The organism is Streptomyces sp. NPDC059248 (assembly GCF_042753905.1).
In the GTDB taxonomy this organism is placed as follows: domain Bacteria; phylum Actinomycetota; class Actinomycetes; order Streptomycetales; family Streptomycetaceae; genus Streptomyces.
The window spans coordinates 1-57382 of record NZ_JBHYZV010000028.1 but is presented as its reverse complement, the minus strand read 5'-3'; the positions used below and the strand labels follow the sequence as shown (position 1 = coordinate 57382).

Annotated in this window: 50 protein-coding genes (1 of these 50 cut by a window edge); 23 read left to right on the top strand and 27 right to left on the bottom strand. The window is 72.7% G+C overall.

The features are described 5' to 3' along the window. Positions 1–174 carry the 3' portion of a DUF5914 domain-containing protein gene (locus ACFXG1_RS14645; RefSeq protein ID WP_384742632.1) on the top strand. The gene continues 834 nt to the left of window position 1, outside the view, so only the last 174 of its 1008 coding nucleotides appear in the window; the start codon falls outside the window, past its left edge; it ends in the stop codon at positions 172–174. A gap of 13 nt (positions 175–187) precedes the next feature. On the opposite strand, the gene ACFXG1_RS14640 is transcribed toward ACFXG1_RS14645, so the two are convergent. From ACFXG1_RS14640 to ACFXG1_RS14625, 4 genes are all read right to left on the bottom strand, one after another. After that, positions 188–1741: an FAD-dependent oxidoreductase gene (locus tag ACFXG1_RS14640; RefSeq protein ID WP_384742629.1), complete on the bottom strand. Its 1554-nt coding sequence runs from the start codon at positions 1739–1741 to the stop codon at positions 188–190. Beyond that, positions 1738–2472, bottom strand: a complete 735-nt coding sequence (locus ACFXG1_RS14635; protein ID WP_384742626.1) for a methyltransferase domain-containing protein — start codon at positions 2470–2472, stop codon at positions 1738–1740. The genes ACFXG1_RS14640 and ACFXG1_RS14635 overlap by 4 nt, the downstream gene beginning before the upstream one ends. Continuing rightward, a complete protein-coding gene (locus tag ACFXG1_RS14630) occupies positions 2469–3692 on the bottom strand; it encodes a lycopene cyclase family protein (RefSeq protein ID WP_384742623.1) in 1224 nt (407 codons plus the stop codon). The genes ACFXG1_RS14635 and ACFXG1_RS14630 overlap by 4 nt, the downstream gene beginning before the upstream one ends. A gap of 362 nt (positions 3693–4054) precedes the next feature. Then, entirely contained in the window at positions 4055–5053 is a 999-nt protein-coding gene (locus ACFXG1_RS14625; RefSeq protein ID WP_384742620.1) for a MerR family transcriptional regulator, read from the bottom strand. 215 nt (positions 5054–5268) lie between these two features. Here ACFXG1_RS14625 and ACFXG1_RS14620 point away from each other — a divergent pair, with 215 nt between their 5' ends. The 3 genes from ACFXG1_RS14620 to ACFXG1_RS14610 all read left to right on the top strand — a co-directional run bounded on the left by ACFXG1_RS14620 (position 5269) and on the right by ACFXG1_RS14610 (position 6941). Next, a complete protein-coding gene (locus ACFXG1_RS14620) occupies positions 5269–5883 on the top strand; it encodes an RNA polymerase sigma factor (protein WP_384742617.1) in 615 nt (204 codons plus the stop codon). Positions 5884–6153: 270 nt separating this feature from the next. Continuing rightward, positions 6154–6705 (top strand): DUF2975 domain-containing protein, encoded by a 552-nt coding sequence (locus tag ACFXG1_RS14615; RefSeq protein WP_384716372.1) that lies wholly within the window; start codon positions 6154–6156, stop codon positions 6703–6705. Beyond that, positions 6705–6941 (top strand): helix-turn-helix domain-containing protein, encoded by a 237-nt coding sequence (locus ACFXG1_RS14610; RefSeq protein WP_384716369.1) that lies wholly within the window; start codon positions 6705–6707, stop codon positions 6939–6941. The genes ACFXG1_RS14615 and ACFXG1_RS14610 overlap by 1 nt, the downstream gene beginning before the upstream one ends. A gap of 6 nt (positions 6942–6947) precedes the next feature. Here ACFXG1_RS14610 and ACFXG1_RS14605 read toward each other — a convergent pair whose 3' ends face one another. Continuing rightward, positions 6948–8132, bottom strand: a complete 1185-nt coding sequence (locus ACFXG1_RS14605) for an acyl-CoA dehydrogenase family protein (protein WP_384716366.1) — start codon at positions 8130–8132, stop codon at positions 6948–6950. A gap of 142 nt (positions 8133–8274) precedes the next feature. Beyond that, positions 8275–12069 (bottom strand): helix-turn-helix domain-containing protein, encoded by a 3795-nt coding sequence (locus tag ACFXG1_RS14600; protein WP_384742612.1) that lies wholly within the window; start codon positions 12067–12069, stop codon positions 8275–8277. Positions 12070–12345: 276 nt separating this feature from the next. On the opposite strand from ACFXG1_RS14600, the gene ACFXG1_RS14595 reads away from it, so the two are divergent. Both ACFXG1_RS14595 and ACFXG1_RS14590 read left to right on the top strand, forming a co-directional pair. Next, complete coding sequence (locus tag ACFXG1_RS14595) at positions 12346–12966, top strand: hypothetical protein (RefSeq protein ID WP_384716360.1); 621 nt, start codon at positions 12346–12348, stop codon at positions 12964–12966. Positions 12967–13438: 472 nt separating this feature from the next. Continuing rightward, complete coding sequence (locus ACFXG1_RS14590) at positions 13439–13960, top strand: FBP domain-containing protein (RefSeq protein ID WP_384742609.1); 522 nt, start codon at positions 13439–13441, stop codon at positions 13958–13960. Between the two features lie 61 nt (positions 13961–14021). Here ACFXG1_RS14590 and ACFXG1_RS14585 read toward each other — a convergent pair whose 3' ends face one another. The 8 genes from ACFXG1_RS14585 to ACFXG1_RS14550 all read right to left on the bottom strand — a co-directional run bounded on the left by ACFXG1_RS14585 (position 14022) and on the right by ACFXG1_RS14550 (position 24991). Then, positions 14022–14225, bottom strand: coding sequence for a Trm112 family protein (locus tag ACFXG1_RS14585; protein ID WP_384722477.1), 204 nt, complete (start codon positions 14223–14225; stop codon positions 14022–14024). Next, the gene (locus ACFXG1_RS14580; RefSeq protein ID WP_384722474.1) at positions 14212–15144 is read right to left on the bottom strand and encodes a hypothetical protein; all 933 of its coding nucleotides are present in this window, start codon (positions 15142–15144) and stop codon (positions 14212–14214) included. The genes ACFXG1_RS14585 and ACFXG1_RS14580 overlap by 14 nt, the downstream gene beginning before the upstream one ends. Before the next feature lie 3 nt (positions 15145–15147). After that, entirely contained in the window at positions 15148–15927 is a 780-nt protein-coding gene (locus ACFXG1_RS14575; protein WP_384722471.1) for a methyltransferase domain-containing protein, read from the bottom strand. Continuing rightward, positions 15924–17255 (bottom strand): condensation protein, encoded by a 1332-nt coding sequence (locus ACFXG1_RS14570; RefSeq protein WP_384742604.1) that lies wholly within the window; start codon positions 17253–17255, stop codon positions 15924–15926. The genes ACFXG1_RS14575 and ACFXG1_RS14570 overlap by 4 nt, the downstream gene beginning before the upstream one ends. Continuing rightward, on the bottom strand, positions 17252–21565 hold the full coding sequence (locus ACFXG1_RS14565; protein WP_384712777.1) for an alpha-(1->3)-arabinofuranosyltransferase family protein: 4314 nt from the start codon (positions 21563–21565) through the stop codon (positions 17252–17254). Before ACFXG1_RS14565 ends, ACFXG1_RS14570 begins: the two co-directional genes overlap by 4 nt. Further along, positions 21562–22362 (bottom strand): class I SAM-dependent methyltransferase, encoded by an 801-nt coding sequence (locus tag ACFXG1_RS14560; RefSeq protein WP_384712780.1) that lies wholly within the window; start codon positions 22360–22362, stop codon positions 21562–21564. Before ACFXG1_RS14560 ends, ACFXG1_RS14565 begins: the two co-directional genes overlap by 4 nt. A gap of 6 nt (positions 22363–22368) precedes the next feature. Next, entirely contained in the window at positions 22369–23598 is a 1230-nt protein-coding gene (locus ACFXG1_RS14555; protein WP_384742600.1) for a glycosyltransferase family 4 protein, read from the bottom strand. A 397-nt stretch (positions 23599–23995) separates the two neighbouring features. Next, a complete protein-coding gene (locus tag ACFXG1_RS14550) occupies positions 23996–24991 on the bottom strand; it encodes a DUF3068 domain-containing protein (protein ID WP_384712786.1) in 996 nt (331 codons plus the stop codon). A 311-nt stretch (positions 24992–25302) separates the two neighbouring features. On the opposite strand from ACFXG1_RS14550, the gene ACFXG1_RS14545 reads away from it, so the two are divergent. Then, complete coding sequence (locus tag ACFXG1_RS14545; RefSeq protein ID WP_384712798.1) at positions 25303–25446, top strand: hypothetical protein; 144 nt, start codon at positions 25303–25305, stop codon at positions 25444–25446. Positions 25447–25524: 78 nt separating this feature from the next. Beyond that, positions 25525–26766, top strand: coding sequence for a PucR family transcriptional regulator (locus ACFXG1_RS14540; protein ID WP_384712789.1), 1242 nt, complete (start codon positions 25525–25527; stop codon positions 26764–26766). Here the strand turns inward: ACFXG1_RS14540 and ACFXG1_RS14535 are convergent. From ACFXG1_RS14535 to ACFXG1_RS14515, 5 genes are all read right to left on the bottom strand, one after another. Continuing rightward, positions 26756–26941, bottom strand: a complete 186-nt coding sequence (locus tag ACFXG1_RS14535) for a hypothetical protein (RefSeq protein WP_384712792.1) — start codon at positions 26939–26941, stop codon at positions 26756–26758. The genes ACFXG1_RS14540 and ACFXG1_RS14535 overlap by 11 nt on opposite strands. Further along, complete coding sequence (locus tag ACFXG1_RS14530; protein ID WP_384742595.1) at positions 26932–28341, bottom strand: aldehyde dehydrogenase family protein; 1410 nt, start codon at positions 28339–28341, stop codon at positions 26932–26934. Before ACFXG1_RS14530 ends, ACFXG1_RS14535 begins: the two co-directional genes overlap by 10 nt. 316 nt (positions 28342–28657) lie before the next feature. Continuing rightward, positions 28658–28873, bottom strand: a complete 216-nt coding sequence (locus ACFXG1_RS14525; RefSeq protein ID WP_384742593.1) for a hypothetical protein — start codon at positions 28871–28873, stop codon at positions 28658–28660. A 241-nt stretch (positions 28874–29114) separates the two neighbouring features. Then, positions 29115–29624 (bottom strand): flavin reductase family protein, encoded by a 510-nt coding sequence (locus ACFXG1_RS14520; RefSeq protein ID WP_384719873.1) that lies wholly within the window; start codon positions 29622–29624, stop codon positions 29115–29117. Between the two features lie 134 nt (positions 29625–29758). Beyond that, positions 29759–30169, bottom strand: coding sequence for a nuclear transport factor 2 family protein (locus ACFXG1_RS14515; RefSeq protein WP_384719871.1), 411 nt, complete (start codon positions 30167–30169; stop codon positions 29759–29761). A gap of 878 nt (positions 30170–31047) precedes the next feature. Between ACFXG1_RS14515 and ACFXG1_RS14510 the strand changes: the two genes are divergently transcribed. Together ACFXG1_RS14510 and ACFXG1_RS14505 are read left to right on the top strand one after the other, a co-directional pair. Then, positions 31048–33300, top strand: a complete 2253-nt coding sequence (locus ACFXG1_RS14510) for a BTAD domain-containing putative transcriptional regulator (RefSeq protein WP_384742589.1) — start codon at positions 31048–31050, stop codon at positions 33298–33300. 393 nt (positions 33301–33693) lie between these two features. Next, positions 33694–34596, top strand: coding sequence for a BTAD domain-containing putative transcriptional regulator (locus ACFXG1_RS14505; RefSeq protein ID WP_384742586.1), 903 nt, complete (start codon positions 33694–33696; stop codon positions 34594–34596). Between the two features lie 114 nt (positions 34597–34710). On the opposite strand, the gene ACFXG1_RS14500 is transcribed toward ACFXG1_RS14505, so the two are convergent. From ACFXG1_RS14500 to ACFXG1_RS14490, 3 genes are all read right to left on the bottom strand, one after another. Further along, the gene (locus ACFXG1_RS14500; protein WP_384713874.1) at positions 34711–35418 is read right to left on the bottom strand and encodes a TetR/AcrR family transcriptional regulator C-terminal ligand-binding domain-containing protein; all 708 of its coding nucleotides are present in this window, start codon (positions 35416–35418) and stop codon (positions 34711–34713) included. A gap of 141 nt (positions 35419–35559) precedes the next feature. Then, a complete protein-coding gene (locus ACFXG1_RS14495; RefSeq protein WP_384713871.1) occupies positions 35560–36420 on the bottom strand; it encodes an NAD(P)H-binding protein in 861 nt (286 codons plus the stop codon). A gap of 92 nt (positions 36421–36512) precedes the next feature. Next, the gene (locus tag ACFXG1_RS14490) at positions 36513–38138 is read right to left on the bottom strand and encodes an FAD-dependent monooxygenase (protein ID WP_384742582.1); all 1626 of its coding nucleotides are present in this window, start codon (positions 38136–38138) and stop codon (positions 36513–36515) included. 246 nt (positions 38139–38384) lie between these two features. On the opposite strand from ACFXG1_RS14490, the gene ACFXG1_RS14485 reads away from it, so the two are divergent. The 5 genes from ACFXG1_RS14485 (at position 38385) to ACFXG1_RS14465 (ending at position 41589) form a co-directional block, all read left to right on the top strand. Next, positions 38385–38681, top strand: a complete 297-nt coding sequence (locus ACFXG1_RS14485; RefSeq protein WP_384713866.1) for an antibiotic biosynthesis monooxygenase family protein — start codon at positions 38385–38387, stop codon at positions 38679–38681. Positions 38682–38684: 3 nt separating this feature from the next. Beyond that, positions 38685–39125: a nuclear transport factor 2 family protein gene (locus ACFXG1_RS14480; RefSeq protein WP_384742579.1), complete on the top strand. Its 441-nt coding sequence runs from the start codon at positions 38685–38687 to the stop codon at positions 39123–39125. A gap of 18 nt (positions 39126–39143) precedes the next feature. Next, entirely contained in the window at positions 39144–39605 is a 462-nt protein-coding gene (locus tag ACFXG1_RS14475; protein ID WP_384742575.1) for a nuclear transport factor 2 family protein, read from the top strand. A gap of 103 nt (positions 39606–39708) precedes the next feature. After that, complete coding sequence (locus tag ACFXG1_RS14470; protein WP_384713857.1) at positions 39709–40476, top strand: SDR family NAD(P)-dependent oxidoreductase; 768 nt, start codon at positions 39709–39711, stop codon at positions 40474–40476. A 39-nt stretch (positions 40477–40515) separates the two neighbouring features. Next, positions 40516–41589 carry an LLM class flavin-dependent oxidoreductase gene (locus ACFXG1_RS14465; RefSeq protein WP_384713854.1) on the top strand — a complete coding sequence of 358 codons (1074 nt, stop codon included), beginning with the start codon at positions 40516–40518 and terminating at the stop codon, positions 41587–41589. A gap of 92 nt (positions 41590–41681) precedes the next feature. Here ACFXG1_RS14465 and ACFXG1_RS14460 read toward each other — a convergent pair whose 3' ends face one another. Next, positions 41682–42077: a cupin domain-containing protein gene (locus ACFXG1_RS14460; RefSeq protein WP_384713851.1), complete on the bottom strand. Its 396-nt coding sequence runs from the start codon at positions 42075–42077 to the stop codon at positions 41682–41684. Positions 42078–42265: 188 nt separating this feature from the next. Here ACFXG1_RS14460 and ACFXG1_RS14455 point away from each other — a divergent pair, with 188 nt between their 5' ends. Then, positions 42266–43204, top strand: coding sequence for a GlxA family transcriptional regulator (locus ACFXG1_RS14455; protein ID WP_384742675.1), 939 nt, complete (start codon positions 42266–42268; stop codon positions 43202–43204). A 17-nt stretch (positions 43205–43221) separates the two neighbouring features. On the opposite strand, the gene ACFXG1_RS14450 is transcribed toward ACFXG1_RS14455, so the two are convergent. Then, on the bottom strand, positions 43222–45915 hold the full coding sequence (locus ACFXG1_RS14450; RefSeq protein ID WP_384742570.1) for a 3-oxoacyl-[acyl-carrier-protein] synthase III C-terminal domain-containing protein: 2694 nt from the start codon (positions 45913–45915) through the stop codon (positions 43222–43224). Positions 45916–46225: 310 nt separating this feature from the next. Between ACFXG1_RS14450 and ACFXG1_RS14445 the strand changes: the two genes are divergently transcribed. From ACFXG1_RS14445 to ACFXG1_RS14430, 4 genes are all read left to right on the top strand, one after another. Next, entirely contained in the window at positions 46226–47368 is a 1143-nt protein-coding gene (locus tag ACFXG1_RS14445) for an acyltransferase domain-containing protein (protein WP_384720193.1), read from the top strand. Positions 47369–47379: 11 nt separating this feature from the next. Beyond that, positions 47380–48657, top strand: a complete 1278-nt coding sequence (locus tag ACFXG1_RS14440; protein ID WP_384742567.1) for a beta-ketoacyl-[acyl-carrier-protein] synthase family protein — start codon at positions 47380–47382, stop codon at positions 48655–48657. Then, positions 48654–49934 carry a ketosynthase chain-length factor gene (locus ACFXG1_RS14435; protein WP_384742564.1) on the top strand — a complete coding sequence of 427 codons (1281 nt, stop codon included), beginning with the start codon at positions 48654–48656 and terminating at the stop codon, positions 49932–49934. Before ACFXG1_RS14440 ends, ACFXG1_RS14435 begins: the two co-directional genes overlap by 4 nt. 61 nt (positions 49935–49995) lie before the next feature. Beyond that, the gene (locus ACFXG1_RS14430; RefSeq protein ID WP_384723858.1) at positions 49996–50307 is read left to right on the top strand and encodes an acyl carrier protein; all 312 of its coding nucleotides are present in this window, start codon (positions 49996–49998) and stop codon (positions 50305–50307) included. A gap of 186 nt (positions 50308–50493) precedes the next feature. Here ACFXG1_RS14430 and ACFXG1_RS14425 read toward each other — a convergent pair whose 3' ends face one another. Next, entirely contained in the window at positions 50494–51621 is a 1128-nt protein-coding gene (locus ACFXG1_RS14425; protein ID WP_384742561.1) for a phosphotransferase family protein, read from the bottom strand. Positions 51622–51828: 207 nt separating this feature from the next. Here ACFXG1_RS14425 and ACFXG1_RS14420 point away from each other — a divergent pair, with 207 nt between their 5' ends. Beyond that, positions 51829–52557, top strand: coding sequence for an SDR family NAD(P)-dependent oxidoreductase (locus ACFXG1_RS14420; RefSeq protein WP_384742558.1), 729 nt, complete (start codon positions 51829–51831; stop codon positions 52555–52557). A 141-nt stretch (positions 52558–52698) separates the two neighbouring features. Then, positions 52699–53625, top strand: a complete 927-nt coding sequence (locus ACFXG1_RS14415) for a zinc-binding dehydrogenase (RefSeq protein ID WP_384742555.1) — start codon at positions 52699–52701, stop codon at positions 53623–53625. 172 nt (positions 53626–53797) lie between these two features. Here ACFXG1_RS14415 and ACFXG1_RS14410 read toward each other — a convergent pair whose 3' ends face one another. Together ACFXG1_RS14410 and ACFXG1_RS14405 are read right to left on the bottom strand one after the other, a co-directional pair. Beyond that, positions 53798–54463 (bottom strand): hemerythrin domain-containing protein, encoded by a 666-nt coding sequence (locus tag ACFXG1_RS14410; protein WP_384724486.1) that lies wholly within the window; start codon positions 54461–54463, stop codon positions 53798–53800. Between the two features lie 67 nt (positions 54464–54530). Beyond that, positions 54531–56102 carry an MFS transporter gene (locus tag ACFXG1_RS14405; protein ID WP_384742551.1) on the bottom strand — a complete coding sequence of 524 codons (1572 nt, stop codon included), beginning with the start codon at positions 56100–56102 and terminating at the stop codon, positions 54531–54533. A gap of 268 nt (positions 56103–56370) precedes the next feature. On the opposite strand from ACFXG1_RS14405, the gene ACFXG1_RS14400 reads away from it, so the two are divergent. Next, on the top strand, positions 56371–57294 hold the full coding sequence (locus tag ACFXG1_RS14400; protein WP_384742548.1) for an MBL fold metallo-hydrolase: 924 nt from the start codon (positions 56371–56373) through the stop codon (positions 57292–57294). Positions 57295–57382: the final 88 nt, after the last annotated feature.

Below are 57382 nucleotides of genomic sequence, written 5' to 3'. Positions count from 1 at the left end.
GTCGTCGAAGCGGTCGTCGCGGCGTCCGACCGGCGCGGGTTCGCCCTGGCCCGCGCCGTGGCGCCCGTACTGCGACCGTTGATGCGCCGGACCGCGGGCAGGCTGTGGCGCGACGACCTGGCCTACGCGGAGCGGCGCTGGGAACTGCGCAGCACGGGCCGGTTCCCGGGCTGACCCGGCCGGCCGTTCAGGGGGCTCCGGCTCCGGCCAGCGCCCGCAACGCGCGGGACCGGCCGGCCCGGGGCACCGTCCACAGCGGCTGTCCGCGTACGCCCCAGCCCGCGAGCAGGGCCCCGGCCGCCAGGAACCCGGTGGTGGCCGCCCGTTCCATCAGGGCGACGGGCAGGTCGCAGCGGATCGCGTCACCGGCCAGCGCGATCTCCGGGTGGGGGGTCACGACGGCGGGCCGCCGGAGGTAGGAGCCGGTGGGGAAGAAGGGGCAGTCCGCGTGCCATTCGTGCCGGGCGTCCACGATCCGCGCCTCGCGGGTCTCCGGATACACCCGGCGCAGACTTCCGACGAGACGGTCCTGTACGACTTCCCGCGGGGTGTCCGGGGCGACGGCGTACGCGTGGAGTTCGACGACGGAGCCGCCGCCGCGGGCTGCCCAGCGCGCGGCCTCCCCCTCGTAGCGGTCGAGGACGCTGATGTTGTCGAGGCCGTCGTAGCCGCTGGTGCCGAGGAATCCGGGCCGGTCGGCGCGGACCGGCCGGTCGAGCCAGAGCCGGGAGACGAGGAAGGGCGGGGCGGTCGCCAAGGAGGCGATGTCCTCGCGCCAGGCCGGGGTGCCGAGGCCGGGTGACGCGGCGACCAGGCCGCGCAGCGCTCCGGGGTCGAGGGCGAGCACGGCGGCGTCGTACCGGTCCACGGCCCCGTCGGTCCGCACCTCCACCCCCTCACGGCCGCGGGGGCGGACGCCGCGTACGGGTGTGCCGGTGCGGATATCGGCACCCAGGCTCTGGAGATAGCCGCCGAGCGGCTCCCACAGCGCCTGGGGGAAGGGCTCCGTCGGCACGTCGAAGAGCAGCCCCTCGGCGGAGCCGAGGAAGTAGATGTGGAACATCAGGAGCAGCTCCGCGGCGGACAGCTCCCGCGGGTCGGCGAAGAAGCTGCGGGAGAACACCTCGAAGGCCAGATGGTGCGCCGCCGCGGGGAAGCGGACCCGCTCCAGGAACGCCGTCGCGCTCATGCCGTCGAAGCGTTCGTAGACCTCGGGCACCCGGACGTCGAGGAGGGGCAGCGCGGCACGGGCGTCCATCGCGGCGAGGTCGCGCCAGCCGAACGTCGGGCTGAGGGCGACGAAGCCGAGGGCGCTGAACGGAGGGGTGCGCGGAACGCGGGCGAAACTGTCGGTCAGTCCGCCGCTGTGCCGCAGCGGATAGTCCGGCAGCGGGCGGAGGCGTTCGAGACCGGGATCGGTCCGCCGCAGCAGGCCGCGCAGATTGTAGTACTGGCGGAAGAAGGCGTGGAAGCCGCGGCTCATGGTCACCGGGGACCCGTCGGCGAGGCGGGTGCGCCGGCCCGCGAGCCGTCCGCCGAGAGACTCCCCCCGCTCGTAGAGGGTGACCCGGGCGCCTCGTTCGGCCAGCAGGGTGGCCGCGGCGAGACCGGCGATGCCCCCGCCGGCGACGGCGACGGCGGGTGCGTCGTACGGTGCCAGCCGCTCCCGGCCGCCCAGGGGGAACAGGATCTCGGCCTTGCGGTCACGCCCCCTGCGGGCCGTGTTCCCGCGGCCGTTCACCGGGCCTCCGCCGGGCGCGGCGCGGCGGCACCGTTACGGGCCACGAAGGTGTGCGCGATACCGGTCTGCCAGCCGGCGACGGGGGCCGTGCGCACACCGGTGTATCCCGCGTCCGCCAGCCGGGCGGTGAAGTCCCGCACGGTGTCGAAGTCGAGGACGCTGCGCCACAGATGCCGGTAGAGGGCGCGATCGCCGGTCAGCGTCCCCAGGGGAACGACCACGCCGCGGCAGACGGCCGTCCACAGGCCGCGGTGGACGCGGGCGCCGCTGAGGCTGTACTCGTGGACGGCCAGCCTGCCGCCCGGTCGAAGCAGGGAGCGTACGGCCCGCAGGACCGCGTCCGGGTCGGTGACATTGCGGAACAGATAGGCGGCGAACACCGCGTCGTACGGCCCTTCCCCGGCCGTCGTCGCCTCCTCCGCGGTCAGATGCCGGAAGCGCACGCGGTCCGGCCACGGTTTGGCCAGCGCGCGCTCCAGCATCCCCGACGAGGCGTCGACGGCCGTGATCCGGGCCCGCGGCGCCGCCCGCAGCAGCGCCCTGGTGGAGGCGCCGGTTCCGCAGCCGAGGTCCAGCACATGCAGACCGGCTCCGCCCCGGGGCAGCCGCAGTCGGCGCGCCGAACGGACGAGGTCGGTGCGGTAGCCCGGGTTGAGACCGGTGAGACGGTCGTAGGTGGCCGCGGCATGGTCGAAGGCCCGTGCCAGGTCGTGGTCGCGCAGCAGTGTCATCGGCGGTGTTCTCCGGGGTGGGGGGCCGGTGGCGGACGGCGGGGCAGGAAGGGCAGTTCGACGGCGGTACGGAGCATGGCGCCCACGGGGGTGCTCAGGCCGATGGCCCACTCCTCCCGGCACGACGTGCCGCCGTCCAGGAAACGCAGCAGGCGTTCCGGCGGGACGCGCCGGAACAGCCCGGTGAAGAAGTCGGGGCCGTCGATCCGCCCGGTGTCCAGGGCCCGCAGCAGTACGGCGTCCATGGCGAGCGCCCGCCGCCCGTGCGGCGGGGGCACGGTCGCGCGGCCCGCGCGCAGGGCCGCGGCGACGGCCCTGCTCTGTCGCTGCGCCGCGGCGAAGGTGTAGCCCGTCGAGGGGCGGGTAGCCCCGCCCGCGGTCCCGATCCGGAACACGGAGGCCCCCACCCGGCGGGCGAACCGCGCGTCGGTCATGGGGATACGGCCCTGTTCGGCGGAGTCCACGGTCAGCCGGCCGAGCGCCAGGACGTTTTGGCAGTAGCGGGTCAGTGCGGCATCGTACGCCTCGGTGGTCAGGGGGGTCCGGGAGAACTCGGTGTACTCGACGAGCGCCCGGTCCGATGCCAGGGGGAGTACGTAGCCGAAGGCGAGCCCGTGGCGCGGCTGAGGCACCCGGAAGTCCATCAGATCGGCGACGGCGGGGTCGAACCGGTCCCCGGCCGTGCGCACGAACCAGCCGCGGAAGTGCTGAGTCAGACGGGTCCTCGCCGGTGGCGGGGAGCGCATCGGGCGGGAGTCGAAGACGTGCCGGGCGCGGAGCGCCAGCGTCCCGCCGTCGGGCGTCGTACAGCGGACCTCGGCACCGCCCGCCGTGTCGCGTACCGCGTCCGCCGTCGCGCGCACGACACGGACAGCGGGGGAGCGGGCCAGCCGGGAGTGGACCAGCCGTTCGAAATCCGCCGACCGGAGCATGCGGTAGGTCAAAGGAGCCGGATCCACGGTGGTCGCCCGGCCGTCGGTACCGTGCACCCGCAGCCGGGACCAGGAGGCGCTGACCGCCTCGTCGAACTCACCGGTGCCCCGGTCCCAGTAGCACCAGGTCCGCTCGGCGGGCCGCAGCGGCCCTTCGGGGGCCTCCACCAGGGTGACGGCGAAGGACGCGGGCTCGGCCAGCCGGTACGCGAGACCGAGTCCGGCCGCGCCGCCACCGATGATGATCACATCGCAGGGATCCCCGGCCGGACGGGACCGCGGGCTCACCCGGCGCGCCGTTCGACGGCGGGGGCTCCGCCGCGTACACCCGGGGCTCCGGCCGCCACCCGCACCCACGCGCCGACGCTTCTCACATCCACTCCCACTCGCAGGGGCAGCCCACGGCTCTTCCTCATGGTGGCTTCCGTATGGTGTCTTCCGTACGACGGCGGCCCGTGGATGCGGTTTCCCGTGTTCCCGCTCGCTCGTTCCGCGCCGGTGCCCTCGCGCACGGCCCGAATCCGTCCTGACGTATCACCCCGGGGCCGTTCCCGAAGCGACGGATCCCGGGGCACGACAGCCACCACAACACGTTCCCCCCGACGAGGCCAGGCGCCACCACGTGCGGGTACCCAGGATGCGGCGCCACCTCACCCGGACACGGCCGACTCCACCGCCGCGACGGCCTCCGCAAGACCCGGGGGCCGGGGCAGCCCCGGCATGGTCCGCCCGGCCCAGCCGGGGCCGAGGGTCAGGACGACCGGCCTCCTGCGGGCGCCGCGCACCCCCCACTCGATCGCCGCGACGTGCCGGGCCAGCGGCGGGCTGGCCGTGGTACGGGACTGTGCCCACAGCCCCACCGCGGCCGGGCCGGTTCTGCGTACCGCGGCCACGAGGGACTCGGCGGGCAGTGCGCCGCCGAACATCCGTACCGGAAGCCCCTTTTCGGCCAGCGCGGCGGCCAGCGCCTCAAGCGGCAGGGTGTGGTTCTCCCCGGGGACGCAGGCGAGGACCGTGGTGGCACCGGGACGCCCGGCCACCACATGCGGCGCATGGCGCCGCAGCGCCCCCGAGACATGCCAGGACAGGAAGTGCTCGACCTCGACGTACCGTTCCCCCGAACTCTCCCACTTGCGGCCGACCGCCCGCAGGGTCGGCATGATCACCTCCGTCCACGCCGCGACCAGGCCGTGTTCCTCGATCGCGGCCGCCAGCAGCCCGTCGAGAGCGGCGGCGTCGAGGCGCAGGGCGGCACGGGCGACTCCCTTGCACTCCCGGCGCGCACCGCCGAGCCGCAGACCCGTTCCGGCGCGGCTGCGCCCGGGGGCGGCCGGAGGAGGGACACGCCCGGCGCCCCCGTCGGCCGAGGGAGGGTGCGATCCCGTCTCGCGGAGGGCCAGACGCGCCGCCTCGGCGGGCGGCAGACCGGTCGACGTCAGCGCGCACATCCGCTCAAGACGGGCCATGTCCCCGGCGGTCCAGCGGCGTTGCCGGCCGTCCGCGCGCAGGGCCGGGCCGAGCCCGTAACGGCGGTCCCACGAACGGACCGTCGTCGGCGCCACACCCAGCCGCCTCGCCACCTCGCCGGTGGTCAACCCGCCGTCGCGCCCTATCCCGGCGCGGGCGCCGAGGTCCCCCGTCGTGTCCACTCCAACACCTTACGACGCACAAGCGACGCAAGTTGTGGGTGCGGTTCCCGCTCACAAGACTGCGACGCACCGGCCGGTGGCAGCGCCGATCGGTGGCAACGCCGGCCGGTGACACGACGCGGGCCGGTGACAGCGCCGGCCGTGCCGCCCGGACCCGCTCCGCGGGCCGCGGCGGCCATCCGCCACGTACGACGCGAAGGCAGGGGGAACAGACCATGTCCACCGACACGCGAAGCGCCGACGCCCGCCCCCCGGCCGCGAGGGCGCCCCGCCACGAGGACGAACTCACCCGCGGACTGCTCGCGGCCGACGAGTACGCCTTCGCGGACGTCTACCGGCGTTGGGGCACCCTCGTCCACACCATGGCCACCCGCTCGCTCGGCGACGCCCACGAGGCCGAGGACGTCACGCAGCAGGTGTTCCTCGGCGCCTGGCGCGGACGGGACGGTTACCGCGCGGATCGTGGACCACTCGGCGGCTGGCTCGTCGGCATCACCCGCCGCAAGATCGTCGACGCGCTCACGGCCAGGACGAGGCGTCACACCCTGGTCGACGCCGTGGCGCACGAGGCCGATCGGCGGTGGCCCGAGGAGGGCGCGCCGGAGGAGGTCCTGAACCGGGTGCTGCTGGCCGGCGCCCTGTCCCGGCTGCCGCACGGCCAGCGCGAGGTGCTGCGCCTGGCCTTCTACGAGGACCTGACCCAGGCTCAGATCGCCGAACGCACCGGGCTGCCCCTGGGCACCGTGAAGAGCCATACCCGGCGTGGCCTGCACCGGCTGCGTGAGCGCATCGAGCAGGACCGCACCGCCGAGGAGGCCGTACAGGGGTGATGACGCCGGGGGCGCGGCCGGTGCCGCGAAGATGCGCCGTGCCGCGCCCGCCGACCCCCGGGCCCGCGCCGGGAACGCGACCTCCCACGCCGTAGATACCCCCGCCCGCTCTGCGATCCGCCCGCCCCGGGCCTCCCGGCCGAACCACGGCCGGCCACCTGTCGACGGCTTCGGACTTGTCGATTATCGATATGCTCCGCTATCTTGGGCATATCGAAAATCGATAGGGGGAAGTGTATGGACACGCGACTCACGAGGACTCTGTCCTCGGTGACCTTCGCACTGGCGGGACTCTGCGGGCTCGTCTTCTTCGGCAAGGGCGTCAGGCGCATACTCGACGACGGGGCGGTCTGTGCCCGGACCGACTTCTGGCGCAATGTCCCACTGGCGGACCCACTGCCGGTGGGCACGGGAGTGGAGGTGTCCGCCAGTGCCACGCGCCTGTGCCGGGACGATCCCTCGGTGGGGCAGCGCGTCGCCGACATCGGGAGCGAGCTGCCCTGGCTGCTGTTCGGCGCGCTCGCGCTGCTGCTCTTCTCCCGGATGCTCAAGGCGGTGCTGCTTGAGGGGCCGTTCACCGAGGCGACGGCGCAGCGCCTCTCGGTTCTCGGCTGGTTCGTCACCGTCGGCACGCCGCTGGTCGGCCTCCTCGCCGGCTGGTCGCAGTCCTGGCTCGTCGGGAGCATGGCGCCGATCGCGGGTTCGGGGCCGACGCTCTCCGGGCCGCTGGCGCTCGTCCTCGCCGGCCTCGCCGCGGTCGTCATGGGGAAGATCATGCGCGAGGGCGTACGCATGCGAGAGGACCTCGAAGGGACCGTCTGATGTCCGAAGAGGAAGCTCAAGCGATCCGGATCCACCTCGACAGGCTTCTCGTCGAGCGCGGCATGACGCTGACCGAACTGTCCGCGGAGGTCGGTATCACCGTCGTCAACCTGTCCGTCCTGAAGAACGGCCGGGCCAAGGCCATCCGGTTCTCGACCCTGGCGAGGATCTGCGAGGTCCTGCGGTGCCAGCCGGGAGACCTGATCACACACGACCCGGGGGAGCGGGGTCCGTAGCACGCCCTAAAGGAAGGGTGTCCTGGGGTCGACTCCGGACAGGACCCTGCCGTACAGCTCCAGATTGGTGGCGGGGTTGATGAACGAGTGCACGGTGAGGGCGTTGAGGTCCCGTACGATCCGCTGGATCGGTATCTCCCGGTGCAGGGACGAGGCGCCCGAGGCCGACCCGATCAGGTCGGCGGCCTCCTTGCACAACCGCACCAGATAGCCGCACTGCGCCCTGACCCGGGCCCGCTCCTCCGTCGTGTACGGCTCTCCGCCGGCCGTCTTGGATTCGATCAGCTCCACCAGGTCGGCGGTGAGCAGTTCCGCGGAGGAGACCTTCATCGCGGCCTCGGCGAACTGGAGGTGTGTCACCGTGGCCTCGTGCTGGTGCGCATAAAAGGTGTAGGTGATGCCCCGCTGATGGATACGGTCGCCGAACTCCGCCAGAGCCGCCCGTGCCAGGCCGAGGGCGCTCGCGGCCGTCCAGGTACAGAACAGCAGCAGTATCGGCATGTTGTAGAAGGGGTCGGTACTGTTGCGCCGCGACGGGAACGACCCCGCCAGCAACGGGCCCACCGGCAGGACGCGACGGGCGGGCACCAGGACGTTCCGGGCGGCGACGGTGTTGCTGCCGCTCCCGGTCAGCCCGGAGACGTCCCAGTCGTCCAGCACCTCCAGATCGGCCATCGGGACCGCCAGCCACAGCACCTCCGGCGGGCCCTCCCCGGTCTCGTCCAACGCGGTCAGCAGATGCCAGTCGGCGTCCTGGCACCCGGTCGCGAACGGGGAGTTCCCGTTCACGAGGTATCCGCCGTCCACCGGAACGGCCTTGGAGCTCGGGATGAGGGTGCCGCCGATCCGTACGTCAGGACCGGTGAAGATCTCGTCCTGCGCCTCGTCGGGGAACAGGGCCGCGATGAACCCGCCGCTGGACTGGATCATCGCCATGTACCCGGCCGACCCGCACGCGGCCGAGATCTCGCTCAGCGCGTCGACCTGGGTCCGCAGGGACGTCTGATACCCCCCGTAGTGGCGCGGGACGTTCATCCGGACGATCCCGGCACCGGTGAAGGCCTCGACGACCTCACTCGTCACCCGCCGCTGCCGCTCCGCGCGGGCGGCGTGCGAGGCGATCAGCGGCCGGAGCTCACGTACACGCTCGACGAGATCGGTGTCCGAACGAGGTGCTGACGAACCGGCCAAGGGGTGACCTCCGGTCTCGGATCACGGAAAAACCTCACCGTGGCCCCGATCCCGGCGACTGTCAATGCCGCATCTGCGTAACGTAGTTGATCCGGCCGGATGCACAAAGGACGGCTGCGGAGATCTCCGACAGGGCGCTCATTCAGCAGGTGTCGCGGTAGGGCAGGTCGGGAAGATGGGTGCGCCATTCGGCGCGGGTGAGCCCGGACCCTGCGCGCTTGCATACTGCGGCGGCCATCCGGCGGAGGTCGAGGTCGTAGGTTTCCAGCCCCGAGTACAGTCCCGCCGTGTAGAGGGTGCGTCCGTCGGGGCTGAAGGCGAGGGAGAGGATCGGGTCACCGGGGGTGAGGAGGGGGGATCCCATGCGTTGGCTGGATGCTACGTCCCAGAGCTGGACGCTTCCCGACCCGTTCCCCACGGCAAGGGTGGCTCCGTCCGGGGAGAAGGCCAGGGCGGTGACTCCGGCAGCCACCCTCAGCGGAGCCTCGTGGGAGGGACCGGCGACGGCGGTGCCGGTGTCTTTGCCGATTGGCGTACTGGGGCTCGTGTCGTTGTCGGGAGGCATCAGCGTTGCCAGACGGTTTTCCAGCTTTCCGTCCCGCAGGGTGACTCTGCCCGCTCGGTCCCCCACGGCGACGTGCAGGCTGTTGGGGCTGAAGGCCAGGATGTCCGTGTTGGAGAGGTCTCGCTGGGTCACCCGCCCGGTGCCGAGGTCGGCAAAGGAACCGCTGTAGCTCTTGTAGCCCACGAGCCCGGCGCCATCACTCCGTACGGCCAGGCTCCCTCCGATTCCCGGGAGTTTCCCGACCTTGCGGCCGCGACCTCCTGCGCGAATGTCCCAGATCTCCACAAAGTACTCGTCGCGTTCGTCTATCGACAGATACAGGTGATGACCGTCAGGGCTCAGAGCGAAGCCGCCGTATTGCGGGAAGTCTTCTTGATTGGGGGGTGTCGACAGGCTCGCGTGTTCCCGGCGGGCGGTCATGTCCCAGATGGCCAGTCGCCCGGTGCTGGGCGTTCGGTGGGCGAAGTATCGGCCGTCGGCGCTGAATGTGGCCTCGTTTGGACAGGGCGTGACAGTGTTGTTCGTGGGCCTTTTCTGAGTCTGTACGCACGGCTCCCTGGTCGGTGTGCCGACGACCCGGCCGCTGGGTGTGTCCAACAGCCGGAGCAACCCCGTGCCGTCGTCGCTGTGGTTCAACGTGGCGAAGGTACGGCCATCCTCGGTCAACTGTCCGATGACATGGCCCTCCCGCCTCCACCGATCCGACACTGCTGGCCCGAGAAACAGCGATCTCACCGTCGCTTCGCCGTCGTTCATGTACCGGAGGGATCCCTCGGTCGTGTCCACGGCGAACCGGAGCGCGTTGACCAGGGGATACCGGAATGGTGAGACCTCTGGAAACTCCAAATTCCACACGAACAGTTCGTCCTGACCGCTAGCGGTCAGGTAAGCACTGTCCTGGCTGAAGCCCAGCCAGCCGGGTCGCGCGCCCGGCAGTCCGGGCAGCTCCCGGCCCGAGCCGAGGTCCCAGCGACGGATCCCCGCATCGGTCACGATAGCCATGGAGCGGCCGTCCGGCGAGAGGCCGAATTCTCCCAAGGAACAAGCATGATCTTTCCCCAGCCGCCCCGCCCACGGAGTGGCGAGCCGCCTCTTCGTGACGACGTTCCACACCTCAGGCGACCGACCGAGCTTGCAGACCGCGAGCCGACGGCCATCCGCGCTGAGCTCCATGGCTTCGATACTTTCCGGGCGCTCGGGAGTCACCGTGAGCAGTCGCCGACCGCCGCTCATATCCCAGACTTCAACGGCACCGGCCTCCGTCGGCGCGGCCAGCGAGAGCCCGTCCCAACTGAGCACGAGCGGTGTAGATCCACCGCCGGGGAGTCGCTTGATCACCCGGCCGGCTCGTATGTCCCACACCACTAAGCCGCCCTCCTCAGAAGAAACCAGGGTGCGGACATTCGGCGCGAGGGTGAGCACCGTTTCGGCCAGCTTCCCGGGCCCCGGGTAGGTACGGGTGCGGCTCGGGTCGCGCAGGTCCCAGGTCTTGATCCGGTCTGCTCTGACCGACACAGCCGTCCGGCCGTCCGCCGTCAGCTGAATAGAACTGCTGTCGGACTGATCCCCTTCCGGAACGCTGAAATCCCCCTTCTCCCGCTGGGCCATGGCTCCGAGGAGTGCGGAGCGGGTTTCGGTGGTGTCGGCGAGCCGCCAGGCGGCGAGGCTGAGGCGCATGGCGCGCTTGGGGTCCGTGGTGCGCAGTGCCTGGGCGACCGTCGTGATGCGTCGGGCTTCGGCCTCGGCTTGTCGGCGGGTGCTGGTCTTGTTCTGGTGCCAGGCGATGGTGCCTGCGATGAGGGCGAGGACCGTCAGCACGGTGAGGGTGGTGAGGAGGGTGCGACGGCGGCGGGTGTCGCGGGTATGTGCGGTGTGGCTGGCGGTGAGGAATGCTTGTTCGGCTGGGGTGAGTGTGGTGGTTGCCTGGGTGCCGGTGAAGTGTTGTTGGGCGGTGGTGAGGCGGGTGCCTCGGTAGAGGGCGCCGGGGTCCAGGAGCAGGTCGTACCAGGTGTGGGTGGCTTCGGTGAGGTGGCGGTGGGCGCGGAGGCGTTCGCGGTCCTTTTCGATCCAGGTGTTGAGGCGGGGCCAGGCGGTGATGAGGGCTTCGTGGGCGAGGTCGACGGTGTCGTTGTCGAGGGTGAGGAGACGGGCGCGGGCGAGGCGGTCGACCACGAGGGTGATCTGGGTGGTGTCGCCGAGGTCGAGTTCGGAGCGGGTGACCGGGCGGCGGGTGTCGGGGGAGCCGTCGCCTGGGGTGATGAGCCGGAGCAGGATCTGGCGGGCCAGGCGTTGCTGTTCGCCGGTGAGGCTGGTGAAGGCTTCTTCGGCGGTGCGGGTGATCGCGCCGTGGATGCCGCCTGCGGCTTCGTAGGCGGCCGTGGTGAGGGTGCGGCCGCGGCGCCGTCGCCAGGTTTCCCGCAGGACGTGTGACAGCAGGGGGAGTCCGCCGGGCTCGTTCTCCACCTCGGTGATCAGGCGGGCGGTCAGTTCGCGTTCGACGATCAGCCCGGCTGCCTGAGCGGGGCCGACGATGGTCTCGCGCAGCTCCGGCGGGGTCATGGGTCCGACCAGGAGGGCGGCGTGGGTGAGGGCGTCGGCGAGGTCGCGGTGTGTGGCGCAGTGGGTGTAGAAGTCGGCGCGGACGGCGATGATCACGCGCAGGTGGCTGTCGGGGTCGCGTGCGGTGAGGAGGTGGTCGATGAAGGCGGTGCGTTCGGCGGGGTCGGTGCACAGGGTGAAGAGTTCTTCGAACTGGTCGACCAAGAGCAGGGTGTCGCCCTGAACAGCCCCGTTCGCATTCGTCGTTTTGGGGGTGAGTGCGGTGGTGTGGGTGTGCAGGGGGTGTTCGCCGGGGGTGAGGATGCGGATCGCGGTCAGACCGTGGCCGTGTTCGCGGAGGGCGGGGACGAGGCCGGCTCGAAGGAGGGACGATTTGCCGCTGCCGGAGGGGCCGAAGACGGCGGCGAACCGGTGCCCCGACACCAGCTCAAGCGCCTTCGCGATCAGATCGTCCCGCCCGAAGAACCGGTCCCGGTCACCGGGCTCGAAACGGGCCAGACCCTGATACGGCGACTCCGTACCGTCGTCATCCGCCAGAACCTGCTGCGCGATCTCCTCCGACACCTCGCGCCAGCGCCGTTTCCACTCCTCCACGTCACCGCCACACGCCCCGGCGTAGGCCAGGGCCACCTCCAGCGACGGGAGCTGCTCGCCGGCCGCCGCCCGCGAAAGTGTCGTCACCGAGAAGGGGACCCGGCGCGCCATGGCCCGGTAGGTGACACCGCCCGCCTGTCCGCGCAGCTTCCGCAACTCGAGGGCGAAGCGCTGCACCGGCCCCTCGTCCGGATCGATGGGTAACTCCCGACGTCCCACAGGCTGACCCCCTCCGGGTGTGACCGCCCGCCGGATGCTACGAGCCCCCACGGGACGCCCACAAGGCGAGATTCAAGCCGACGCCCGACACCGGATACCCCTGGGGCGACTTTGTTTCCTTAGTCGAACCGCCCTGCGGAACAACACTTCGCAGGCGGATATTCGGTGGCGAACCACAGAACGGCAGGCAACACCAGCCCGGCAGACGCACCGCAAGGCCGCCGGCCCGGGCCCCGCGCAGCTACTGCCGGACACACAAGACGACTGGGAGAACACATGGAATCCGTATTCCGCAACCGTCTCGCCCTGCCCGGCCTCGCCATCGCGGCACTGGCCCTCCCCTTCGGGGCTGTACAGTCCGCGAACGCCGCACAGACCGGGACCACCGGCACCGTCGCGCAGACCGGCCCCAACTGCACGGAGCGTGTGGAGACCGGCGCTGTCACCTGCTACGCCACCTTCCGCGAAGCGATCCGCCACGCCACCGGCGGCGCGGTGACCGACGCCCCCCTCGACGCCCGCACCGCAATGGCCGACCCGACGTTCGCAAAGCGCCTGAACGCCCAGGTCAACGCGGACGGAACACCGGCCCCCGGCATCACCACCGTGCCGATCGCCGTCTACTACGACCGTGAGGATCACAAGAGTCCGCCCGCTCTCATCCACTACGCCTCCCGTGGATGCGACAACGACAACGGCGTGGAGCACGCCATACGCGACCTCGGTGTCACGTTTCGGTCGTGGAACGACCGGATCTCCTCCTTCAGGGGCTTCTCCAAGTGCCAGATCAACCTGTACGAGCACCGCAACTTCAAGGGCAAGCAGACCGGGTACCGCGACTCCATGAAGCGTCTGGGGAACATGAACAACAAGGCGTCTTCCATGAGGCTGCGGTGACCTCCAGCGCCTGATCCCGCGATGAACGAATGCTGCGGCCGGTCTCCCAGACAGGGGGGACCGGCCGCAGCGCGTCGCTCGGGCCGCCCCGCGGAAAATCAGTTGCCCCCGCCGGGGGACTGGTGTTGTCTGGCGGAGTTCCTTCGAGCTGAACGGGGCCGGCCTGCTGTGTCCCGGAAAAGAGACTTTATGTTTCGGTCCGTGCCGAGCGCGCCTCGCCGCATCGGCTAGCCGTCCGTCTTCCTGACGCCGTCGTTCACCGACGGCGGACCGGACGTGATTCTCCGGTGTTCTGAACCAGCCCACACCTTCGATCCCGCGGGTACATCGCGGCGAACGGGGTGGGTGTCTTCGTCGAGCCGCTCGGCCTGCTCTTGCTGTCATCACGGATTTCTCAGCAAGGAGCACCCCGAGTGTCCAGCATCAAAAGGACTCTCCCAGGTCAGTTCGTAGGGACCCGGGGGGAGACGTCATGCGTCCGATGACCCGCGAAGAGGTACGCGGCGCGATCGTGAACCTGGAACCGAGTGAGAACAAGGTACGACTGCCCGTCTGGTTCGACGACGTCCGCTGGGACCGGGTCGACTACCTGGGGTGGCGGGATCTGCGCTCCCCGCAGCGCGCGTACCTCGTCACGGAGGCCGAGGGGCAGGCGCTGGGCGTGCTGCTGCGGCAGGCCCCGAACGACGCGGCACACGGATCGCGCGCGATGATGTGCGACCTGTGCCGGTTCACCCGGCGGTTCAACGAGGTCTCGCTGTTCACCGCCAGACGCCCGTCCCGTGACAAGCGCGAGCGGCTGAACACGATCGGCCTGCTCCTGTGCACCGATCTCGACTGCGCGGTGAAGCTGCACAGCAAACCGATCCGTCAGCCCTTCGACCCTCCGGTCGACGAAATGATCGAGGCGCGCCGGGTGGGGATGCGTTCCCGCACGATCACCTTCATCCGTTCGGTGTCCGAACCGCAGCGGACCGGCAGACGGAGAAGGTGATCACCCGGCGTCCGGTACGGGAGGCCATGCACCGGCCTCCCGTACCGGCCGACCCCGGGTGTCACGGGCTCGGAGTGCCGACCAGCCTCGCGTGATCCTCGTCGGACACCGCTTCGCCGGACGACGGGCGCAACTGGGGGACGCCGTTCTCAATGGGGTAGCGGCGTCGCAGCCGGGGGTTGTACAGGGCGTCGGAGGTCAGCAGCAGCGGACCCTTGTCCAGCGGGCAGACGAGGATGGCCAGCAGCGGGTCATCGGGGTTCATGGGCGGTCAGCTCCTTGGCGGATGTCGTCGGGGGCGGTGGACGGTCGTGCTTCGGCATCGCGAGGAGCACCGAAACGGCCAGCAGGGTGCCCGCGATCCGCAGCGCCAGCCGCGCCGGGTCGCCGGGGAGCGCCTCACCGAACGCGAACGTACCCAGAACGGCCGTGAACACGCTCGTCACCGTCGTGGACACCGGCACGACCAGGGATACCCGGCAGTGCTGGAGGGCCGCCTGCGACATGATCAGCCCGAACGCGCCGGTGAACAACAGGAGGTACGGGTACGGGGAGCCCAGCACATCGAGCAGCGCGGCGACGGGCCGGTCGGGCAGTCCGGCCAGCGGGCCCGACAACCCCTTGATCGCCAACGAGCTCACCCCGTACAGCAGCCCCAGGGCGATCCCGTACTCGACCCCCGTCGTCCGCCTTCGGTGCGGGCGCCGGGCCCGGCGCTCGGCGACGGCGTACAGCCACAGCCCCGCCCCCAGGGACGGCACACAGACCAGCAGGATCAGCGGCACCGGCGCGTCGGTGCCGACGGTGTCGGTGTCCGGGGAGAGGGAGAGGACCACCATCACGAGGGCGACGAGGATCGCCCCGATCGCCAGCCGTTCCCGTCCCGAGGTCCGCTCGCCGAGCAGCCGCGCCGACAGCAGCAGGAGCAGTACGAGTCCGGAGACGAAGATGCCCTGCGCGGCGGCGATCGGCAGCGTCCGGTAGACGATGAGCTGCGCCCCGAATCCGGCGGCCAGCGCCAAGGAGCCGCCGATCCACAGCGGGCTCCGGAGGACCAGCCGCAGCAGCCGTACGGGCTCCCGGACCGAGACGGCGGGCATGCTTCCGAGCGCCCGTTTCTCCAGGACGAATCCCGTGCTGTAGAGCACGTTCGCCAGCAGTGCGGCGGCCACTCCCCACCACACGGATTACGCCCTTCGCGCGTGCAGCAGCAGGATCGAGGCGAGCGAGGGGGCCGCGCACGCCAGCCGGTCCAGGGGGCGCATCGGGCGCGGCACACCGTGGAAGGGGGCGCCCGCGATCCGGACCACGTCGAAGCCGGACGCGGCCACGAACTGCCGCAGCGCGCGGGCCGTGTACAGCCGGAGGTGTCCGACGACCTCGGTGCCGGGGCGGCCGTGAATGGCGCGCAGGCTGACCTCGGAGAAGACGGGCTGGACACCGGCGAGCAGCAGGGACCGGTTGTACCAGGCGGCCAGGTTCGGGGTGGAGAGCATCAGATGGCCGCCGGGGCGCAGTACCCGCCGTAGTTCGTCCAGGGCGCTGTCCGGATCGACCAGATGCTCGATCACCTCACTGAACAGCACGGCGTCGGCCACCCCTGACCTGAACGGCAGCCGGTCGGGAGCGAGTTCGCCGCGTACCACATCGGCCATCCGGGTCCGGGCCCGGCGCAGGGCGTCCTGGGACCAGTCGACGCCGACGACCCGGTGCCCCGCGAGCAGCGGCGCCGCGGTGGCTGCTGCCGTGCCGTCACCGCAGCCGACGTCGAGGACGACGGCGGGCCGCTCGGCGGCGGGGCCGAGCGCGGCGGCGAGTATCCGGGCCTGTCGCAGGCTGCGGGCCCGTCCCGAGGCGACGGGTACGGCGGGATTCTCGTAGAACTCCCGAAGCCCCCGGGGCGCGGTGCCGGTCGCCGGGCCGGGGGGCGATGTGTGCGCGTGTGTGCTCGTGTCCGTCGTCTTCATCCCGGACCTCCATCCGTGGCGTCCAGGTAGTCCTCGAACAGTTCCAGCAGTCTCGCCCCGTCCTTCCGCGCGAGCAGCGCCTTCGACCAGCGCAGCGCGAGATGCAGCCGCCCCGCCGTGGACGCCGTCGTCACACTGAGCCCCCGGGGCATCCGGGCGGGCGCCGAGAACCACAGGGCGTCCGCGCGGCCCGCGTCGCCGAAGTCCAGGGCGTACGGCGTACGTCCGATATTGCTCAGCAGCGCCGTGGACGTCCACGGCGCCGCCGCCCGCCGCAGACCGCGGGTCACGGCGGCCCGCCACGCCACCGGTACCACCGGCGCCGTCAGCAGAGCGGCCCCGTATCCGAGCTGTGGGCGGGGTACGGCCTTGAGCGCGCGGGTACGGTCGGCGGTGCGGCGCAGCAGCTCGTCCATGGCGTCCGGGTCCCGTGCGGCGGCGGCGCGCTCGCCCGAGGCCAGCTCGGCCGGGGTGAAGGGGACTTCGACGAGTCGGGTGCCGTTCCCCAGGGGCATATCGGTGCCGCGCGGCCGGTCGTCCACCGGCATGGTGATCCGTATCGGGCGGGGTGGGGCGCCTTGCTCCTGGTTCCAGCGCGCGATCATGAGTGCGGTGGCGACCATGAGCCGGTCGTTCACGGTGTACGCGGCGCCCGGCGGACGCCGCGGCACGGCCAGGTCGGCCACCAGCATCCCATTGCCCGGGTGGCCGGACGGGGTGCCGCGGGCCACCCGGGCGGACGGTGTCCACAGGGGCGGCCCGGGCGCCGCGGCCCGGCCGCCGGGGGCGGCGCGGACCGGGGTCGCCGCCGGGGCGCCGGCCCGGCCGCCGTACAGCTCGGCGGCCGTCGCGAGGACCCGCAGGGACGAGAGGGCGTCGAGCGGGGTGTGGTTGACGGTGAGGAACAGGGCCGTACCGCCGGGCCGTTCGGGGTCGCCGACGAGTTCAAGGCGGATCGGCGGGGACGCCGACAGCGGGGGAGCCGAGGCCAGACAGCGCTCCCTCGCCCGTTCCAGCGCCTCCGGTTCCGGCGCAGGGACCGTCACCACGTCCACCTCCGGTTCCGGCGCCTCGGTCAACTCCCACCAGTAGCGGCGCCGGTACCAGGGGCCCGGCGCCTGGCGCACCCGGGCGCGCGGGTGGCGGCGCAGGGCCTCGGTGAACGCCCGTCGCAGCCGTGCCGGGTCGGGCCGCCCCGGCAGCCTGACCTCGATATGGATGGACTCGGGCTCCTCCTCCGCGAGGCAGTGCCGGGCGATCTCGTCGACGACGGGGAACGGTACGAGGGCGGGCCGCGCGGCCCGCGCGGGCCCGCCCTCGGCCGTCACTGGACGCCACCTCCGGGAGTGCCGGGAGAGCCGGGAGTGCCGGGAGCACCCGACGCCGTGCCCTTGCCGGGACCGGAGCCAGGTCCGGAGCCAGGTCCTGTGCCGGAGCCGGAGCCAGAGCCGGGGTCGGTCCCCGGTGCCCGTCCGAGTCGTCCGAGCCCGCCGACGGTGACCAGGGCGGCGAACAGGGCGATGAAGGCCAGGAGCTGGGCCGGGTATCCGAACGCGCCCTCCCCGGCCGCGGGGGACTCACCGGCGCCGGTGGCCGCCGCGATCCCCGCCCCCGCCATCGCGGCGAACGCGATCGGCACCAGCAGCGCGTGCCGCCGGAAGGCGATCAGCGCGAGCGCCTGGACCAGCAGCGCGAACCACCCGGCTACCACCACGCCCACCAGGGTCAGCGCCACCAGCCCGAGGACCGTCCCCGGCCCGCTCGGTACCGGTACCGGCGGCGTACCCGCCGTGTGCTCGGGGTTCTCCTCACGCCTGCGGTACAGCGCGAGACCGATCAGCGCGAGCAGCGCGAGACCGCTGACGACCAGACCGATCACATAGACGCGGGACGGTTCGTACGTCAGCTCGATGGTGCCGCCCTCGCCCGCCGGGATCTCGAAGCCCTGCTGCCAGCCGTCGAGCCGGAGCGATGTGAGTTCCTTCCCGTTGAGTGTGGCCTTCCAGCCGTCGTTGAAGTTCTCGTACGTCGTCAGATACGAGACGGCCTCGCCCGCCCCGACCGACACCTCGCGGCGGTCGCTCTCCCAGTCGCCGACGGTGAGGGCCCGGTCGTTCGCCTCCGACGCGGCCGGGGTGCCCCGGGTGAGGGTCACACCGGTGATCGCGAAGGGACCCCCGTCCCCGGCGTCGACCTCGTGCTTGCCCGCGTCCAGGGACAGCTCCGCATTCACCTGGCCGTCCTGGCAGAGCGTCACCTCGACGGGACGCCGCTCGACCAGGTCCCCGACGGTGCCCTTCACACCGGTCGCGTACGAGGTCCCGTCGATGGTGAGCGACGGACCCTTGCCGCAGGCCAGGGAGAACGGGGTGTCGGCGGCCGGCTGCTTGGTGCGGAGGTGTTCCAGGGCCGGGACATGCAGCTCGGAGAGGCCCACGGGGAGCTGGAGATCGTCGTCGGCGACCGGGTTGTGCAGGGTCAGCGGCGCGGTCCGGGTGATCGTGATGTCGAGCTGGTTGGTCTTGATCGCCGGGAAACGGGCCCAGCCGTTGGTGTCGACGTCGGCGATCGCCGCTCCGTCGGGGGAGCTGATCTCGATCTTCGTGGGCCGGGCCGAGAGCCCACCCGCTGCGCCCAGGACCAGGGAGTCCACGGACGTCTTCTCGCCGGACCACTTCAGATGGACCACCGGCTTGCTCCCGGCGACCCACGCGGTCGTCAGATCACCGTCCGTCAGATTCCGGGCCGAAAGACCCGTGCCGAGCCGGGCGGTGGAGTCGGCAGTCGCGACGATCCGCTGCCGGCTCGCCCCGGGCGCCACCTCGTACAGCAGCTCGTCCAGCTCCTCGCCGGGTGCTGGTACGGCGCTGATCCGGACCTCGCGCGGGCCGGCCGTGCCGGTGGTGAAGGAGCGGTGCAGCCCCGACTCGGTACCGGCCGGGGAGAGCCCGCCCGGGTCGGACGCCCGGTGCAGCGACACCGTCTCGGCCGCCGCGTCGGATTCCGCGCCGTCCGCGGGCAGCTTCAGCATCCGTGTCACGGTGACATCGGGAACACCGATCTCGGCGAACCCGGCACCGGTCAGCCCCGGCCGCCCGGCCTCCGCCGCCACGATGGTGAGCTTCAGCCAGCTCGTCTCCCCCTCACGTACCGCGATGGACTGGGGTTTGCCGTTGGTCGCCAGCGGACTGGTCGCGGAGCCCTGCTCGGTCTCCACCTTCACCCGTGTCGGCGCGGACCGCACACTGTCCTGGGGGAGCGGGGTGACCATCAGCGACGACGGCAGCCGCTTCTTCCCGTCGAACGCGATCCGCAGCCATTCGCCCTTCGCGCTGCCTGACGTGCCCACGGCCCACGCCGTGTCCGGGTTCCCGTCGAAGGCGTTCACCGGGTCGTACTGCGGCAGATAGAACAGCCAGTTGCCGCTGGAGGACGCCGTCACCTCACGCGCCCCGCGCAGCTCCGCGACCGTCTGCCGGTCGACGCCCTTCGTCGGCAGGATCTGGTGCGGCTTGTCTCCGGGGTTCTGCGTACTGCCGGAGTGATTGCGCTCGTCCTCGGTGTACGTATACGAGGTGTTGGTGTTCACCAGGCCGAACCTGGTGTCGGCGCGGCGCAGTCCGTCACCGGTGAGCTGGAGCGCCGGCTTGTCGACGCCGGGGTGCTCGTCCCCGGTCAGTACGGTGGGCCGGTCGCGCAGCGACGGGTCGGCGGAGAGCGGCAGCAGCGACTCCGGTCCGCCGGACACCACGGCGGTGTCGGCGGCGTTGTGGATGCCGGCCCGGCCGGGCTCCCGGGAGCCCCCGGCGGGCGCGAAGATCTCCACCGCCCGCTGCCGCGGATACAGCCCCTCGGCCTGGAGGGGGGTGTCGTCCGCGATCCGTCCGCCGGTCATGACCGGGCCGAGGCCCGTGACCCGCTCGTAGCCGGACTGTTCCAGGGCCCGCTTCACGGTCGGCGTCGGCACATAGCCGAGCTGGTCCGGGTCCAGATCATTGCGGACCACCACATAGTGCAGTCCCGCCCGGCCCAGGAAGTCCCGCAGCCCCGGTATCTCGGCGCCGGTGAGCAGGGCCTGCTCCACGGCGTCCATGGCGCGCCGGTTCCCGGGCGTACCGAACGGCACATAGTCGCGCTGCGCCCAGGGGGAGTCGGCGAGTACGTCGAGGGGCTGGTCGACGGGGGAGCCCCAGGTGTAGATGCCGTGCGCGGTCGCCGGGACCACCAGGGCCCGGCTGTCAGGCGAGTTCTTCTTCAGCCAGTCGGCCGTGGCCTCCCAGTACGTCGGCAGCTTCTGGAACGCGCCCGGTTGCAGGATCGACCCGTTGACATACGGCAGGGCGAGCCCGGGCAGGACCAGCACCGCCGCGATCAGCGGAGCGTACCGCCGCCCCCAGCGCACCCCGTGCCCCGGCCGCGCCCCGCGCTCCCGCTCCGCGACGGCGATCAGATGCGCGAGCCCGAGGACCAGGGCGAGCGCGAGACCCGGCTGGAACTTGTAGATGTTCCGGAACGGCGCCAGCGTCCCGTCGAGCAGATCCTGTACGGACCCCGCGAACGGCGCGCCGAACTTCCCCGCGTATCCGGAGAGGGTGAGCAGCGCGACCGTCAGCACGGTCAGCACCAGCCAGCGGCGCTCCGGCAGATCCCGCCGGGCGAGCCCGGCGAGACCCAGGGCCGCGGCCAGCGCCGAACAGACCACCACGAGACCCGACGACGCGACACTCCACCCGGCGGGCAGCCAGGCGTCACCGAGGTGCAGATACGCCACCCAGTTGCCGGCGCCGCGCAGGGTCTCCGTCGCCGCCATCGTGTCCGTGGTGACCTGCGACGTCTCGATGTACGGCAGGAAGTTCTCCCCGTACGTCCCGAGGAGCAGCAGCGGGATCACCCACCACAGCGTCGCCAGGACGACCCCGGGCGCCCACCACAGGATGAGCCGCAGCTTCCGCGGGCCGTTCGGCCGGGACAGCAGATACAGCCCCACCGGCAGCAGCGACGCGAGGGTCGACGCCGCGTTGACCCCGCCCATGAACGGGATCAGCAGTACGGAGCGGAGCGCCGCGACCCGCGCGCTGTACCGGTCGTCGGTGAGCGGCAGCAGCACCCACGGCAGCAGCGCGCCGGGCAGCGCGGCGGCCGACGTGGAGCCGACGACGATGGTGAACGTGGGCCACAGCGCGTACACCACGGCACCGAGCAGCCGGGTCGAACGGGTGCCGACGCCCAGGCGTTCGGCCAGCCGCAGCGCGCCCCAGAAGGCGGTGGCCACCACCAGCGACAGCCACAGCCGCTCCGCCAGCCACACCGGCAACTGCACCAGATCGGCCAGGCCGTAGAACGGGAGCATCGGGAACGCGTACCCGATGAACTGGTCGGCGAGCCCGCCGAAACCGCCGCGGTCGTGCCACAGCTGCCCGAGGTCGGCGATGAACCGCCACGGGTCGGCGGCGACACCGAGCTTGGTCTCGAACGTCATGCGCCCCGGCGACACCGCCAGGAAGAGCACGAACACCACGGCCCAGAAACCCAGAAGCCACCGCCGCGACCGGGGCCCTTCGGGAGGATCCTGGGTCGCACCGGTGGTCCGGACGGCCGCCGGAGGGGGAGCCTGGGCCGCTGGGGCCGTACTGGTCATGGACACCGCCGAAGAATGAGGAGGAGATTCCAGGTAGCGAACTCACGCAGGCCCGGCACCCGGGTCACCGCCCCGGCCAGGAACGGCCAGTAGCGGGAGCGGGCTGAGACCACCGTGACGTCGGTCCTGGCCCGTACCTGGCGCAGGGTGGGACCGATATGCACGGCGAAGAGGTTCTCGCCGAGGGTGTGCTTGGCGGGACGACCGGTGCGCCGCTCGTAGCGGGCCCGGGCCCTCGCGGCGCCCAGATAGTGCCAGGGCGCCCATTCATGGCCGCCCCAGGGGGACAGCCAGTTGGTGAACGAGACGTAGATCAGCCCGCCGGGGCGGGTGACGCGGACCATCTCACTCAGGAAAGTCTGCGGATCGTCGACGTGTTCGAGGACGTTGGAGGAGACGCACACATCGGCCGAACCGTCCGCGAGCGGCAGCAGATAGCCGTCCGCGACGACCGCCCCCTCGGGCGGCGTCGGCCCCAGCTCCCGTACATCCGGCTCGAACAGGAAACTGTGCGCGCCGCGCCGGCGGAACTCCGCGGTGAAGTACCCGCTCCCGCCGCCGATGTCGACGACGGTCCGGCCGCTGACCGGCCCGCCGTACGCCTCGACCTGGTCGGCGGTGTCCCGCGCCAGCAGTGTGTAGCACGTCTCGGGGTCGTCCTGTTCCCGCATAAAGGCCCGGAACAGGGCGAACGAGCGCCGGAAAGAGGGGTCCCTCCATGCCGCGCTCCGGGCGGCCGGCCGCGGGGGCCCGGGGGTACCCGCGTCGGCGCGGACTCTTGGACCAGGGGCTTGCATCGTTCCTCACTTCCACCGGGGGAGCGCGGCGGTCCGCGGCGCGATCCGCGCCGGACCGCGGCTCCGCCGGGGTTCGGTCACCCGGACACGGTCCCGGGCGGCGGCCTCCACGGCGACATCACGGAACGCCCGGACCGTGTTGGTCCAGGTGTATCCGGCCGCCAGCTCGCGCGCGGCCCGCCCCATCACCTTCCGGCGCTCCGGGTCGAGCGCCAGTGAGCACCAGGCGGCGGCGAACGCGCTCTCCCCCCGGGCCAGTACCCCGCTCACCCCGTCGTCGACCGAGTCCCGCAGCCCCGGCACATCGAAACCGACCGTCGGGGTCGACCGGATCGCGGCCTCCGTGACCACCAGGCCCCACCCCTCAACGGCCGACGGATGCAGCAGCAGCCAGGCCGAACTGAGCAGCCGGTGCTTCTCCGCCTCCGTGACATGGCCCGCGAACTCGACTCCGGCACCCGCGACGCGCTCCAGCCGCTCCCGCTCAGGACCGTCCCCGACGATGACCAGCCGGCCGCCGGTCACCGGCCTGACCCGCTCCCACAGCCGCAGCAGCAGATCGATCCGCTTGTACTCCACGAGCCGGCCCAGGGCCACGAACAACGGCTCCGGCGAGCGCGGAAGCACGGGCCCCGGCTCCTCGACACCGTTGTGTACGACGCGTATCCGGTCCTCGTCGACGCCGATCCCGCGCAGCGCCCCGGCCGTGGACGGGGAGACCGCGACCATCAGGTTCCGTCCCTGGGCCTCCTTGAGGGCCCAGTGCTCCAGCCGGCGCCCCAGCCGACCCGCGGGCGCGAGGGCACGGCCGCCGAAGCGCATGTCCCACAGCTCGGTATGGACATGGTTGACCAGACAGAGCGTCGGACCGCGATGCCACAGCGGCGCCAGATACGGCATGCCGTTGCACACCTCGACCAGCAGATCGCAAGCGCCGACCCGCTGGGCCAGGGTTTTACGGGCCCGCACGAAGTGGCCGAGGTCGCCGCCGGCCGACACCACACGGTAGTCGCGGTGCGCGGCCGGGCCACCGCAGACCAGGGTGACCTCGTGGCCGAGCCGGCTGAGTCCTTCGGCCAGCCGGTCGACCAGGATCTCGGACCCGCCGGCGGCGGAATTGCCGAGGTCGCGGCGGGAGAGGAACACGATGCGGCGCGGCTCGGGGGGCAGCGCCGCGGGAGGCTGAGCGGGCCGGGTACCGGCCGTGCGCAGCGGAGCGGGGACGTGCTGGGGCATCGGTGCTCCGACTCGTCTCAGGGTGCGGAACCGTGCGGCGGTCGTGGTGCGAGGGTCGCCTTCTGCACGGGAGGGCGGACGGATGAAGGCCGGGGTCGGGGACGTACGGGCGAAAGGGCGTGATGCGGGGTGGTGCGGGCGGGTACCAGGGACGTATACGGCGGTACGGGGTTCGAGCGGGCGGGACGTGACGGGCCGGGACCGCGCCGGGGGCAGCTGTCGCTGCGCGCGGTCCCGGGGTGAGCCGCCCCGGGAGGGTGCCGGGGCCGCTCGGTTGTGGTGCCGTCTCGCACGGATGATGTGTTCGGGTGGGTGGGATGGACAGTTTTCGCCCAGCGGTTCGCCGCGGCTACTCACCGAGGTGACAAATTGCGTACCTGTTACCGGGCGTACCTCATCACCTGGTGGAGGATTCCGGTCCCAGGACCGGAAGCGGGACCGTCTCGGGGTCCTCGGGGCGTCCCCGGAACACCAGGACCGAGCCCGCCACGGCCAGCAGCAGCCCCAGCGCGCCTGCCCCCGCGGGCGCCGTCACGCCCACCAACTGGAGCTTGCGGCCATCCGCCTTCGCCAGGTCGACCTGCTTCTTCTGGGTCTCTTCGGTGAACGCGATGCGATCGCTCTGGAGCAGCACCACTTCGCCCTCGGCGGAGGTGGCGCCGGGCGCCCGCAGGGTCTTCCTCGGCCCGATGGCCGCGTACAGGATCCGCCCGGTCTTCTGGTCCGCGACCAGCTCGATGCCGGTGTTGGCGTACCACTCCTCGGCGATGACCTGGCCGCGCTCGCCCTGGCCGACGAGGATCCCCGGCACCTGCCGCGTCCCGGTCTTCACCGGGGCGACCTCGCCGGTGAACACATAGCCCTCATGGCCCTGGATCTTCTTCGTCTCCTTGAACCCGAGCTCCACGGTGGCGCCCAGAGTGCTGTCCCACCAGCGGTACGAGCGCTTCTCCAGATCGAACGGGAACTTCAGAAAAGCCTCGCCCTCGATTCGCGGGGTCTCCCCGCAGCAGTGCACGGGAGTGTTGGTCTTACGGTCGGTCACCCAGCGTTCCACGGTCCACTGGAACGCGTCATGGGGATCGGACGCCGGCAGGGACTCGTCCGTGTCGACGCTCGTCGCCACGTCCCAGACGGCCCGGCCGCTCTTCTCGCTCTCGGCCACGTCGCCGCGGACCTGCCGGGTGATGGTGAGGTTCGCGCCCTCGACGGTCTTGACCTTCTTGGCATCGAAATAACTGCCCTGACCTTTGAAGATCGTGGTCGCGTCGGTGTCGATCGGGGTGCGCTGGGCGCGCGGCTCGACATACCAGGCGAGCATCGCGGCCAGCACCAGCAAGAAGGTGCCTATGCCCAGCAGAACGAGCGATAGGGGTGAGGTGGTACGTCGCATCCGGGCACTCCAGGGAGGGTTCGGGGCAGCTCGACACGGTGTCGGAAAATGGCGGTCACAAGGTGACGGAGCGTAAGCGCGCGGAGAGGGAAATGCAGGCGCGGTACGGGCCGGGAACCGTAGGCGCACCCTTGACTAGGTGTCAATGCATTGTTGACACTGGCCCCAGCCGGTCGGGGCCGGCACGCGCCACCACGGGAAGGCAGGACCAGGGACCCGTGAGCAACGGCGTGCATGGCGCGGATCGTGTGGATCACCCGGGGTGGGGACGACCTTTCGACCGGAGAGGCTGGACCCCCAGCATGCCCAGAATGCTCGCCGCCGCACTCACCGCCGTGGCCGCCGCGGCCCTCGCCGTGGGCGCCGCCCTCGGTGTCGTCGCCCTGCTCGACGCGACCCCGGACCAGCCCAATACCCCCCTCGTCACCTACGAGACGGCACCCCGGGAGCGCTGAACCTTGCCCTCGTCCATCCCAGCCATCGGCCCCCCGGGCGCCACCGCGGCTCCCGCCGGAGGCGGCGGGGACCGCGCCGTGCCGTCGGCCGGAGCCCGTTCGGCCTGGGACGAAGTACCGCGCAGCAAGGTACGTCAGTTCGCGGCCCTCGCCATGGCCGAGGCGCCCACACTGGCCGAGGAGATCCTGCGGGAGATCCGCCGTGAGTACCCGCACGTCCCGGTCATCCTCGGCGACTCCGGAGAACCCAAGTCGCTCATCGGCATCCGGCGCGCCATCGAGATCTTCGTACTGCACCTGGAGACCGGCGAGGACCGGCCCCGCGTCCATCCCGAGGTCTTCCAGGACTTCGGCCGCGGCGAGGGGATCGGCGGCCGCAGCCTCGACTCCCTCCAGGCCATCTACCGCCTCGGCGTCCGCCTCACCTGGCGGCGCCTGGCGGAGATCGGCCAGCGCGTCGACATCCCCCCACCGGCCATGTACGAACTCGTCGACGCGGGCTACGAGTACCTCGACGGCCTCGTCGACCAGTCGGTACGAGGCTATGCCGAAGCCGCCGCCCGGCAGGCCGGGGAACGCCTCAGGCTCCAGCGCGAGCTGATGGAACTCCTGCTCACCGAGCACCGCACCCGCCCCGCCGCCGGACCGCACGAGATCACCGCCGCCCTCGCGGAACGCGCAGCCAGAATCGGCTGGCCGCTGCCCGCCAAGGTCGCCGCCGGGGTGCTGCTGCGCCCCGCCCGCCAGGCCGTCGCCCCCGCCGTCGGCGAAGGCGTCCTGCTGGACATGGAGGCCGAACGGCCCCGTGTGGTCGTACCCGATCTGGACGCGGCCGGCCGGCCCGAACTGCTGCGGCGCGCCATGACCGGCTGGGCCGGCGCGATCGGGCCGCCGGTGCCCCTGATCGACGCCGCGAAGTCCCTGCGCTGGGCCGAGGCCGCCGTACGCCTCATGGAACGCGGACTGCTCCCGGCGGGCGAGGTGCTGCACTGCACCGAGCACACCGAGGCCCTGGTGCTCCTCCAGCCCGAGGAGCTGATCGACGACCTGGCCCGCCGCGCCCTCGCACCCCTCGCCCACTGCGCCCCGACCCATGCCCGCCGCCTCGCCGAGACCCTGCTCGCCTGGCTGGAGACCCGGGGCGGCGCGCCCGAGGTCGCGGGGCGACTCGGAGTCCATCCCCAGACCGTCCGCTACCGGCTCCGCCAGATCCGGGAGCTGTGGGGGGACGTGATCGACGACCCCGACCATCGCTTCGAGCTCGAACTGGTCCTCCGCGCCCAGCGGCTGCGCGGGGAGCTGGGCCTCTTCACACCCTGACCGGCTCAGCGGCGGCGATCCGGTACGGCCCCCTCCCCTTCACCCGTGCGGGCGAAGGGGGCGCGATCCTGACCAGGAGTTCGTCCTCGGCCGGCCCCGCCGTCAGCCGTATGTCCTCGACGGCGGACCGGCCCTCGTACGACCGCAGCACGGCCGCGCGGAAGTTCAGGACCATGTCTCCTCCGGGCGGTGTACGACGAAGGGGCTGAGGTTGCCGTACAGCCCCCACGGCCCGCCCGCGATACCGACTCCGCTCTCCTTGACGCCCGCGAAGGGCTGGGCGAGCGACAGTTCCGCGTGGTGGTTGATCCACGCCGTGCCGCACTCCAGCCGGCCGGCGACCGCGGTGGCCCGCTCGACATCGGTGCCCCACACCGAGCCGCCGAGCCCGAAGCCGGTGCCGTTGGCGGCCTCGACGGCCTCGTCGAGACTCCGGTACGGCAGCACGGGCAGCACCGGGCCGAACTGCTCCTCCGTCACCACGGGGCTGTCGGGCGGGACGTCGGACAGGACGGTCGGGGCGAAGAAGTAGCCCGGCCGGTCCAGCCGGTGCCCCCCGGCCGCGGCCCGCGCGCCGTCCGCGACGGCCCGCGCCGTCCACCGCTCGACCCGCTCCAGCTGGGGGATGTTGTTGACGGGGCCCATCCGGGTGCCGGGGTCGAGACCGGATCCCACGACGACGGTCCGCGCCCGCTCCGCGAGGGCCTCGACGACCCGGGAGTGCAGCCGGGCCGGGGCGTAGACGCGTTTGACGGCCATACAGATCTGCCCGCAGTTGCGGAACGCCGCCCAGAAGAGCCGGTCCGCGATCCGCTCCACATCCACGTCCTCCAGCAGGACGGCGGCGTCGTTCCCGCCCAGCTCCAGGGTGACCCGGGCCGGCGACGCCGCCGCGCCCCGGGCCACGGACCGCCCGGTGGCGACGGAACCGGTGAAGGTCACATGGCGGATCCCCGGATGCGACGCGAGACGGGCGCCCAGCGGCTCCCGGCCGGTGACGATCGTCAGGACGTCGGCGGGGAGGGCGGAGGCGACGACCGAGACCAGGAGCCGGGTGGCCAGGGGCGTGAACGGCGACGGTTTGAGCACCATCGTGTTGCCCGCCGCGAGCGCGGGCGCGAACTTCGCCGACGCGAGCTGGAGGGGAGAGTTCCACGGCACGATCGCGGCGACGGGCCCGAGCGGTCGCCAGCGGATCTCGCTCCGTACCGGTCTGCCGTCGGTGATCGGCAGGGTCCCCGGGTCCAGCTCGGCGAAGTAGCGCAGCCGGGCCGCCGTCCGGGAGATCTCCGTGTACGACTCGGCCAGCGGCTTGCCCTGCTCCCGGGTGAGCAGCGGGGCCAGTTCGGCCCCGGCCGCCTCCACGGCGTCCGCCGCGGCGAGCAGCGCCGTGGTGCGGACGGCCCGGTTGGCGCGCCAGCCGAGCCAGGCCGCGTGGGCCCGGTCGACGACGGCGTCCAGTTCGTCCGGCCGCTGGTCGGGAGCCTCGTCGAACTGCTCACCCGTCGCCGGGTCGAGAACGGCGAGACGCGCGCCGCGGGTATCCGGTCTGCGGCGGGGCCGACTCGTCGGCATACCGGCGGTCAGCCCGCGGTGGTGGCGGCCGTGAACTCCCGGGCCTTCGCGCCCTCACGGGCCTCGTCGACGCCGTTCGGGGAGATGAGAAGCAGCAACGTGGACTCCTGACGCCTGTTCTTCGTAGGGTCCGCTCATCATCACGGTGGCGCGGAGGCCGTCGGTAGGGCGCGCGAGGGCCGCTTGGATCACTGCACGCGCCTTATGCGCGCCGCGCACGCCGGGGCGCGTGTAGGTCCACGCGCCGACACGGCGCCGCTCGTGCGAGCGACGCCGTGTTCTGTGCCGCGCCGGGTGGGGCCGGTTCCGACACCGCCTACTGCGGGGCGATGTCGAAGATCCCGCACTGCACCGACGGCGAGAGCACCAACAGGGCCTCGTTGCAGGCCGCGACGAAGTCGGTGTGCTGCCCGGTGGTGATGATGATGTCACCGAACTCGTTGGCCGCGGCGGCGGTGGTCGCGGTGCCGGCGACGGACGCGACGGAGGCGGTGACGAGGGCGAGGGCGGCGAGGGCGGTACGGATGCGCATGGCGGTGTCCTTCGGCGGAGTTCGGCCCTCATGGTGTGGGGCGTCGAACCGAGCGATCCCCACGGGGCGGCGCGGGGACACCGGTTCGCCGTTTTCCCACCCGTTCGGCGCCGCCGCCCCTCCGGGCCCCGAGCGCCTTGGCTGTCCGTGGCCGGCGCGGGACCGGACGCCGGACGCGTCCGGTCCCGACCTGCGGGGGAACCGCGGATCGACCAGTGCACCGGCCACGGAAGGGGGGGCGTCAGCCCAGGGATGTCAGCGCGCCCCGGTGGAAGACGACGGCGGAGCCGGCGGCGGCCGCGGCGGATCCCAGCGCCGTGACCCGGGCCAGGGCGAAATCGTGGTCGCCCAGTCTGCGGATGTCCTCGACCCGGCAGTCCAGCCAGGCCGCGGCGCCGGGGAGCAGGGGATTGCCCGATGGCGACGTGTCGAAGGAGAGCCCGGCGAACTTGTCCGTACCGCTGGACGCGAAACGCGCGCACAGTTCCTGCTGGCCGCCCGCGAGGACATTGACCGCGAACGTGGGGGACGTGCGCATCTCCCGCCAGCTCGTGGACTCCTCGTCGATGAAGACACCGATCAGGGGTGGTCGCAGGGATACCGAGACGAACGAACCCACGGTCAGCCCGGCGGGTCCTCGGCCGGTCGCCGCCGTGACGACGGTGACGGCGGTCGGTACCTCGCGCAGGACCCCGCGCAGTACGGCGGGGGCGACCCGCGCATCGGCTGGCGCGGACGGAGTCGGGCCCATCGCTGACCTCCCGGTCGAATCGTCCTCGGTCCGACCCTGCCAGCCCGGCCTCGCGCGCCGGTCACCCCGGGATCGCGCCCGGCAAGGACGCGCCCGGTGAGCGGGTGAGCGGCGCGCGACGGGCCGGTCGCCGGTTACGCGGCGGGGAAGAGCGTCCGCACGAAGTACTGCGTGTCGAAGTACTCGCGCATGCTCGCGATACGGCCCTCGTGGACGGTGTAGACCGAGACGATGTCGGCCTCGTACGGCACACCTCCGCGGGACGCGGACCGGGCGACGCAGTCGAGGACCACGGTGTCGCCCTCGGACAGGAGCCGGAGGGTCTCGACGGTGTAGGGGACCTCGGGGGAGAACAGCTCCGTCAGCGGCAGCATGAACTTGTTGAAAATTTCGTCGAGTCCCACCCAGGTGCCGGCGAGCGGGTGATCGCCCGGAATGCGGAACTCGGCGTCCTCGTGGAGAGCCGCTGCGATGGCCTGCGGGTCCTTTTCGCCGATGGCCTTGAGATAGGCGAGGACGACGCTCTTCGCGTCCGGATGCGTCATGTCTGCTCCTGTGGTCGAGGCGAGAGATGCACGGTCGGCGGGTGGAAAGCGCTGTCGGCGGAATCCCGCATTTCTGTTCCGCTTGTCCGCCGGGCCGGGAGTGCTCGCCGTCGGCGTGCCGGAGTCCGGTACCTGCCCGGGAAGATCGTCTCCGGGGGCGCCGACGGCGGTCGGCCCTTCCTCCCCGGACGTTACACGGGTAGGCCAACCATCAAATCCGGGCAAGGAGCAGGGAAAAGTAGGGGGAGGCGGTTCAATTACCGCCCGGGGACAAGGGGAGGTCGTGGAATGGGCGTGCTGTCCTGAGCAGCGCCGATGGACCTCGGCAGCCCTGTTCGCAGGGCTCGAAACGTTCCGGAACCGCTGGATCGGCACTGATACTTACACTTGTTTCAGGACATCACGAAGGTTAATGTACCTTCTACGAGCCAGGCGCGGATTGACCGCCGATGGGGCTGGCACACGTCACACACGGGGTTCCGCCGCTGATCTGACAGCGGCGGAGTGACACACATGGGGGACATCGCGCATGCAGCAGAACTGTGCACTGGTCACTGTGACGTACCGCGCGCCACGGCCCGCGGGCGCCGACTGTCGACAGCGCGGTGCGACCGCGGGACACCTGGGACGGATTCGGTAACTCCGCTTCGTCGGCGCTCCGGTGGTGTGCGGACATCGCCGGACCGGCGGCGCGGAACCGCGGTCCGATGCCGAATCCGGCCCGAGGATCAGACGCGATCACTCGTGGGTCGGCCGGGGGGCGACACCCGGAGGCCAGGGCCTGCCGGCGCGCGGGGAGCACCCGCGATCCCGGAGATCAGATTCTCGCAAGGAAACACCAGTCCGCTGTCTCGGATTCAGTCAATTGCGGAGCAGTCATGTGGTTTCGAGTGCTAGGACCATTAGAAGTCGTCAAAGAAGATCAAGTCATCCCCCTGGGCGGTACCAAACAACGGGCGACGCTGGGCTATCTGCTCCTGAACGCCAACCGCGTGGTGTCGTCACGGGAGCTGCTCAACGCGCTCTGGCCCGACGGCGCCCTGCCGGCGACCGCGCGCAAGATCCTGCAGAACGCCGTCTGGGGCCTGCGCGGCGCCCTCGCGGCCGACCGGGCCGACCGTCAGGCCGGGGTGCTGCTCACCAAGGCACCCGGATACGTCCTGCGGATCGATCCGGACCAGGTCGACCTCCATCTCTTCCACCGCGGACTCCGTGAGGGGCGCGCCCTGCTGGAGTCCGGTAACTCCGCGCGGGCCGCCGACGCGCTCCGCAACGCCCTGGCGCTGTGGCAGGGGCAGGTCCTGGCCGATCTCGTGGAGAGCGGCATCAACTGGCCCGAGCTGGCCGCGGCGGGCAGTGCCCGGCTGGACGCGATGGAGGACTACTTCGAGGCCGAACTCCGCTGTGGACGGCATCAGTCGATGCTGGGCGCGCTGGAGGCGACGGTCGAGGCGGAGCCCCTGCGGGAGCGGCTCTGCGGCCAGCTGATGCTCGCCCTGTACCGCTGCGGCCGGCAGGCCGACGCGCTGAATGTGTACAGCAGGGTGCGCGCGTCCCTGATCGAGGACCTCGGACTCGAGCCCCAGCGGGAACTCCAATCCCTCCAGCAGGCGATCCTGCATCAGGACTCCGCGCTGTCGCCGACCACGAGCACGACGGCGGGTACGGCCGGGGGCGCTGCCGGAGGTACGGGCGCGGGTACGGTCACGGGTGCGGGGACGAGTGCGACGGCGGCCGCACCGGCCCCCGTCGCGGCCGCCGCCGTGACGACCGCGCCCCCGGCGGGGGCGGTGGGCCTCCGTACGGACACGGTCCCGCACCGGGGGCCGGTGCGGGCCCTGCCGCCGGACCCGGCCCCCGACGCGGTGCCGGGGGGCGAGGAGATCTCCCGCGACCCGGACGGACCCGAGGCACGGGTCTCCGCCAGCCGTCGCCGCCCGGTCAGCGTGCTGCTGCTGGACGCGCGGCTCACGTCGAAGGCCGACACGAACCGTACCGAGGGCGCCGACGAACTGCGTGACACCGTCACCGGGCGGATCCGGGAGCTGGTCCACGGCTTCGGCGGATCGGTGATCTGTTCCATCGGCTCCACCCGGCTCGCCGTCTTCGGTCCCGAGGGCGGCGGCGACGGATACGCGGAGCGGGCGGTGCGTGCCGCCCTGGCGATCCGCGGCGAGTTCCACGCCCCGGACGGGGTGATCCCGCTCAGCCGGTCGGTCCGCCGGGCGTGCGAAGTGACGGTCAGCGCCGCCGTGGCCACCGGGGAGGCGCTGCTGCGGTACGAGGACCGCTGCTCCGAGGCTCTGGCGTCGGCGGACGGCACCCTGCTGGACGAGTGCCAGTCCCTGCTGTCGCTGGCCGCGGCGGGGGACATCCGGGTCTGCGACGCCACCTGGCGGATGACCGTCCCGGCGCTCTCCTACGTCCAGGCCGGGGACAGGCCCCGGGTGTGGAAGGTGGCCCGCACGGTGCCCCGGGACGAGCGGGCGCAGCGGCCCCGGGTGGTGGACCGGGAGATCGAACTCGATGTGCTCCGCGGCATGCTGGAGCGGGTCCGGCAGAGCGGCACCCCGCATGTGGTCACCGTCTTCGGTGAGGCCGGGACCGGGAAGAGCAGGCTGCTGGAGGAGTTCGAGCGGCGGGCCATGGGACAGCCCGGGGCCATGCGCTTCGTGGTGCCCTGGGGGCTCGGTGTCGAGACCGACGCGTGCTGCGGCTCGTATCTGTTCCACTCCCGGATGAGTCCGCTCCTCGATCCGCACGGGGCCGAGACCCACAAGATGGATCTGACCCAGCTGGCGCGGTCCGCCCGGACCCCGCTGGTCGGTCTCGAACGCAACTGCCCCCTCGTGGTGATGGTCGACGATCTGCACGAGGCGGACGACGCGCTGCTGGACTTCATCGGCGGCGTGGGCCAGGAGGCGGCGGAGGGGGCCGTGTTCATCGTCACCACGGCCCATCCGAAGTTTCTGGAGCGCCGGCCGGGATGGGGAGGCGGGGTGCCCCGCTTCACCACGATCTCCATAGGCCCGGCGGCGTCGGCCCGCCAGATCCCGTCGCCCTCCCGGGCGGACCTCGTCGACCAGCCCTTTCCCGGCTATGTCGACGGCTATATCGACTGCACACCCTGACCCGTCCGCCCCACAGCTCGCGGACGGCGATCCCGAACCGGGAGATGCCCAGGGGACGGAGCCATCGAGGCTCCGTCCCCTGGGCCGTCTCTGCTGAACCCGGCGGTGAACACGGAATACGGACCGGCGGTCATGCTCCGGTAATCCTGCCGACGGCGGAACGGGGAACGCCGCTTTACCCGGCACTTCCCCGGGTGACGTCTCTTTTCTGCCCGGAATTCAGGAATTGTACCCGGATGTTGATATCCGTCACTATGAGCCGTCGGTTGACGGTAGGTGTGCGTCGCCGACTAGCATCTTATTTTAGCTGCTATTGAACCGTATTTTACTCGACTTCGCCAGCACGGCAGGCAAATGATCCAGGTCACTTACCGGGAAGGTGTACGAGACATCGTGGAATTCTCCGTACTGGGACCTCTGCGGATGCACGAGCGCGGGGTGTCCTACACACCGACTGCACCGAAGCAACGACAACTGCTGGCCCTGCTGCTTCTCAACGCGAACGAGGTGGTGTCGACCGGTACGTGCATCGAGGAACTATGGGAGGACGCCCCGCCCAACAGCGCCCTGTCGACCCTTCAGTCGTACATCCTCCAACTCCGGCGCAGCCTGCGCAGGGTGCCGAGGATCGGCAGTCTCCAGGCGGCCCGCGGGATTCTGGAAACCCGGGACGGGGGATATCTCCTCGCGGTAGGAGGAGGTGAACTCGACGCCGACCGTTTCCGGGGACTCGTACGAGAAGGGCGGGCGGCGCTCCGGCACGACGACGAGCTGGGGGCGGCGTGTCTGGCGGAGGCGCTCGGGCTCTGGCACGGCGCCGCGCTCTCCGACGTCCAGCGGGGACCGGTACTCCGGGCGCATCTGGTCGGCCTGGAGGAGGAGCGCATCAGCGTCCACGAACAGCGCATAGCCGCCGATCTCCGGCTGGGAAGACACCAGGAGCTGCTCGGCGAGCTGAGCGGACTCACCGTCAAGTACCCGATGCACGAGAGCCTGCACGCCCAGTTCATGCTGGCGCTCTACCGGGCCGGACGCCGTACCCAGGCGCTGGAGGTGCAGCGCCGGCTGAATACGGTGCTCAGAACCGAACTGGGGCTCGACCCGTCGCCGCGGTTGCGCCGGCTGCACCAGGCGATCCTGGCGGGTGACACGACGATCGACGCGCCGGCGAACACCGACGGAGTCCTGACCGCCGACCGCTTCGCGGCACCGGGCCGGGGCAGGGCCTCCGGAGAGGGCGAACTGGTCACCGCGGCCGGGGCCGCGCGCCGGGGTGATCCGCTGCTGCGACGCTGAGGCCGGACGCGGAGACGGGGTCCGGGACGGCATCGTGGGAGTGCCGCCCCGGACCCCGTCTCCCGTAACCGCTCACGTCGGGCGAGCCAGGCGAGCCGGGCGAATCCGGCGGGCTCAGCCGCCGGCGGATCCGGTCCCGGCCGCGGAGGCCGGCGCGGCCCCGTTCCGGGATCCGTTCCCGTTCCCATTCCCGTTCCCGGATACCGCGCCCGGTACCGCGTTCGCCGCGAGGAAGGCGTCGGCGACGGCGTGGACGTACTCCGCGCCGAAGGCACGGTCGGCCAGCAGCCGACGGAAGATCAACGCGCCCGCGAGCTGGTCGATGGCCAGCTCCACATCGAGGCCGGGGTGGAGCGTGCCGTCCTCCTTGGCCCGTCCGATGATCGCCCGGAACCCGCCGGAACCCGCCTGGTACAGCGCTTCCTTGAGGCCCGAGAACGCCGGATCGACCCCCGCGCGCTCCACGACCGCCCGCATGCCGCGCTCCGCCACATCGTCGTGCAGCAGCTCGCGCAGACCGTCCAGCTGTCCGATGAGATCGTCGCGCAGGACCCCCGTCGGTGCCGGGCGCACCGACGCGATGCGCTGGGCGATGGCCTCGTAGAGGAGGGATGCCGCGTCCGGCCAGTGGCGGTAGAGGGTGGTGCGGCCCACGCCGCTGCGGGCGGCGACCGTGACATGGGTGACGGCCGCCCACCCCTGTTCGACCAGCAGTTCCTGGGCCGCCGCCAGGGCGGCGGCCCGGCTGCGGACGGCCCTGGGGTCCATGCCGCGCCCGGGCACACGCGGGCCGTGTCCCGTGGTGTCGGCCTGTGCGGACATCTGCTCCCCTTGGCTCGTCGTCCCCTGTCGATCTGTTGTACGGAGCCGAGTGTGCCACTTCTTCCGGGTGTACGGGGCACCGCCCGCCGCCCTGGGGACAACCCCGCGGCGGCGCCCCCGGGCGCCACGGCGGCGGCGCCGTCAGACCCGGAAGAGGTCCAGGTGGTCGCGGCCCCAGTCGGCGAAGGAGCGCGGCGCCCGGCCGAGGACGTCCCGGATGTGCGGGGAGAGCCTGCCGTGGAGTTCCGCGCCGTGTGTCACGGCCTCCTCCAGGGTCCTGATCACCCCGTTCGCCGTCTCCTCGGAGAAGCGGGTCAGCAGCATCCGCCGGAAGTCGGCCAGGGGGATCGCCTCGAACCGCAGCTCCCGGCCGAGGAGCTTCCCGAGGACCGCGACCTGCTCGCGCGCCGTCAGCGCCTCGGGGCCGGTGAGTTCGTACACCCGGCCCTCGTGTCCCTCCCCGGTCAGCGCGCGTACCGCGACCTCCGCGATGTCGCGGGGGTCCACGATCGCCTCGGGGACGTCCGAGAGCGGCCCCCGGGCGACGCCTTCGGCCTTGATCGTGGCGGCCCAGCCGAGGTTCATGCTCATGAAGCCGTTGGGCCGCAGTACGGTCCACGGCACCCCCGACCCCTGGAGCGCCTCCTCGGCGAGGCGGTGCCAGTGGCCCAGGGGGTTGGCCTCAGGGTCCTCCGCCACGTCCACACCGAGGGTGGACAGCTGCACGATGTGCTCGACGCCCGCCGCGCGCGCGGCCGCCACGAGACGGGCGTCGTGGGTCGCCTTGTTCGCGCCCAGGGACATGAGGAACACCTTCTGCACTCCGTCGAGCGCGGGCGGCAGTGTCTCCGGACGGCCCAGATCGGCGGCCACGACCTCAAGACCCGGCCCGGGGACCAGCCCCGCCGCCTCCGGGTCGCGGCTGAGCGCCCGTACCTTCCGGCCGTCCCCGCGCAGCAGGGACAGCACCTTCCCGCCCACGTTCCCCGTGGCTCCGGTCACCAGGATCACAGTCTTCTCCCCATCGTCATCGTCATCGTCGTCGGCGTCCTCATTGGTCGAAGGTGTGCGTCCCCGGTACGGCGCCCGGTCGATCAGGGGCCCGGCGAAGGGCGGTCCAGTACGGTCCGCAGGGCGCCCTCCAGCGCGCGGACCGCCGCTTCGGTGCCCCCGGCCGGTCCGGGGGAGCGCCAGGCGATGAACCGGTCGGGGCGTACCAGGACGGCGCCCGCGCCGGTGATCCCGTAACTCCGCAGCCAGTCGCCGCCGCCCAGCCGGTACACGGGCAGCGGGATGCCGAGCCGTGCCGACACCTCCGCCGCCGCCGCGGTCCACGCCTTGCCGGAGGTGTCCGCGGCGGCCCCGGTGAGCAGGACGAAGGACCGGCCGAACAGGGCCGTGGTGGACGGGGCCGGCGAGCCCTCGGGCAGCACCGCGTACGGGGCCCGTGAACCGGGGCGGCCCGTCGGTGCCGTGGGATCCTCGATCAGCTCCCCGGCGTCGTCCGGCTCGCGGACCACGGCGCCGGAGACACAGCGGTAGCCGAACGCCTGGACGACCGGCGGCAGCGGTGTCGCGAGCGCCCCGTCGTCGAGATACGGCGCCAGCCGGTCCACGGTGTTCAGGAGCTGCTGCTCGCCGATCATCTCGGACACCGGGCGGCGCTCGGCGTCATGGCTGTCGAGCAGCCCCGGACCCGCCTCGCCCTTGAGGACCATGGCCAGCTTCCACGCCAGATAGAAACCGTCCGTGACGGCCGTGTTGCCGCCCAGTCCACCGGGCGCCGGGACCAGCCGCGCCGCGTCGCCCACCAGCTGTACCCGGCCGTCGCCGAACCGGTCGGCGACCGAGCTGAGGATGTCGGTACGGCCCGTCTCGACGACCTTCAACGGCAGATCGGGCAGATCGAGGCCGGTACGCACCAGCTCGGCGCAGTGCTCGTCGGTGAAGGAGCCGAAGTCCGGCGGGTTCCGCGACATGCCGAGGACATAGCCGTACCGGCCGGGCACATCGGTGGTGTAGAAGACGCCGGGTACCGGCTTCTGGAGCCAGAACAGGGCGAAGCGGCGGCCCTCGGCGACCTCGGGCAGCGCGCTCAGCGGCCCGCCGAGATCGGCGTCGAAGAAGATCCGGAAGATCTCGCCCAGGTCGCCGCGCCCGTGCGTCCCGATGCCCAGGCCCTCACGGACGGGACTGTGCCGGCCGTCGGCGCCGACCAGATAGTCGGCGGTCACGGTCCGTTCGGTACCGGTCCTCCGGTCGTACAGCACCGCGGTCACCTTCTCCGCCGACTGCTCGAAGGAGACCAGCTCGGTGTCGAACCGCAGCTCGGCGCCGAGCTCCCGGGCCCGGTCGGCGAGGATCACCTCGGTCCGCTCCTGGCTCGCCATCGCCCAGTCCTCGGGCGAGACATGGCGCATCGCCATATCGGCGCCGGTGATGGTCTTGAGTACGGGCCCCGCCAGCGCGTCGGCGATCACCATCAGGAACTCGCCGGTGCCGCCGTCCGGTCCCGCCGCGGCGATCCGCTCCGCCACCCCGCCGATCCGCAGCACCTCCATGGTGTGCGGGTACTGCCCCCGCGCCTTCATCACGACGGAGGTGCCGGGGTGCTTCTCCACCACGACGGGCGCGATGCCGTGCAAGCCCAGGAAGAGCGCGGTGGTGAGGCCCGCCAGGCCGCCACCCGCGATGAGAACGGGTACGTGTTCATCCGCCACGGACACTCCTCGGTCGTCAAGGGACTGCTCCTCGCGGGGCCCAGTCTGAGCAGCCCCGTTGGAGCGCCGATGGGGTCCCCGTCCACCCCGGGTCCCGTCCGCGGCCGTCCACCGCCGCACCACCGCCGCACCAACGGCGCATCAGCGGGGGACCCGAAGGTGAGGGCGGCAGCGGGGCCGACACCCGCCCGCCGCGGGGGACCGGCAGCGTTCCCCGCCCTGCCCGCCGGACGAACAGGAGTCGTCGTGGTCGTCTTCGTCAACAAGCTGACGCTCACCGGAGCGGCCGAGGACCTGGAGCGCGTCTACGCCCATGTCGCGGAGTTCATGCGCACCAGGCCCGGACTGATCCGCTATCAGCTCGTACGGTCGCGAAACGATCCGTCCGTGTACTTCAACGTCGCCGAATGGGAGGACCAGGGGTCCTTCGACGCGGCCCTGAAGGAGCCGGAGTTCCGGGCCCGGCTGAAGGCGCTGGGCACCGTCATCAAGGGGGAACCGCACCTGTCCGACCCGGTCGAGTCCGGTGTCGGGGAGGTCTGAGCCGTGCCGGGACCACTGAAGGTCGCCACCCCGGTCGACGGGGACACCTATGCGGGGATCCTCCAGTTCTACGCCGAGCACATGCAGTTCCTCGACGAACGCGCGGCGCAGGAGTGGGCCGACGGGTTCACCGAGGACGGCGTCTTCGAGCAGAACGTCAAACCGGAGCCGTGGCGCGGCCGTTCCGTGATCGCCGAGCGGATGCGTGCCGGAATGGAGCGGCTGGCCGGCCGGGACGTCCAGCGGCGCCACTGGTTCGGCATGGTCGCCTGCGACCGGCGGTCCGACGACACCGTGGTGACCCGCTACTACGCCCAGGTCATCGAGACCCCGCGCGGCGGCCCCGCCACCACCTACCTCAGCACCACCGGCGAGGACGTCCTGGTGCTGAGGGACGGCCGGTGGCGGATCCGCTACCGGCTGATCACCCATGACGCGACCTGAGAGAAGAGGGATCCGAGGATGACCGAGCTGACGCGCGAGCGGGTGGCGGCGGCGTACGCGTCGCTGGTGACGGGTGACCGGGAGCAGATCGCCCGGTACTGGTCGCCGGACGTACGGTTCCAGATGCCCGGCAACCATCAGTACGCGGGCTGGTTCGAGGGCCTGGACGAGTATCTGGAGAAGATGGGCAAGCTGATGGCCGCCACCAAGGGCCGGATCAGCTCCGAGACGCTCGACGTCCTGGTCGACGCGGAGGCGGGCGTCTCCATCGACGTCTACCGCCTCGACGGCCATCGCGCCCATGCCGAGGAGGGCGCCACCTCCCCGTACGACCGGCTCCGGGTCGAGGGTGTCCATGTGCTCCGCTGGGAGGACGGCCTGATCGTCGAGGGCCGCAGCGCGCTCTTCGCCGACGGGGTCACCCAGGCCAATCTGTGGTGGTCCCCGGTCGGCCCCGACGGCGCCCGGCACGAGTACTGATCCGGCGGCGCCGGCCGGAGCGGGCGCTCCGGCCGCCCCGCGCACCGCGACGAGTACGCGGCCGAGGACGTAGCCGAGGAAGCAGACGAGGAAGTACAGGCATATGACACAGTCAGCGGAGAACGGGTTCGCGGGCCGTACGGTGGTCGTCACCGGCGGCGGCTCGGGCATCGGCCGCGCGACGGCGCACGCCTTCGCGGACCGGGGCGCCCGGGTGCTGGTGGTGGGCCGCAGGACCGAGGCCCTGGCGGAGACCGCCCGGGACCGGCCGGGCATCCGCCCCTTCGGCGCCGATCTGTCGGACCCCGACACCCCCGCGGCCGTGGTGGCTGCGGCCGTCGGGGAGTTCGGCGGGATCGACGTCCTGGTCAACAACGCGGCCCGGCTGCGGCCCGAGCCCCTGGGCCGGATCGACGACCTGGACGCCAGGACCGAGCTGCGGGTCAATCTGCTCGCTCCGGTCTTCCTCACCCAGGAGGCGCTGCCGCACCTGGAGGCCGCCAAGGGCACCGTCGTCAACGTCTCCACGGCCGGGATCGGCCGGGGCTGGGCCGGGCACTCGGTCTACGGCGCCGCGAAGACGGCGCTCGACTTCCTCACCCGTACCTGGGCGGTGGAGCTGGCGCCCCGGAGCATCCGGGTCGTGGGCGTCGCGCCGGGACCGATCGACACCCCGCTCGCCGAACGCGCCGGGCTCGGCCCCGAAGAGGTGGCCCGGCTGCGGGCGCGGCAGACCGCCCGGGTACCGCTGGGCCGCGTCGGGCAGCCCGAGGAGGTGGCGTGGTGGACGGTGGAGCTGGCCCGGCCGGAGGCCGCCTTCACCACCGGACTCGTCGTACCCGTGGACGGCGGCGCGAGCGTCGTCTTCTGACCGTTTCCCCACTCCGAGTCGCCCCTCCGGGAGCCATGTATGGAATTCGGTATCAACTTCTTCCCCACCGTCGGCCCCGGCGACAAGGACGCCGCCGACTACTACGAGGAGAGCCTGCGCCTGGTCGAACGCGCCGAGGAGCTCGGCTTCGACCATGTGAAGACGGTGGAGCACTACTTCTTCCAGTACGGCGGCTACTGCCCCGACCCCGTGACATTCCTGGCCGCCGCGGCGGCCAGGACCCGGCGGATCCAGCTGGTCACGGGCGCGGTGATCCCCGCCTTCACCCATCCGGTCAAGCTGGCCGGGAAGCTGGCCATGCTCGACAACATCTCCCGCGGCCGGCTGCGGGTCGGCTTCGGACGGGCCTTCCTGCCCGACGAGTTCGACGCGTTCGGCGTCGACCTCGACGAGAGCAGGGCCCGGTTCGACGAGGGCGTCCTCGCCTGCCGGCGGCTGTGGACCGAGGAGGACGTCGTCTGGGACGGCACCTTCCACTCCTTCGGGCCGGTCACCCTGCTGCCCCGGCCGTACCAGCGCCCCCACCCGCCGATCCTGGTCGCCACCGCGAAGACACCCTCCTCCTGCGAACAGGCGGGCCGCGAGGGACACGGTCTGATGATGGTCCCCTCCATCAACAAGCGGGAGACCGTCCAGGAGATGCTCGGCCTGTACCGCAAGGCGTGGGCCGAGGCGGGCCACCCGGGCGAGGGCGAGGTCCATATGAGCTACGGCTGCTATCTCAGCGACGACCCGGACGAGGCCAGGGCCAAGGGGCGGGAGTACGCGCGGCGCGCCAACTCCGTGATGCGGGACGCCGTCGCCTCCTGGGCCGAACGCCGCAGCACGGGCTACGCCGGTTACGAGAAGGTCGTGGAGAACATCGCCCGCGCCGACTTCGACCGGTCGCTGGCCGAGAACAAGACGCTCGTCGGCACCCCGGAGGAGGTCGTGGCCCGTCTGCGGGCCATCCGCGACTGGTTCGGCGACATCACGGTCAGCCTCCAGGTGATCTCCGGCAATCCCCCCTACGAGGAGTCGGAGCGCACGATGCGCCTCTTCGCCGAGGGCGTCCTGCCGCACTTCCGCGACCCCGCGGGGACCGCGGACTGATCCGCCGGTGGTACGGGCCGGGGCCTGGGCCGGGGACCAGCCGGGCCCCGGCCCGTACGCGCACACCGCCCGTACGGGCCGGGGCGGGCCCCTCAGATATCGAGCGCGTGGCCCGTGGTCTCGTCGACATGATCGGGGACCGCCTCGTGCCGGTCGCCGACGGTCGACGTACCCGTGGGCTCGAACAGGAGGATCGACGCGCCACCGGGGGCGGACGGCTTGTGCTCCGTACCCCGCGGGACGGTGAAGACCGCGCCCCGGGGCAGCCGTACCGTGCGCTCCCCGGCCGGCTCGCGCAAGGCGATCAGGAACTCCCCGTCGAGCACCATGAAGAACTCGTCGGTGTCGTCGTGGACGTGCCAGAGATGCTCGCCCTCGACCTTGGTGATCCGTACGTCGTAGTCGTTGACGCGCGTGACGATCCGGGGGCTCCACAAGGCGTCGAAGGAGTCCAGGGCATCGGCGAGCAGAATGGGTTCATGGGTCATAACGGTGATCATCACCGCTGGGGCCCGGACTCCGTGAGTGCTAGAAATCGCATATGCCGCAAGATTCCTCGCACCGGGTGAGCCTGGATCACCCGGCCCGCCCGGATCACCCGGATCACCACGTCCGCGCCGATCACCCGGTCCGCCCCGACGACTCGGTACGCGCGGACGCGCCCCACCGCGTCGTCGTGATCGTGGACGAGAACTCGAACCCCTTCGAACTCGGCTGCGCCACCGAGGTCTTCGGGCTGCGCAGGCCCGAGATCGGCCGGGAGCTGTACGACTTCCGCCTCTGCTCGCCCCGCCCGCGCACGGCGATGCGGGACGGCTTCTTCACCCTCGGGGGAGTCGCGGGCCTGGAGGCCGCCGACACGGCGGACACCCTGATCGTCCCCAACCGGCCCGATGTGGAGGTACCCCGCCGTCCGGCCGTGCTCGACGCCGTCCGCCGGGCGCACGCGCGCGGCGCGCGCCTGGTCGGGTTCTGCAGCGGTGCCTTCACCCTCGCCGAGGCGGGGGTGCTGGACGGGCGCCGGGCCACCGCACACTGGCAGTGGGCCGGCGCCTTCCGGGTCAGGTTTCCCGCCGTCCGGCTCGAAGAGGACGTGCTGTTCGTCGACGACGGCGACATCCTCACCGCCGCGGGCAGCGCCGCCGCCCTCGACCTCGGGCTGTACATCGTCCGCCGGGACCACGGCGCGGAGATCGCCAACTCCGTCAGCCGAAGGCTCGTCTTCGCGGCGCACCGGGACGGCGGACAGCGCCAGTTCGTCGAGCGTCCCGTGCCCGATGTCCCCGACGCGTCACTCGCGCCGGTCCTGGCCTGGGCGCTGGAGCGGCTGGACGCCCCCCTGACGGTCGCCGACCTGGCCGGGCGGGCCGCGGTCAGCGCGGCGACGCTGCACCGCAGGTTCCGGGCGGAGCTGGGGACGACACCGCTGGCGTGGCTCGTACGGGAACGTGTCGCGCTCGCCTGCCGGCTGATCGAACGCGGCGAGGCCCGCCTGGAGACGGTCGCCCGGCGCAGCGGTCTCGGCACGGCCGCCCATCTGCGGACTGTGATGCGCCGTGAGACGGGGCTCGCGCCGTCGGCGTACCGGCGCAGATTCGGCCCCGGGAGCGCGTAACGCCGGGCGGCGCGGGGTCAGCCGGCGCCGGCGCCGGTGATGTCGCGGACCAGATACGAGGCCGCGCGGGCCGCGACGGCGGCGACCGTCAGGGCGGGCGGGACCCCGGTGCCCGGGAGCAGGGATCCGTCGATCACATACAGGCCGCGATGTCCGGTGACCCGCCCGGCGTCGTCGGTGACCGTGCCCAGGGGGACACCGCCGAGTACGTTGCCGCCGGTGGTGCCGATCCTGCTGAACGCCGTACGGCTGCCCGGGTTGGCCTCGTCGAGCCGGTCCAGGGTGCGGGTGATCGCGGCCCGCGCCCCGGCGAACGCGGGGTCGTCGACGGGCCAGTGCAGCACGATGTCGTCGTGGGCGCGGTCGTAGCGGAAGACGCCGAGCGCGGGCGCGGGCACGGAGCCGATGGTCGTGATCCAGCCCTCGCCCTCCGGGGCTTCGGGCCAGGGGAAGTTGAGCAGGGACACCGGCCTGGCCGGGTCCTCCTTCGCGTCCTGGGCGATGATGGCGCACGGTCCGCCCTGGCGGGGGTTGTTCTCCGCCATGCCCGTTCTGGCCGTGATGACCTCACTGTTGCCGACGCGGCTGCCGACGGCGGCGTCGAGTCCTGGCAGGGCGCCGGTGGCGCGGGCCCGCAGCAGGATCCGGTTGGTGCCCAGGGTGCCCGCCGCCAGGACCAGCCGGGGCGTGGTGACACGGTGGCGGCCGAGGACGTCGCCCCGCTCGTCGATGCGGTCGTAGTCGATGTGGTAGCCGTCGCCGTCCGCCGCGCGTACCGCCGTCACCGTACTGAGCGGCCGGACGTCGAGCCGCCCCGACGCCTCGGCGCGGGCCAGCAGGGTGCGGTCCAGACTGAGCTGGGCGCCGCTGTTGACGCCGAACACATTGAGCCCGTCGACATGGGAGCGCACCCGGGCCCCGGTCATCTCCTCCCGTACGGCGTCCCAGTCGACGGCCAGATCCACCTTGCTCCACGGGATCCCGGCCCGGTCCAGCTGGTCGGCGAAGGAGCGCGCGGAGCGGTAGAACGGGGACTCGTAGACGTCGTCCGGGATCGGCGCGCAGCCGATCAGCTCCCGGGCCTCGGGATACCACCGCTCGACCATCTCCCGGTAGTCGAGGACATCGCCGAGGGTATGGGCGAACAGCTCCTCCGACGGCAGGCACATCGTGCCGTTCGAGGCCAGGGACGCGCCGCCGACCCCGGCCCCGGCGAGCAGGTTCATCCCGTCGCCGGGCACGAATTCGAGGACGCCGCAGTAGACGTCCAGCTCGGCGTCGGTGAGCGGGGAGGTACGGCTGAGCCACGCGGCCCTGCCGTCCGGCGCGGCCTGGGTGGCGAAGGTGGTGCCCGAGCCGTCGACCGGCCAGCGCCGTCCGCGCTCCAGCAGGACCGCGTCCACCCCGGCCTCCGCCAGCCGCAGGGCGGCGATCGCGCCTCCGTATCCACTGCCGACGATCACCACATCGGCGCGGTGCTGTTCTCGTACCACTGGGCGGCCTCCTGCTGTGTCGCTACGGGACGGTCGGATGTCGTCGCTGCGGGGGTACGGCACCAGCGGGGTCACCCGAGGGCCCGGGGGCGGCGCCGCGATCGTGAGCGGTGCGTCGGTCGTGGGCGGTGCGTCGGTCGTGAGTGGCGCTTCGGTCGTGGGCGGTGCCGCGATCGTGACCGGTGCGTCGGTCGTCGGGGGCGCCGCGTGCTCGATCTCCACCACGGCGCTGGACCAGGTGAACCCGGCGCCGACCCCGGTGAGCAGCACCAGCCGGCCCGGCCGGGCCAGACCGCTGTCCACGAGGTGCGCGAGCCCCGCGAACTGGTCGCCCGCGCCCAGGTGTCCCACGGTCCTGCCGAACGGCCAGGTGGTGACCTCGGGGGCGATGCCCCAGGTCCGGAGATATGTACGGCTGAGTCTGCGGAGCCCGAAGTGCGGCAGCACGAACCAGTCGACGTCCGACAGCTCTACGTCGGCGTCGCTCAGGGCCCGTTTCAGCGCCTCGGCCTCGCCCGCGCCGACCCGGGCGACGCTGTAGGAGATCCCCACGTCGTCGACGAAGGCGCGCTTGGTCGCCTGCAGGTCCATCGGCCGCCGGACCGCGAACGGGGCCGTACCGAAAGGGTCGTGCCCCCGGTGCATCGCCTCCAGCTCCGGTTCGGAGACCGTCGCCAGGCTGCGCAGCCTGGCGAAGCCGGGGCGCCGGGAGAGCACCAGCGCCGTACCGGCGTCGCCGTACACCGTGCCCGGGTCGCTGTGCCACCGGTCGAAGCCGGGGGCGCAGAACCGGTCGCCCGTGGTCAGCAGGGCGCTCTCGCCCCCGGCCCCGCCGGTGAGCGCGCACGCGGCCAGCTCCAGCGCCGCCATGCCGCCGTTGGAGAGCTGGCGTATCTCGATCGCGGGGCACCGGTTGCCGACCGCGACGCGCTGGATGTACGAGGCCGGGGCCCACAGGTCGTGGCCCTGGTAGTAGACGTCGGCGTGCAGGATCAGATCGATGTCCTGCGGCGCGGTGCCGGACCGCCGGAGCGCCGAGACGGCGGCCCGGGCCGCCATCTCGGGCGGCGATTCGCCGTTCGACACGGCCACGGAGAGCAGATCCGTCCGCCCGGCCAGCCGGGCGTCGAACAGCCCGTCCGCCACGGCGTCCGCGACCGCGATCCGGCCGGGTACGTGGACCGCCGCCGCGCCGATGTACACGTCGTCGAACCTCATCTGCCGGTACCTCTCGTCGTCCGGACGCCCCGGGGCTCCTGCCGGGCCCATATGGACGGCCGCCGGGCGACGGTGTGATGACCGTGTCCCGGCGGCCGGTGTGCGGGGCGCGCGCTCGGCCGAACAGCGGGTCGCGCCGCCTCGGCCGCCACCCAGTGTCGAAACAAGGCTTGGGAGCGGGGTGGAGGCCCGGTGGAGGAGGGGCGCCAGTAGATGTGTCCGGGAGGTCGCGCCGTCCGTCCTCCAGGCCGCTCCCAGACCGCGGTGCGACGCTGCCGCGGACACCCCGTCCCCTCCGAAGGAGGCAGCAGTGCGCCCGGAGAACCCGCCACCGGCCCCCGTACCGCGCGGTCTGGTGCTGACATTTCCCGGCCAGGGCGCTCAACAGCCCCTGATGGCCGCCGGGCTCTACCGCGACCACCCGCCGTTCCGCCGTCTCGTCGACCGGGTCCTCGACGCCTGGGGCGCCGAAGGGGCCGCGCTCCGCGCCGATCTGCTCGCACCCGTTCCCGCCCAGGAACCCGACGGGGTGCGCCGGGCGCAGCCCCTGCTCTTCGTCGTCGGCTGGGCCCTGGGCCGGCTGGTGCTCGACTGGGGCGTACGGCCCACGGCCCTCCTCGGCCACAGCGTCGGGGAGATCGCCGCCGCCACCCTCGCGGGTGTCTTCACCCCGGAGGAGGCCGCGGGACTCATGGCCGACCGGGTGGAGCACATCGCGGCGGCACCGGCGGGCGGCATGCTCGCCGTGTACGCGACCCCCGCCGACACGGAGCCCTTCCTCCACGCCGATGTCGTCGTCGGCGCCGTCAACGGGCCCCGCCAGGTGGTTCTCGCGGGCTCCGCCGACCCGCTCGCCGCGACCGAGACCCGGCTGCGGGCGGCCGGATTCACCTGCCGCCGCACCCGTGCCCTGAGCCCCTTCCACAGCCCCGCCCTGGCCCCGGCCGCGCGCGCCGCCCTGCCCGCGCTCGCCCGGCTGCCGCTGCGGCCCCCGCGACTGCCGCTGCACTCCGCTTACACGGGCCGCGCGGTCACCGCGGCCGAGGCCGCCGACCCGGCCTTCTGGGCCCGGCAGCCCGCGGCGCCCGTCCTCTACGGCCCCGCGCTCGACGCCGTTCTCGGCACCGGCGGGCATGTCCTGCTGGAGTGCGGCCCCGGCCGGGGACTCACGGCGCTCGCCCGGCGCCACCGCGCCGTCGGCACCGGCCGCTCGACCGCCGTCGCGCTGCTCCCGGCCAGGGCCCGCGGCGACGGCACGGACCTCGACAGCGTCCGCGCCGCCGTCGAACACCTGCTGGCGGAGGGGCTGCTGACCGAGGACCCGCTGCCGCGCGGCACACCCGTACCACCGGCCGCGACGGCCGCGGCGGTCCCAGGACCGCACCACCCCGGCTCCAGGCCGGACTGCGAGCGTGACAGGCCGGGGCCGGTCACCGGACCCCGCCGACTGTGAGTGAGGATGTCATGGAGCGACGCATCGTCGTCACGGGGATCGGCACCGTGGCGCCCGGCAGGCCGGGCACCAAGGAGTACTGGGAGCTGATCTCGAACGGCCGTACGGCCACGCGCACGATCTCGTCCTTCGACGCGGCTCCCTACCGGTCCAGGGTCGCCGCCGAATGCGACTTCGACCCGATCGCCGCGGGGCTCACCCCGCGGGAGTCGCGGCGGATGGACCGGGCCACCCAGTTCGCCGTCGCCGCCGCCCGCGAGGCCGTCGAGGACAGCGGTCTCGACCTGCCCGCGGCCGATCCCGACGGCGCCGCCGCGGTCGGGGTCGCCCTCGGCAACGCCGTGGGCTGCACCACGAGCATGGAACGGGAGTACGCCGTGCTCAGCGACGGGGGAGCGGAGTGGCTCGTCGACCACCGCTACGCCGTACCGCACCTCTACGACCACTTCGTCCCCAGCTCCATCGCCGCCGAACTGGCCCGGCTGGTGGGCGCGCGGGGGCCGGTGGCGCTGGTCTCCGACGGCTGCACCTCCGGCCTCGACGCCGTCGGCCACGGCGCCGACCTGATCCGCGAGGGCAGCGCCGACATCGTCGTCAGCGGCGGCACCGACGCGCCCATCTCGCCCATCACCCTGGCGTGCTTCGACGCCATCAAGGCCACGACGCCCCGCAACGACGACCCCGAGCACGCCTCCCGCCCCTTCGACGCGACCCGCAACGGACTCGTACTCGGCGAAGGCGCCGCCGTCCTCGTACTGGAGGAGCTGGAGCACGCCCGGCGGCGCGGGGCGAGGATCTACGCCGAGGTCGCCGGGGTCGGGACGCGCTGCAACGCCTATCACATGACCGGACTGCGGGCCGACGGCGCCGAGATGGCCGACGCCATCACCGCCGCCCTCGCGCAGGCCCGGCTCGCCCCCGACGCGCTCGACTACGTCAACGCGCACGGATCGAGCACCAAACAAAACGACCGGCACGAGACCGCCGCCTTCAAGACGGCACTCGGCCGGCACGCCTACGACACCCCCGTCAGCTCGGTGAAGTCGATGATCGGCCACTCGCTGGGCGCCATCGGGGCGCTGGAACTGGTGGCGTGCGTCCTCGCGATGCGCGACGGCCTGATCCCGCCGACGGCCAATCTCCACGAACCCGATCCCGAGTGCGATCTTGACTATGTGCCCCTGCGGGCCCGGGAGACGCGCGTCGACTCGGTCCTGAGCGTCGGCAGCGGCTTCGGCGGCTTCCAGACCGCCGTGGTCCTGGCCCGGCACGACCGGGAGGCGGCATGAGCGCCACCGAAACCCGTACCGGTACGGGTACGGGTACCGTACGGGCCGTCGTCACCGGGATCGGGGTGGCCGCCCCCAACGGTCTCGGCACCGACGCCTACTGGGCCGCCACCCTGGAGGGCCGCGGCGGAATCGCCGCCACCACGCGCTACGACGCCGCCGGCTATCCGCTGCGGCTCGCGGGCGAGGTCCCCGGCTTCGACCCCGGCGAACACATCCCCGGCAGACTCCTGCCGCAGACCGACCACCACACCCGGCTCTCCCTCTTCACCGCGGACGAGGCGCTCCGCGACAGCGGACTCGACCCGGCCGCGCTGCCCCCGTACGGCATGGGCGTCGCGACCGCCGCCACCATGGGCGGATTCGAGTTCGGCCAGCGCGAGCTGCAGAACCTGTGGAGCAAGGGCGGCCGGTTCGTCAGCGCGTACCAGTCCTTCGCCTGGTTCTACGCCGTCAACACCGGTCAGATCTCCATCCGGCACGGGCTGCGCGGCTCCAGCGCCACCCTGGTGACCGACGCGGCGGGCGGCCTCGACGCCGTCGGCGAGGCCCGGCGGCGGATCCGCCGGGGCACGGCCGCCATGCTCACCGGCGGTGTCGACGGGGCGCTCTGCCCCCTGGGTCTCGCCGGCCAGCTCAGCGCCGGCACGATGAACACCGGCACCGGCACCGGTGCCGACGAGGGTGCCGACCGGGCCTATCTGCCGTTCGCCGACGGCGCGCCGGGCCAGGTACCCGGCGAGGGCGGCGCGTTCCTCGTCCTGGAGGACGCCGCGAGCGCCGCCCGGCGCGGCGCCCGCATCTATGGCGAGATCGCCGGATACCGCGCCACCTTCGACCCGGGGCCCGACCCCACGGCACCCGGGGCGACCGGGCTCGTACGGGCCGTCCGGGGCGCGCTCCACGACGCGGACGCGCTCCCCGCCGATATCGACGTGGTCTTCGCCGACGCGGCCGGGGTACCCGGACTCGACCGGGCGGAGTCCCGCGCGCTCGCCGAGGTCTTCGGCCCCGGCGGCGTCCCGGTGACCGCCCCCAAGAGCATGACGGGCCGGCTCTTCGCGGGCGGGGCGTCGCTGGATCTGGCGACCGCGCTGCTCGCCCTGCGGGACGGGGTGATCCCGTACACCGCGAATGTCCCGGGCCCCGGTCGCGGCCATCACATCGACCTCGTCACCGGGGAGACCCGCAGGGCCGATCTGCGCTGCGCGCTCGTCGTCGCGCGGGGCCGCGGCGGTTTCAACGCCGCCGTCGTCGTACGGCGTTCCGCGCCATGACCCCGGCCCGCCGGCCCCGGTCCCTCCACCCCATCCGACGCACCCGCCGAAAGGACACCCCATGAGCGACACCCGTACGGGCCCGGCCGAACTGGCCCCACCGGCCCCACTGGCCGTGGCGGACCTCATCCGCATCATGCGCGAGTCGGCCGGCGAGGACGAGTCGATCGACCTCGACGGCGACGTACTCGACGCGGACTTCGCCGATCTCGGCTACGACTCCCTGGCGCTGCTGGAGACGGCGGGACGGATATCCCGGGAGTTCGGCGTGGACATCGGCGACGACGACCTGGACGGGGTGGCGACGCCCCGCGAGTTCCTCACGGCGGTGAACCGCGCCCTGGCCACCCGCCGGACCGAACCTGCCTCGTAGCCCAACGCTCACGGTCCCCGCCGGGACCCGCGCCCCCGGCCCGGTCCTCCGCCTCGCGTTCGCGCGTGGTGAGGGCGGCCGGGTCGCGCAGGATCCCGCCGGCGATGCCCGAGCCGATCGGCTCGCCTTCCCCGGCGCGCAGCGCCACCCACGCGGCGGCGAGCTGCGCCAACGCGGGTTCCCGGCTCAACCGGTCGTATGCCGTATGCCGTGTTCCGCGAGGACGCGGGAGAGCAGCCGGGTCGCGTTGCGGTGCAGGGGGAAGTCCAACGCGCGGGGCAGGATCCCGGTCTCCGTCAGCAGACGCGTCACCCGGGCCGTGAAGACGCAGAAGCGGAAGGCGGCGTAGACCTCGTAGTACTCCAGCCGCCCGACCCGGCGGCCGGTCAGTTCCTCGTAGTACGCCACCGTCTCCGCCCGGTCCGGCAGCCCGGGGAGCCTCGGCGCGCCGATGCCCTCGCTCAGATGCCGGTCCAGATGGAGGAACCACGCCAGATCCGACTCCGGTTCCCCGAGCCCCGCCATCTCCCAGTCCAGTACGGCGGCCGGGGTCTCACCCGCGTACACGATATTGCCGATCCTGGCGTCGCCCCACAGCAGCCGGGTCGGTCCGGGCTCCCCGGGCTCCCCGGGCTCCCCGGGCTTCCCGGGGAGCCGGTCGCGGAGCCAGCCGAGGGCGGCGGCCGCGACCTCGTTGCGTTCGGCGCCGTAGAAGGGGAGGCGCGCGGCGTAGTCGGCGAGCTGCCCGGTGAGCCGATCGCCGTCCGTGCCGCCCGTGCCGTGTGCGGTGACCGGCTGGCCGAGGAAGCCGAGACCGGCGGTGAGCGGGTCGAGGTGGTGGATCGCGGCGAGTGTCTCCACCCCGCCGAGCCAGACCGCGCGGCGGCGGCGCGGCGGCAGCTCGGCCAGCCAGCCCTCGCGGTGGTACGAGGGGAGATCCGCGGGCACCCGTCCCTCCACCCGCCGCATGACCAGGAACGGGGCCCCGAGGACGGAGGCGTCCGGCTCATGGCCGAGCAGCGGGGCGACCCGGATACGAGTACCGGTCAGGATCTCGTGCAGCCGGACCTGTTCGGTCCAGCGGTCGTCGGGATGGACGCGGTGGCCGGTGGGCGCCACGCGTACCGCGAGGGGATCGACGCTGCCGTCGGCCCACGCGGCGTCGCAGAGCAGGATCTCTCCGGAGAACCCGGCGGTGCCGGGGACCCGGACCGGGCCGACGTCCACCGTGCCGGCCTCGGGAGCCCGCGCCGTCAGCCAGGCGGCGAGCGCCCGGCGGGTCCGTTCCGGATCGCGTTGTACGGGCACGGGCACGGGAGCCTCCTTCACCGCGGGGGCCTGGCCTCGGCACCGGGCCCGCCGGACCCCGAGTCTGACCGCCGCTCCTCGGACGGCGATCCAGGGCGGCTGGGGCGCCCCGGCCCGGGACCCTCCTCCAGCGGGGCACCCTTGGCGCGCCAGCGGGGGCGAGCAGCATCGTCGGCGCGGGCCCCGCGCGGGCCCACGAGCCGAGGAGGGGCGATGGATCTCGAAGGCAGGACCGTGGTCGTCACCGGGGGGACCCGGGGGCTCGGCAGGGCCGTGGCACACGCCATGGCCGACGCGGGCGCCGTCGTCGTGGCCGCGGCCAGGAACCTACCGGAGCCGACCCCGGACGGGGACCGGCGGATCGCCGCCGTCGAGGCCGATGTCACCGTGCCCGCGTCCGTCGACGCCCTGATGAAGACCGTCAACGCGCGGTACGGCGGCCCGCATGTCGTGGTCGCCAACGCCGGGGTCAGCAGGCCGGGACCGGTGGCCGGGCTCTCCGACGACCACTGGGCCGCCGTCGTCGACACCAATCTGACGGGCGTCTTCCACACCGTGCGGGCGGCCGTGCCCTATCTGCGGGACGCCGGGGGCGGCCGGATCATCACGGTCTCCTCGATCCTGGGCCGGCGCGCCATGCCGGGCGCCGCGGCCTACTGTGCCTCCAAGGCCGCCCTGGAGCGTTTCACGGAGGTATGCGCGCTGGAGCTGGCCGCCGACGACATCACGGTCAACTGTCTGGCGCCCGGCTTCATCGACGAGGGCCAGGGCCGCGCCCTGATGGCCGACGAGCGGCTGTGGCCGCGGCTGTCGGCCACGCTGGCGACGGGGCGGCCGGGCACGGGCGCCGATGTCGGCGCCGCCGCCGTCTTCCTCGCCTCCGCGAGCAGCGGTTACGTCAACGGCGCGGTGCTGCCCGTCGACGGCGCGGTGCGCTGGTGACGCCGTGACGCCTTCGGGCTGTGCCGCCATCAGGCCGTGAGGCCCTGGCGCGTCGGCGCTTCGGCGCCGTGTGGAGCGGGCGGGGACGCCTCTCCCGGCCGCCGGTCCCGTCTTCCGTCCACCATCCGAAGGGGAAGTCACGTGCTCGCACACCTCACTCCCGACGACGGCGGCCTACGGCTCCGGCCGAGCCCCGTGCCCGAGCCCGAACCCCGGCCCGATCAGGCCGTCGTGGAGGTCAGGGCGGTCTCCGTGAACCGCGGCGATCTGTCGCTGCTGGCCGTGCTGCCGCCCGGCTCCCGGCTCGGCTTCGACGTGGCGGGCACCGTGGTGCGCGCCGCCGCCGACGGCAGCGGCCCGCCGCCCGGCACCCGGGTGGCGGGCGTCGCCGAACAGGACGGCTGGAGCGAGCGGGTCGCGCTGGCCACGACCCGGCTGGCGCCGCTGCCCGACGATGTGGAGTGGGCCGCCGCCGCGGCCCTCCCCGTCGCCGGGCTCACCGCGTTGTACGCCCTGCGGCACGCCGGGTCCGTACTGGGCCGCCGGGTCCTCGTCACCGGCGCCAGCGGCGGGGTGGGCCGGGCCGCCGTCCAGCTCGCGCGGGCCGCGGGCGCCGAAGTGGTGGCCTGGGCGGGTTCCGCGGAGCGGACGAAGGGCCTGCCCGGGCTCGGTGCGGCCACCGCCACCACCTACGCCGAAGGGCCCCGCGCCACCGGCCCCGTCGACGTGCTCGTCGACAGCGTCGGCGGCGATGTGCTGCGGAGCGCGTACGGCCTGGTGGTGCCGCGCGGCACGGTCGTCTGCTACGGCAACACCCTGCGGACGGATCTGAGTCTGCCCTTCGACTGGGGGAATGCCAGGCCCGGTGTCCGGCTGCGCTATCTGCACCTCTTCGACGAGATGGCCCGCAGGCCCGTCGGCCGTGATCTGGCGGCGCTGCTGCGGCTGGTCGCCGAGGGCGGGCTCGACCCCCAGGTGTCGTACACCGGCGACTGGACGGATCCCGAGCCGGCGCTGCGCCGGCTGGTCGAGCGCCGGATCAACGGCAAGGCGGTCCTGCTGCGGTGAGGACGCCGTCCTGAACCCCTGAGAGCCGTGGTGCCCGAACGCCGACCCGCCCCGGACCGTGCCGCACGGTCCGGGGCGGCGGGTGTTCCCGGGCCGCTACGCGCCGGGAACGTCCGGTGCCGGACACCTGCGGGGGACTCATGTGTCCGGCACCGGAGCGGGGAGGGGGCTCTCAGCGGCCCCCGGGCGAGCGCCGCCAGGGCGACGTCCGTTCGTAGCGCGGCCGCCATACGGAGCCGTAAACCAGCCGCAGCGGGCCCGGCAGCAGACCGAGCACGGCCCGCCGGTCGTCGTCGGCGACACCGTCGAGCAGCCACGGGAAGAACGTCGGTGCGCCCCTGAGACCGACGCTACGGCGCTGGCCCGAGACGAAGCCCCGCCATTCGGCCGCCGTGAGCAGGGATTCGAGGAGGGGCAGCGCCCGGGCCTCCTCGTGGTCGAGATGGTCGGTCAGACAGGCGGCGACGTCCTCCATCAGCTCGGCCGGGACCACCCCGTCCCCGTCCGCTGCCCCGGCTCCGCCGTCGAGCGCCTCCTCCACCTTGGCCACGACCTGGTCGAGCCGGACGTGCTCGGCCTCCATGGCGCGCAGGAGCGCGAGTTCCCCGGCCCGGTCCGCCAGTTTGGTCCTGAGTACGGGCCACAGGGCCTCGTCCTCGGCGATGTGGTGGATCGTCAGATACCGGGTGAACAGGCGCCAGCCGGTACGGAAGGCGTCCGGGTCCCGTCGCCTGGCCGCCGTCAGCAGGCCCAGATCCCGCCGCAGCGCGCGGTGGATCGCGTACATCATGGTCAGATCGACGCCGGACGTACGGCCCGGCCGCGTGCTGCCGCTCATGGCGGTCCTTTCGTGTTCGGCGGTGCCGGGCCGTAGGCGGTGGCCCGGTCGACTCGTACGGCCGAGGTCAGATCACGACACCGGGTTCGGCGTCGGCGACGTCCTCGGCGGAGACCCGGATCACGGTGACGGCGAGCAGGAACGCGCCGAGCAGGACGAAGGCCGTGACCAGGAACGCCACGCCGTAGCCGTGTGCGAGGGAGTCGAAGACGGCGGCCTTCACGTCCGGCGGCATCTTCGCCGCGTCCGCGGGCCCGTAGTGCTCGGCCGACGCGGCGGCGGCCGCGCCCATCAGCTCCGTGAGCCGGTCCTCGGCGGCGGCGACGGCGACCGTCCCCAGCGCCGCGAGACCGAGCGCGGCGCCCACCTGCTGACCGGCGTTGAGCAGCGCCGACGACACCCCGGACCTGGCCTTGTCCACGCCCGCGACCGCCGCCAGAGTCAGCGGTACGAAGCAGAGTCCGACGCCGCCGCCGGCGAGGACCAGCGGGCCGAGCAGATCGCCGGTGTACCCGGCGTCCGCGCCCAGCCGGGAGAACCAGAAGAAGGCGACGGCCGCCAGCGCCGTACCGGTGGCGAGCAGTACCCGGGGGCCGACCCGCCCCAGCACCTGGCTGCTGATGGTGGCGCAGACGGCCGCGCCGACGGCGAACGGCAGGAACGCGAACCCGGTCCGCAGCGGGCTGAAGCCGAGGACGATCTGCATGAAGAGGGTGAGGAAGTAGAACAGGACGATCATTCCGGCGCCCAGCGCCAGCATGATCGCGTAGGCGCCGGACCGGTTGCGGTCGCGGAAGATGCCCAGCGGCATCAGGGGGGATTCGCTGCGCGCCTCGATGACGACGAAGGCGGCGAGCAGCGCGGCGCCGACGGCGAGCGGGACGACGGTGCCCGTACTGCCCCAGTCCTCGGTGGCCGCGTGGATCAGCCCGTAGACGACGAGGGACATACCGACGGTCGAGGTCACGGCGCCGGGCAGGTCCAGCCGCCGGTCGGTGACGGTGACCCGCTCGGCGGGGAACGCCCGGACCGCGGCGAACAGCAGGAAGACACCGATGGGGACATTGACGAAGAGCACCCAGCGCCAGCTCAGGGCGTCGGTGAAGACACCGCCGAGCACATTGCCGAGCGCGCCGCCCGCGCCGCCCATGGCGGCGTAGACACCCATCGCCCTGGTCCGCTCCGCGCCCTCCGCGAAGGTGCCGGCGATGAGGGCGAGGGCGGCGGGCGCGACCAGCGCGCCGGAGACGCCCTGGACGGCTCGGGCGGCGATCAGCCAGCCCTGATGAGTCGCCATACCGCCGAGGAGGGACGCCACCGTGAGGACGGCGACACCGACGAGGAAGGTACGGCGCTGACCGTAGAGGTCCGCGATCCGCCCGCCGAGCAGCAGCAATCCGCCGAAGGCGAGGGCGTAGGCGTTGACCACCCACTCCAGATCGGTCGCCGAGAAGTCGAGGGCGTTCTGGATGGACGGCAGCGCCACATTCACGATCGAGACGTCGAGGACGACCATCAGCTGGGCGATCGCGATCACGGCCAGTGCCAGCCCCTTGCGGGACGCGGGGCCCGCCGTCGTGTCGACGGGGGGCACCGCGGTCCCGGTGGGGCGGGACCGCTTGACGGATCGTTCGGACACCGGAGCTCTCCTGCGGGTGAGTCGGGAAGGGAGTCGGGGGCAGTGGTGCGGGGCGGTCCGGCGGAGGTGCCCGGTACTGCCCGGCGCCCAATCTTCGGTGCAAGTTGTTCCGAAGTTGTGGAGCAGCATGCACCAGAAAGGAGGCCGGTGCAAGCCGCCCGACGGTTCTCGTGCGTCCGGCCACCACTCCACGTCCCGCGCTCCAACGCGGCGTCAGATCGTGGAACCGGCGTGGCAGTCGGCCCGCCGCAGGCCCGAAGGAGCCCCGATGCCCCCGTCGCCCGCCCCGCCGCCGCCCCGACTCGACGAGCTGGCACCCGGTGTGTACGCGTACGTCCAGCCGGACGGCGGCTGGTGCCTGAACAACGCCGGCGTCCTGATCGGCGACGACGCGGTCGCCGTCGTGGACACCGCCGCCACCGAACGGCGCGCCCGCGCCCTGCGCGCCGCCGTCGCCGCCCGCACCCCGCGGCCGGTGGGCACGGTCGTCCTCACCCACCACCACGGGGACCACCACTTCGGCACCTCGGTCGTCGCCCCCGGCGCCACGGTCGTGGCCCACGAGAACACCCGGTACGAGATGGCCCGGCGCGGACTCGCCCTGCGCGACGTCTGGCCCGGCACGGAGTGGGGCGATATCCGGCTCGCCCTGCCGACGCTGACCTTCCGCGACCGGGCGGTGCTCCGTATCGGCGCCCTGACCGTCGAACTGCTGCACATCGGCACCGCGCACACCACCGGCGACGTCGTGGCATGGCTCCCGGACCGGCGGATCCTGTTCGCCGGGGACGTCCTGATGCCGGGCTGTACGCCGTTCGCCCTGATGGGGTCGCTCGACGGCACCCTGCGGGCCGTCGAACGGCTGCGCGCCCTCGAACCCGAGACCGTCGTCGGCGGACACGGCCCGGTGGCCGGCCCCGAGGTGCTCGACGCGACCCGGGACTATCTGCTGCTGGTCCGGGCCGCCGCCCGCCGGGGTCTGGCCGCCGGGCTCACGCCCCTCGAAACGGCGCTGCGGACCGACCTCGGCGACCACGCCGGGCTGCGCGACCCCGAGCGCCTGGTGGCCAATCTGCACCGCGCCTACGCCGAGGAGTCCGGGGCGCCGCCCGGTACCGAGATCCGGTCCGCGCCGGTCTTCGCCGAGATGGCGCGTTACAACGGCGGCCGGCCGATCGCCTGCCACGCCTGAAAGGGCCGGGGCCCGGACTCGTCGCGGAACGACGGTCCGGGCCCCGGCCCGGGTTCCCCGTACCGGTCGTACCGGCCAGGGGGTACGC

Coding starts and splice junctions, on each gene's coding strand:
- ACFXG1_RS14590 (WP_384742609.1), top strand. CDS start 13,439: ATGCGTCCGATGACCCGCGAAGAGGTACGCGGCGCGATCGTGAACCTG.
- ACFXG1_RS14420 (WP_384742558.1), top strand. CDS start 51,829: ATGGATCTCGAAGGCAGGACCGTGGTCGTCACCGGGGGGACCCGGGGG.
- ACFXG1_RS14530 (WP_384742595.1), bottom strand. CDS start 28,341: ATGCCGACGAGTCGGCCCCGCCGCAGACCGGATACCCGCGGCGCGCGT.
- ACFXG1_RS14525 (WP_384742593.1), bottom strand. CDS start 28,873: ATGCGCATCCGTACCGCCCTCGCCGCCCTCGCCCTCGTCACCGCCTCC.
- ACFXG1_RS14555 (WP_384742600.1), bottom strand. CDS start 23,598: ATGCCCCAGCACGTCCCCGCTCCGCTGCGCACGGCCGGTACCCGGCCC.
- ACFXG1_RS14450 (WP_384742570.1), bottom strand. CDS start 45,915: ATGAGGTTCGACGACGTGTACATCGGCGCGGCGGCGGTCCACGTACCC.
- ACFXG1_RS14410 (WP_384724486.1), bottom strand. CDS start 54,463: ATGAGCGGCAGCACGCGGCCGGGCCGTACGTCCGGCGTCGATCTGACC.
- ACFXG1_RS14565 (WP_384712777.1), bottom strand. CDS start 21,565: ATGACCAGTACGGCCCCAGCGGCCCAGGCTCCCCCTCCGGCGGCCGTC.
- ACFXG1_RS14460 (WP_384713851.1), bottom strand. CDS start 42,077: ATGACCCATGAACCCATTCTGCTCGCCGATGCCCTGGACTCCTTCGAC.
- ACFXG1_RS14430 (WP_384723858.1), top strand. CDS start 49,996: ATGAGCGACACCCGTACGGGCCCGGCCGAACTGGCCCCACCGGCCCCA.
- ACFXG1_RS14510 (WP_384742589.1), top strand. CDS start 31,048: ATGTGGTTTCGAGTGCTAGGACCATTAGAAGTCGTCAAAGAAGATCAA.
- ACFXG1_RS14470 (WP_384713857.1), top strand. CDS start 39,709: ATGACACAGTCAGCGGAGAACGGGTTCGCGGGCCGTACGGTGGTCGTC.
- ACFXG1_RS14400 (WP_384742548.1), top strand. CDS start 56,371: ATGCCCCCGTCGCCCGCCCCGCCGCCGCCCCGACTCGACGAGCTGGCA.
- ACFXG1_RS14535 (WP_384712792.1), bottom strand. CDS start 26,941: ATGGTCCTGAACTTCCGCGCGGCCGTGCTGCGGTCGTACGAGGGCCGG.
- ACFXG1_RS14545 (WP_384712798.1), top strand. CDS start 25,303: ATGCTCGCCGCCGCACTCACCGCCGTGGCCGCCGCGGCCCTCGCCGTG.
- ACFXG1_RS14515 (WP_384719871.1), bottom strand. CDS start 30,169: ATGACGCATCCGGACGCGAAGAGCGTCGTCCTCGCCTATCTCAAGGCC.
- ACFXG1_RS14465 (WP_384713854.1), top strand. CDS start 40,516: ATGGAATTCGGTATCAACTTCTTCCCCACCGTCGGCCCCGGCGACAAG.
- ACFXG1_RS14500 (WP_384713874.1), bottom strand. CDS start 35,418: ATGTCCGCACAGGCCGACACCACGGGACACGGCCCGCGTGTGCCCGGG.
- ACFXG1_RS14550 (WP_384712786.1), bottom strand. CDS start 24,991: ATGCGACGTACCACCTCACCCCTATCGCTCGTTCTGCTGGGCATAGGC.
- ACFXG1_RS14560 (WP_384712780.1), bottom strand. CDS start 22,362: ATGCAAGCCCCTGGTCCAAGAGTCCGCGCCGACGCGGGTACCCCCGGG.
- ACFXG1_RS14435 (WP_384742564.1), top strand. CDS start 48,654: ATGAGCGCCACCGAAACCCGTACCGGTACGGGTACGGGTACCGTACGG.
- ACFXG1_RS14575 (WP_384722471.1), bottom strand. CDS start 15,927: ATGAAGACGACGGACACGAGCACACACGCGCACACATCGCCCCCCGGC.
- ACFXG1_RS14620 (WP_384742617.1), top strand. CDS start 5,269: ATGTCCACCGACACGCGAAGCGCCGACGCCCGCCCCCCGGCCGCGAGG.
- ACFXG1_RS14585 (WP_384722477.1), bottom strand. CDS start 14,225: ATGAACCCCGATGACCCGCTGCTGGCCATCCTCGTCTGCCCGCTGGAC.
- ACFXG1_RS14520 (WP_384719873.1), bottom strand. CDS start 29,624: ATGGGCCCGACTCCGTCCGCGCCAGCCGATGCGCGGGTCGCCCCCGCC.
- ACFXG1_RS14475 (WP_384742575.1), top strand. CDS start 39,144: ATGACCGAGCTGACGCGCGAGCGGGTGGCGGCGGCGTACGCGTCGCTG.
- ACFXG1_RS14440 (WP_384742567.1), top strand. CDS start 47,380: ATGGAGCGACGCATCGTCGTCACGGGGATCGGCACCGTGGCGCCCGGC.
- ACFXG1_RS14635 (WP_384742626.1), bottom strand. CDS start 2,472: ATGACACTGCTGCGCGACCACGACCTGGCACGGGCCTTCGACCATGCC.
- ACFXG1_RS14595 (WP_384716360.1), top strand. CDS start 12,346: ATGGAATCCGTATTCCGCAACCGTCTCGCCCTGCCCGGCCTCGCCATC.
- ACFXG1_RS14610 (WP_384716369.1), top strand. CDS start 6,705: ATGTCCGAAGAGGAAGCTCAAGCGATCCGGATCCACCTCGACAGGCTT.